This window comes from Chitinophaga tropicalis (genome assembly GCF_009758205.1).
In the GTDB taxonomy this organism is placed as follows: Bacteria; Bacteroidota; Bacteroidia; order Chitinophagales; family Chitinophagaceae; genus Chitinophaga; species Chitinophaga tropicalis.
This window is the reverse complement of the sequence record NZ_WRXN01000018.1, coordinates 57,672-115,342: the sequence shown is the minus strand read 5'-3', so window position 1 is coordinate 115,342 and position 57,671 is coordinate 57,672. Positions and strand designations below refer to the sequence as shown.

43 protein-coding genes and 1 tRNA gene (1 of these 44 only partly in view) are annotated in these 57,671 nt (G+C 44.3%); 32 read left to right on the top strand and 12 right to left on the bottom strand.

The window, feature by feature from the left end; translation table 11 throughout:
* Both GO493_RS27675 and GO493_RS27670 read left to right on the top strand, forming a co-directional pair.
* On the top strand, positions 1–1,310 hold the 3' portion of the coding sequence (locus GO493_RS27675) for an SEL1-like repeat protein (RefSeq protein WP_157309488.1). Its footprint begins 1,249 nt before the window's first position; 1,310 of the gene's 2,559 nt are visible here — the last part of the coding sequence; the start codon falls outside the window, past its left edge; it ends in the stop codon at positions 1,308–1,310.
* A gap of 346 nt (positions 1,311–1,656) precedes the next feature.
* A complete protein-coding gene (locus tag GO493_RS27670) occupies positions 1,657–2,442 on the top strand; it encodes an FkbM family methyltransferase (RefSeq protein ID WP_157309487.1) in 786 nt (261 codons plus the stop codon).
* 61 nt (positions 2,443–2,503) lie between these two features.
* Here the strand turns inward: GO493_RS27670 and GO493_RS27665 are convergent, their stop codons facing one another.
* Both GO493_RS27665 and GO493_RS27660 read right to left on the bottom strand, forming a co-directional pair.
* Complete coding sequence (locus GO493_RS27665; RefSeq protein ID WP_157309486.1) at positions 2,504–3,214, bottom strand: polysaccharide lyase family 7 protein; 711 nt, start codon at positions 3,212–3,214, stop codon at positions 2,504–2,506.
* 85 nt (positions 3,215–3,299) lie between these two features.
* Positions 3,300–4,124: a hypothetical protein gene (locus GO493_RS27660; RefSeq protein ID WP_157309485.1), complete on the bottom strand. Its 825-nt coding sequence runs from the start codon at positions 4,122–4,124 to the stop codon at positions 3,300–3,302.
* A 192-nt stretch (positions 4,125–4,316) separates the two neighbouring features.
* Between GO493_RS27660 and GO493_RS27655 the strand changes: the two genes are divergently transcribed.
* The 6 genes from GO493_RS27655 to GO493_RS27630 all read left to right on the top strand — a co-directional run bounded on the left by GO493_RS27655 (position 4,317) and on the right by GO493_RS27630 (position 10,562).
* Entirely contained in the window at positions 4,317–5,345 is a 1,029-nt protein-coding gene (locus GO493_RS27655) for a sensor histidine kinase (RefSeq protein ID WP_157309484.1), read from the top strand.
* Complete coding sequence (locus GO493_RS27650) at positions 5,342–6,103, top strand: LytR/AlgR family response regulator transcription factor (RefSeq protein WP_157309483.1); 762 nt, start codon at positions 5,342–5,344, stop codon at positions 6,101–6,103. The genes GO493_RS27655 and GO493_RS27650 overlap by 4 nt, the downstream gene beginning before the upstream one ends.
* Before the next feature lie 519 nt (positions 6,104–6,622).
* A complete protein-coding gene (locus GO493_RS27645) occupies positions 6,623–6,826 on the top strand; it encodes a hypothetical protein (protein WP_157309482.1) in 204 nt (67 codons plus the stop codon).
* A 224-nt stretch (positions 6,827–7,050) separates the two neighbouring features.
* Positions 7,051–7,785 carry a hypothetical protein gene (locus GO493_RS27640; RefSeq protein ID WP_157309481.1) on the top strand — a complete coding sequence of 245 codons (735 nt, stop codon included), beginning with the start codon at positions 7,051–7,053 and terminating at the stop codon, positions 7,783–7,785.
* A gap of 14 nt (positions 7,786–7,799) precedes the next feature.
* Positions 7,800–10,115: a hypothetical protein gene (locus GO493_RS27635; RefSeq protein WP_157309480.1), complete on the top strand. Its 2,316-nt coding sequence runs from the start codon at positions 7,800–7,802 to the stop codon at positions 10,113–10,115.
* Between the two features lie 81 nt (positions 10,116–10,196).
* A complete protein-coding gene (locus tag GO493_RS27630; protein WP_157309479.1) occupies positions 10,197–10,562 on the top strand; it encodes a SnoaL-like domain-containing protein in 366 nt (121 codons plus the stop codon).
* Positions 10,563–10,686: 124 nt separating this feature from the next.
* On the opposite strand, the gene GO493_RS27625 is transcribed toward GO493_RS27630, so the two are convergent.
* Entirely contained in the window at positions 10,687–11,040 is a 354-nt protein-coding gene (locus GO493_RS27625) for a winged helix-turn-helix transcriptional regulator (RefSeq protein WP_157309478.1), read from the bottom strand.
* 106 nt (positions 11,041–11,146) lie between these two features.
* Between GO493_RS27625 and GO493_RS27620 the strand changes: the two genes are divergently transcribed.
* Positions 11,147–11,902 carry an SDR family NAD(P)-dependent oxidoreductase gene (locus GO493_RS27620; RefSeq protein ID WP_157309477.1) on the top strand — a complete coding sequence of 252 codons (756 nt, stop codon included), beginning with the start codon at positions 11,147–11,149 and terminating at the stop codon, positions 11,900–11,902.
* Between the two features lie 75 nt (positions 11,903–11,977).
* On the opposite strand, the gene GO493_RS27615 is transcribed toward GO493_RS27620, so the two are convergent.
* Complete coding sequence (locus GO493_RS27615; protein WP_157309476.1) at positions 11,978–12,436, bottom strand: hypothetical protein; 459 nt, start codon at positions 12,434–12,436, stop codon at positions 11,978–11,980.
* Between the two features lie 181 nt (positions 12,437–12,617).
* On the opposite strand from GO493_RS27615, the gene GO493_RS27610 reads away from it, so the two are divergent.
* From GO493_RS27610 to GO493_RS27560, 11 genes are all read left to right on the top strand, one after another.
* Complete coding sequence (locus GO493_RS27610) at positions 12,618–13,208, top strand: DUF4202 domain-containing protein (RefSeq protein ID WP_157309475.1); 591 nt, start codon at positions 12,618–12,620, stop codon at positions 13,206–13,208.
* 367 nt (positions 13,209–13,575) lie between these two features.
* Positions 13,576–15,000 carry a hypothetical protein gene (locus GO493_RS27605; RefSeq protein ID WP_157309474.1) on the top strand — a complete coding sequence of 475 codons (1,425 nt, stop codon included), beginning with the start codon at positions 13,576–13,578 and terminating at the stop codon, positions 14,998–15,000.
* A gap of 8 nt (positions 15,001–15,008) precedes the next feature.
* Entirely contained in the window at positions 15,009–15,347 is a 339-nt protein-coding gene (locus GO493_RS27600; protein ID WP_157309473.1) for a hypothetical protein, read from the top strand.
* 12 nt (positions 15,348–15,359) lie between these two features.
* Positions 15,360–16,988 carry a hypothetical protein gene (locus tag GO493_RS27595; RefSeq protein WP_157309472.1) on the top strand — a complete coding sequence of 543 codons (1,629 nt, stop codon included), beginning with the start codon at positions 15,360–15,362 and terminating at the stop codon, positions 16,986–16,988.
* A gap of 7 nt (positions 16,989–16,995) precedes the next feature.
* On the top strand, positions 16,996–20,808 hold the full coding sequence (locus tag GO493_RS27590; RefSeq protein WP_157309471.1) for a hypothetical protein: 3,813 nt from the start codon (positions 16,996–16,998) through the stop codon (positions 20,806–20,808).
* 3 nt (positions 20,809–20,811) lie between these two features.
* Positions 20,812–22,005 (top strand): hypothetical protein, encoded by a 1,194-nt coding sequence (locus GO493_RS27585; RefSeq protein WP_157309470.1) that lies wholly within the window; start codon positions 20,812–20,814, stop codon positions 22,003–22,005.
* Between the two features lie 3 nt (positions 22,006–22,008).
* Positions 22,009–22,575 carry a TerD family protein gene (locus tag GO493_RS27580; RefSeq protein WP_157309469.1) on the top strand — a complete coding sequence of 189 codons (567 nt, stop codon included), beginning with the start codon at positions 22,009–22,011 and terminating at the stop codon, positions 22,573–22,575.
* A gap of 7 nt (positions 22,576–22,582) precedes the next feature.
* Positions 22,583–23,236 carry a TerD family protein gene (locus GO493_RS27575; RefSeq protein ID WP_157309468.1) on the top strand — a complete coding sequence of 218 codons (654 nt, stop codon included), beginning with the start codon at positions 22,583–22,585 and terminating at the stop codon, positions 23,234–23,236.
* Positions 23,237–23,246: 10 nt separating this feature from the next.
* Positions 23,247–23,837, top strand: coding sequence for an OmpA family protein (locus GO493_RS27570; protein ID WP_157309467.1), 591 nt, complete (start codon positions 23,247–23,249; stop codon positions 23,835–23,837).
* A gap of 252 nt (positions 23,838–24,089) precedes the next feature.
* The gene (locus tag GO493_RS27565; protein ID WP_157309466.1) at positions 24,090–25,040 is read left to right on the top strand and encodes a helix-turn-helix domain-containing protein; all 951 of its coding nucleotides are present in this window, start codon (positions 24,090–24,092) and stop codon (positions 25,038–25,040) included.
* A 79-nt stretch (positions 25,041–25,119) separates the two neighbouring features.
* Positions 25,120–25,872, top strand: coding sequence for an SDR family NAD(P)-dependent oxidoreductase (locus GO493_RS27560; RefSeq protein ID WP_157309465.1), 753 nt, complete (start codon positions 25,120–25,122; stop codon positions 25,870–25,872).
* Between the two features lie 96 nt (positions 25,873–25,968).
* Here GO493_RS27560 and GO493_RS27555 read toward each other — a convergent pair.
* Positions 25,969–26,042 (bottom strand) — tRNA-Asp (locus tag GO493_RS27555).
* Positions 26,043–26,196: 154 nt separating this feature from the next.
* On the opposite strand from GO493_RS27555, the gene GO493_RS27550 reads away from it, so the two are divergent.
* From GO493_RS27550 to GO493_RS27520, 7 genes are all read left to right on the top strand, one after another.
* Entirely contained in the window at positions 26,197–26,781 is a 585-nt protein-coding gene (locus GO493_RS27550) for an RNA polymerase sigma factor (RefSeq protein WP_157309464.1), read from the top strand.
* A 69-nt stretch (positions 26,782–26,850) separates the two neighbouring features.
* Complete coding sequence (locus GO493_RS27545; RefSeq protein WP_198315851.1) at positions 26,851–28,011, top strand: FecR domain-containing protein; 1,161 nt, start codon at positions 26,851–26,853, stop codon at positions 28,009–28,011.
* Positions 28,012–28,302: 291 nt separating this feature from the next.
* A complete protein-coding gene (locus tag GO493_RS27540) occupies positions 28,303–31,662 on the top strand; it encodes a TonB-dependent receptor (RefSeq protein WP_157309462.1) in 3,360 nt (1,119 codons plus the stop codon).
* Between the two features lie 20 nt (positions 31,663–31,682).
* Positions 31,683–33,224, top strand: a complete 1,542-nt coding sequence (locus GO493_RS27535) for a RagB/SusD family nutrient uptake outer membrane protein (RefSeq protein WP_157309461.1) — start codon at positions 31,683–31,685, stop codon at positions 33,222–33,224.
* A 23-nt stretch (positions 33,225–33,247) separates the two neighbouring features.
* Positions 33,248–34,096 (top strand): hypothetical protein, encoded by an 849-nt coding sequence (locus tag GO493_RS27530; RefSeq protein WP_157309460.1) that lies wholly within the window; start codon positions 33,248–33,250, stop codon positions 34,094–34,096.
* Between the two features lie 67 nt (positions 34,097–34,163).
* On the top strand, positions 34,164–35,021 hold the full coding sequence (locus tag GO493_RS27525) for a glycoside hydrolase family 16 protein (protein ID WP_157309459.1): 858 nt from the start codon (positions 34,164–34,166) through the stop codon (positions 35,019–35,021).
* Positions 35,018–36,481 carry a glycoside hydrolase family 30 protein gene (locus GO493_RS27520; RefSeq protein ID WP_157309458.1) on the top strand — a complete coding sequence of 488 codons (1,464 nt, stop codon included), beginning with the start codon at positions 35,018–35,020 and terminating at the stop codon, positions 36,479–36,481. The genes GO493_RS27525 and GO493_RS27520 overlap by 4 nt, the downstream gene beginning before the upstream one ends.
* 84 nt (positions 36,482–36,565) lie before the next feature.
* On the opposite strand, the gene GO493_RS27515 is transcribed toward GO493_RS27520, so the two are convergent.
* The 4 genes from GO493_RS27515 to GO493_RS27500 all read right to left on the bottom strand — a co-directional run bounded on the left by GO493_RS27515 (position 36,566) and on the right by GO493_RS27500 (position 43,895).
* Positions 36,566–38,194, bottom strand: coding sequence for a RagB/SusD family nutrient uptake outer membrane protein (locus tag GO493_RS27515; protein WP_157309457.1), 1,629 nt, complete (start codon positions 38,192–38,194; stop codon positions 36,566–36,568).
* 17 nt (positions 38,195–38,211) lie between these two features.
* Positions 38,212–41,511 carry a SusC/RagA family TonB-linked outer membrane protein gene (locus tag GO493_RS27510; protein ID WP_157309456.1) on the bottom strand — a complete coding sequence of 1,100 codons (3,300 nt, stop codon included), beginning with the start codon at positions 41,509–41,511 and terminating at the stop codon, positions 38,212–38,214.
* 268 nt (positions 41,512–41,779) lie between these two features.
* Positions 41,780–42,958, bottom strand: coding sequence for a FecR family protein (locus GO493_RS27505; RefSeq protein WP_157309455.1), 1,179 nt, complete (start codon positions 42,956–42,958; stop codon positions 41,780–41,782).
* A gap of 379 nt (positions 42,959–43,337) precedes the next feature.
* The gene (locus tag GO493_RS27500; RefSeq protein WP_157309454.1) at positions 43,338–43,895 is read right to left on the bottom strand and encodes an RNA polymerase sigma factor; all 558 of its coding nucleotides are present in this window, start codon (positions 43,893–43,895) and stop codon (positions 43,338–43,340) included.
* 206 nt (positions 43,896–44,101) lie between these two features.
* On the opposite strand from GO493_RS27500, the gene GO493_RS27495 reads away from it, so the two are divergent.
* From GO493_RS27495 to GO493_RS27475, 5 genes are all read left to right on the top strand, one after another.
* The gene (locus tag GO493_RS27495; RefSeq protein ID WP_157309453.1) at positions 44,102–45,073 is read left to right on the top strand and encodes a glycoside hydrolase family 43 protein; all 972 of its coding nucleotides are present in this window, start codon (positions 44,102–44,104) and stop codon (positions 45,071–45,073) included.
* 864 nt (positions 45,074–45,937) lie between these two features.
* Complete coding sequence (locus tag GO493_RS27490; protein WP_157309452.1) at positions 45,938–49,045, top strand: SusC/RagA family TonB-linked outer membrane protein; 3,108 nt, start codon at positions 45,938–45,940, stop codon at positions 49,043–49,045.
* Positions 49,046–49,050: 5 nt separating this feature from the next.
* Positions 49,051–50,646 carry a SusD/RagB family nutrient-binding outer membrane lipoprotein gene (locus GO493_RS27485; protein WP_157309451.1) on the top strand — a complete coding sequence of 532 codons (1,596 nt, stop codon included), beginning with the start codon at positions 49,051–49,053 and terminating at the stop codon, positions 50,644–50,646.
* 85 nt (positions 50,647–50,731) lie between these two features.
* Complete coding sequence (locus GO493_RS27480; RefSeq protein WP_198315850.1) at positions 50,732–54,031, top strand: VCBS repeat-containing protein; 3,300 nt, start codon at positions 50,732–50,734, stop codon at positions 54,029–54,031.
* A 2-nt stretch (positions 54,032–54,033) separates the two neighbouring features.
* A complete protein-coding gene (locus GO493_RS27475; RefSeq protein ID WP_157309450.1) occupies positions 54,034–55,365 on the top strand; it encodes a vanadium-dependent haloperoxidase in 1,332 nt (443 codons plus the stop codon).
* Positions 55,366–55,390: 25 nt separating this feature from the next.
* Here GO493_RS27475 and GO493_RS27470 read toward each other — a convergent pair whose 3' ends face one another.
* The 3 genes from GO493_RS27470 to GO493_RS27460 all read right to left on the bottom strand — a co-directional run bounded on the left by GO493_RS27470 (position 55,391) and on the right by GO493_RS27460 (position 57,505).
* Positions 55,391–56,134 (bottom strand): SDR family NAD(P)-dependent oxidoreductase, encoded by a 744-nt coding sequence (locus GO493_RS27470; protein ID WP_157309449.1) that lies wholly within the window; start codon positions 56,132–56,134, stop codon positions 55,391–55,393.
* A gap of 22 nt (positions 56,135–56,156) precedes the next feature.
* Positions 56,157–56,825, bottom strand: coding sequence for an NADPH-dependent F420 reductase (locus tag GO493_RS27465; protein WP_262885989.1), 669 nt, complete (start codon positions 56,823–56,825; stop codon positions 56,157–56,159).
* A 101-nt stretch (positions 56,826–56,926) separates the two neighbouring features.
* Positions 56,927–57,505 carry a Crp/Fnr family transcriptional regulator gene (locus GO493_RS27460; protein WP_157309447.1) on the bottom strand — a complete coding sequence of 193 codons (579 nt, stop codon included), beginning with the start codon at positions 57,503–57,505 and terminating at the stop codon, positions 56,927–56,929.
* Between the last annotated feature and the right edge of the window lie 166 nt (positions 57,506–57,671).

Genomic DNA, 57,671 nt, shown 5'->3' with positions numbered 1-57,671 from the left:
TTTCATATAAAGGCATCCGTATTGAATACCAGCTGGATGGCCTGATCGTAGAAAGCACGGATGGCAAAGGATTCTATACACCTGGTAAAGGCTGGCTGTTACCCTGTGAATACCAGGACATATTCATATTGAAAGATAGTACTGAAGATGGTGGCTCTATGTATGCGGTCGTAAAGAAACAACATAAAAAAACAGGACTGTTTGACACCGGTAAAAACCCCCGTTGGATACTACCCGCTAACTATGAAGGTCTGAAGTGGATAAAGCCAGGCTATCTCGCTTATAAACAGGGTAGGTACTGGGGCTTAATGAACAACACTGGTGAATTTATAACTGAGCCACTTTATGAAAGCATAAACGGTAAATACGGACAACTAACACACGGTGTTGCTCTTTGCTTCCGCAAGCCTGAAATACTGGCCATCAGTAGTGATAACAAGACCCGCCCGCTTACACCGGAAGAAGCTGCAAAAGAGCTGGCGCTGATCAATAGCTACCTTTACAGCCGTACGGAAGTAGCTTTGCTGGAAGAGCTGGCCAGCCCGCTTCAGAAAGCAGAAGAGTATTTCCTTGATGGAAAAGACGCTGTAGACGCCAGACAATACAATAAAGCAATAGATCTCTTTCACAAAGCCATAGACTTGGGACATATAGAAGCCATGACAGATCTCGGTTTCGTTTATGAAGTAGAAGAAGGCTTTATTGATTATGAACAGGCCTTCGAATGGTATACCAAAGCGGCTGAGAAAGGGGAGATGTATGCCATGAACAACCTCGGACTGGCCTACCTGCATGGCCGTGGAACAGTAGCAGATACTGATAAGGCTGTTTATTGGTTTGAAAAAGCTGTAGAAAAAGAACATAAAGATGCATATGTTGTTTTAGGAGAAATTTATTACAGGGAGGAATATGAACGTGTTGATCATACAAAAGCACTGGAATATTACTGGAAAGCATATGAAGCTGGAAAAGATGTAGCTGACGCTATGGGAAATATTTATGAAATAAAACAGGATTATCCCAACGCAGTCTTTTATTACAATGAGTCAGTAAAGAAAGGCAGCGCATATGCCAAATGGAGGATGGGCTGTTTTTATACTGATGGTACAGGCGTACCGGTAAACCTTCACAAAGCAATGGAACTCTATCAGCAGGCAGTAACTGAATATGAAACGGTACATGTAGACCTTGCCATCCTGTATATGAGCGCCACCTTTTATGACTATCATAAAGCAAAATATCACATCGACGCAGCTACAAAAGCAGGTGTTTCCTATGCAGAAGAATACCGGCATAAACTGGGGCTGTAACTCGGCCCCTCTCTGTCTGCAAGGACAAAATTCTCAGCCGGCCGCAGGCCCAAAAATCCCCCTCGAAAAAATCGCGTTCACCGAAGGTGAAAGCTATTTTTTCGAGCAATTTTTCTCGCTATGCATCATAAAAAATTCAAATACCCCAACTACCCTTCAGAACTTTATTTTTTTGTACTCTAAAAAAACAGTAGATTCACTATAGAACAGGATCAGTTCATAGCATCAGCATTACATATTCAGCTCTGATTATAGCCAGCACGACAGTTCACTTATATTTGAACAGTAGCCATCCAATCCCAACTATTGCCGATTATTTAAGCCTTATTAAAACTTATGATCTCTTATGGCTTATACTCCATCTCCATTCCGCGTAAGTAAATATGGAAAGTACTTCGCTTATTGCCTGGAATTTATGAAACGTGGCGATTATCAGTCAGTTTCAGAAGCATTCAGATACCTGCTTTTCAAAGGGCTGCCAGCCAGGCCCCGCATCGCCACTACCCGCATGGGTACCTTCCGCTTTCGCAAAGGCACAACCGATTTCCAGTTTGCCAATTTCAGTTATGAAAGCGCTATTAAAAAACATCTGCAAAAGGTAATGAGCAACATCGGTTTGTTTATTGACGTAGGCGCCTGTATAGGCGAATATGATATCTGGCTCGCCAAGCAAGGTGTACGATCTGTTGCTGTTGAGCCCGTAAACCATCAGGCCATCTTTGAGAACATTGCACTTAATAAGATACCGGAGGGAAGTATACAGGTAATGAAATGCGCCGCAGGTAGTGAGAATAAGAAGGTATCTTTCCATGTGCTGGAAGGTGTTACCAGCAGCAGCTATATTAATAATGAAGAATCCGGTGGTGATATCGATTGCCGGCGATTGGACGACATTATTGATATCAACGCCATCGACAAGGAAAAGTTAACTGTGATCAAACTGGATATAGAAGGCTCCGAGATCGAAGCGCTCAGAGGAGCCGAAAAACTGATCAAAGGAATTGAGAAATTACATCTCATTTATGAATATACTTTCAGCGGTGAGCAAGCTATCAGGGAGGTACTGGACCGTTATGCCCGGTTCAGCTATAAGGACCTTGATGGCGTGAATATGCTTGCTGTGAAATATTAGTATATAGCAGGGCAAAGCCTTGACTCCGCCCTGCTATTACACCATTACTATCGATTGCACATTACTGCCCTACAGGACCGTTCTTCCAGTATTTAACATTCTTCCAGCGTGTTTCAGACCTGGAACCGGATATGTTATATACTCCGCATTTAAAGTAATGCGTCGCATTACCACGATCTGCATAAGTACCTTTAAGCGTGCCGTTCAGGTAAACGTATAGCTTACCGTTGTCAGCATCATGCTGCACATTAACATGTATCCATTTATTGTAAGCATTCGTCATCAGCGTTTCATTGTCATACCGCTTTATAGTACCGCTGCTTCCTGAATGAATTTTAAGCATGATAGCAGTTGCATTCGTTGCCCCTCCGAATACCTGCATAATATCTGTTCCTGCAGAGCCTGATACAATGTATACATCTCCCTCAAACTGGTGTTTTCCGGAGGTGTAATTATTATTCATGCGTAATTCAGAACGTGGACCGGTAGTACAGCCTTCATATTGACAGGCATCGTCCGGGTAGATCCAGAAGCGGTGCTCTCCCCCGGAATAGCTGTAACGACTGGGCTGGGAAAGGTTCCACGGAGTTTGTATGTTATAAGTGTAAGAGGTCTGTGTCCATCCGCTGGTTGGATCTGCTAATTCAGCACTGATCTGGTTGTCTGAAGTAGCTGGCTTTACCGGCTCTGTCACAGTTTTCCCGCAACTGCTTAGTAGGAGTGCGGAGAACATGAGCATACTCAGGATGTTTTTGAGGGATAAGATGTCCATTTGATAAGGTTTTAGTGATTAATAAATGATCTATGAAAATTTAAGAAATCACCAAGGTAAACCCTCCGCACTTAAGACAATGTGACTAATATATGCTATCTATCTGTTTCTTTACTTTACTGAATTTTCCGTTGCCAATAACACTGAATCTTGTAGAAAAACCAAATCCGCTGTAGGCGTTTACACTGCCTATATGTGGTGAATAATTACTCGAAAGCTGGTAATTGGCAATAAGTTCAACACCTATAACCCTTCCAACCCGTTGATACATTCCTATACCCAGCTTGGAAGTAAAAGGAGTCTGCTTATACCATGAAAGATACGCATCATTCCGGTTAGCCCGGACCCTCACCAGGTTGGTAAAGGTTACTCCTGCTCCAGCCATCATGAAGAAGGATGGCCGGTTATGAATGCTTCCACTCTTCAGCTCTTCCGCAGTTCTGTTCACAACACCTCCAAAAAGATCTCTCTTAACGTATGCTAAGACAGGAACGTTGATACCACCGCCTCCTTTAATAGCCCCGTTATCCGGATCACTTTCAATTTTCTGAGGCAGCTTCTGCCATCCTGCTTCCAGTCCAACTCTTGTTATATTGGTAAGGTAATATTCCAGCGAAAACATGTATACCGAATGCCTGTGACGCATATCCACACCCGTCTTGTAATCCTTCTCCACAGAAGTATATCCGGGCATATAAATTCCACCAAATGAAAATCCTACAGACCATCTATGCTTATAGATCAGCTTCAGGGAATCCATGCTGAATTTCAGCTTCTTTTCATACCGGTCAAATTTGGCAAGCTCCCAGTCATTATCCTGTAGTTGTTGCTGGGCATTGATTTTTACACTATATAAAAGGCCTGTTAATATAAATAAAGAAGGCAGACTAACCCCTTTTTTGATTTTCATTGAAGAGTATTTTCTGTATGAAATGCCAAATGTGCGGTATATACTGAAAACAAAATGTGTAGGCCTTGTTGAAATGGACAAAATGTAGGCTCAAATGGCAATAATCATTAAATGAAGGACAAATACCCGGTTAAGAGGTGCTTGTTACCGGAAACATTTAGTTTGAAATAATTTAACTTTGGAGTAATTAGCATGGATAAGGATCTACATATAAGATTAATGAAGACAGCCGTTATTTCGTCGCCGATAATTGCTTTATACGGGGTAACTCCTGTTTACGTTTTTAATAAGGTGCCGGTTATTTTCCTCCTGTTCGCAGGTTCTGTTCTGACGGCTAATGTGCTCGTCTTCTGGGGCATTAACATCTCTATCATCCGTCATTTAGGAGCAGAGAAAAAATGGAGATGGTATATTCTCAGTTATGCTGTTATTTTTGTTATTTATACGCTGCTGGCTTTACTTAAAGAGAGATTACCGGAGCCTTCTTTTGTTGCTGAAGGTGAAATATATTTCAGAAAGGATACTTTCATTGTATATCCGATTGTTTCAACAATTGCGGTTAATGCCATTATTATGATAATATGCAACTCAATATTGGCAACGCAAAAACATAAGAATGCCGAAATTGAAATCCAGCGCCTCAAAGTAAGTAACCTTGAAACACAGAAGCAGGTGTTGCTTCAGCAACTTCAGCCTCACTTTTTGTTTAATACGCTTAGTGTCCTGAAATCTTTAATAAAAGATAACCCCGATGAAGCTGAAAATTATTCAGTAAAGCTATCAGAATTTCTGCGCTATTCCGTAGAAGTGCATAAAAGTGACCTGGTATCATTAGAAGAAGAACTGAAATTCACCAACGATTATATTGATCTGCAAAAGGTACGGTTTGAAGATTCTGTGATCTTTAATGTGAACATCCCGTATAATGTATATAACATGCAGATACCTGCCTATGCTCTTCAGACACTCGTGGAGAATGCTCTTAAACATAACACATTTACAGAAAAAAGACCACTGTATATCAATATTAATTATATAGATGGCGATGCCATCCTGGTAAGTAACAATAAAATGCCTGCAAAGGCTGTAGATACTATAGGTACAGGATTAAGAAACCTGAGACAGCGTTATAGAATTATTGCAAATAAAGAGATAGAGATCATCGATACCAAAGACGAGTTCAGCGCCAAAGTATACCTGCTAAATGATCATCACGTATGAAAGTTGTAATTATTGAAGATGAGAAACTTACTGCAAAAGATCTGAAGAGGACCATTCTTGCAACAGGAACAGATGTAGAGATTGCCGCAGTACTGCATTCCGTAGAAGAAGCGATTGAATATTTTAAGAATAACACTGATACAGATCTGATCTTTTCTGATATCAGGTTGGGGGATGGACTTAGTTTTGATATATTCAGAAAAATGGAGACCCAGGTACCTATTATTTTCTGCACCGCTTACAATAATTATTTCTCAGAAGCATTTGAAACTACAGGTATTGACTATATACTGAAGCCCTTTAACAAAACAGCGATAGAAAAAGCGCTGACAAAATATGTTACACTGGAGAAAAAGTTTACAAGAAATAATGAGAAGTATAAAGAACAGTTAAACCTGCTCGAAACAAAGATCTCTCCCCGGAAAAATGCCGTGATCATCCGGCAAAGAGATAAGATCATCCCCCTGGAAGCTGCTACGATAGCAGTGTTCTTTAGTGAGAACGGATATACCTTCGCCTACACTTTCAGCCAGGAAAAATTCATTGTAAACGAAAATCTTGAAGACCTGGAATGCTCTTTTGCCCCTTCTTTTTTCAGGGCCAACCGGCAATACCTTGTAAACCGGAAAGCGGTAAAGGACGCCACTCATTTCTTTAACCGTAAGATCGTAGTAAACCTTAACATACCCTTTAAAGAGCAGATCCTGGTAGGCAAGTTAAAAACCACCCTGTTTGTAGAGTGGTTGTCTCAGCATTGAATGCTTATAAGACCCTCATTCCGTTCAGTTTAGCATAATCCCTTTCATTCCTCAATTTGTCCATCTCATCTTACATTCAATTGTACAGTACAGGATATGTATGAACCTTTGTACCATACTAAAAAAATATGGTAGGGTCTTCCTTTAAATGCTCAATTCAAATTATCAGAGATTCATGAAACAATTTTTACATGCTTTCTTTCTTTTACTATCAGTCCCCTCTATGAATGCACAAAGAGAGCATTCACTAAAGGAAATTATAGATAGAGCTCTTCATGTCTCAGGCAGGCTGAGCTGAACGTATTGGTTGCTGATTATTAAAACGTGCAATATTCTAGTAAAAAGGTAGGTGTAAATAAGGCGGCTGTATCTACAGCTGCCTTTAATTTCCGTCGTATGTTACAGAAGTTTCTGATTAAAGTGTTAATAGGAATTGTGTTGTTCTGCATAGTTAATATAGGTGTGTATAATTATGGACCTACTATTGTTTGTATTAATGCCACAGTTCAAAAAGGTAGAATGGAGAAAGTGTATAAAGATCTGCAGGCGCACCCTTCATTCAAAAAGATACAGAATGTGAGCGCTGTAGATACAATTAGTAACAATATCAGGCTTACTTTTTTTGTTTATAATAATACGATATGGGAGAATTGCGAAGAAGTATTGTATTTTATGGTACAAAACAAGGATTACAGCTCCATAGATTATAGTATTGAACATTAACCTCCTACAGCCCTCTGTAAAAATCAGTTACACCGTCAGACTGATACACTTTGATTATATTGTCAATTATACATATTTTAGAAATATATTGTATCTTGCTATAGCTGGGACAAAGTTTGTAGTATTTTTAAAATGGAAATATTATTTTCGTCAGTATATTGTAAAAACCGCAAATAATGCCAATCAGGAAATTGAAAACCTATACTCGCTAAATAAATAGAACAATGATTCACGGAAACAACTTAAAAACTGTTCCCTACAAGGACTTAAAAAAAATCCTGCCGGCAGGTAATAAACTGGAAGCGCTGTACGAAAAAGCAAAGGACAAAACCCAGTTTGATGAAAGCCTTTTCCCTGTTCATGAAGGTGATATCGAAACAGAAACCCTCGATCTGAATGATATTTATTGGGACGTTTTCTACAAGTATGTAAATGATAACGAAGACCTGCGTCTTTCTCAACCGGTAGTGTTAGGCAACGTGCATTGCAAAGTTTTAAGTTTTTATCAGGGGCTGATAGCTGGAAATGTAGAAACTAAGAACATGTGGACACGTTACCCTGACAAAACAGAAGGCCTGGCCCAGGTTGCCGGTAACTTAAACGTGGAAGAAGTATTCTTCATAGAAGGCAAAGGCCTTAAGAAAAGCACCTGCCTCACTGTGACTGGAAATACAACCATTCATACGTTGATAAACATGTCTGATGCTGAAATAAAAGCCGGCAAGCTATCTGTACAAAAGGAATTCTCATTTCCCTTCATTTACGCAACAGAAGACAGAGGTAAACATGCCCTCAAAAAAACAGACTGGAGCCGCCATACCCTGGAAGAGCTTACAACATATTTCAACAAAGAATTGCTGGACATGGAGTATAAAGACGCTGGTTCCGGTACAGACAAATTCTTTAATGTAGGGACTCACTTATCAAAGAAATATCACAATTACCTCAATAGAAAATAACAGACCAATCATCTATGTCACAACCCGTAGGCATAATTGCCAAAGTATTTATCAATGAAGATGGCTATAAAAAATACCTCAAAAAAGTAGCCCCGGGAATAGCAAAAGAAATCTTTGAAGAACTGAATGGCGGAGGACAGATCTTTCACATGCTTCGTTATATTAAAAAAGAACAGGCACTGTATGGCTTCTTCTACTTCAATCATGGTAACAGCGCATTCCTTAAAGAAAGCCCCTATAAACAGGTATTACTGGACATAGAACCCTTTCTTGAGGCAGACAGCCATGGCTATTTAACAGCTACGTTGGATAGCCTGAATCTTAGTCAGGATGACTGTGTGTACTCATTAGGTATAAACAACCGGAAATGGGTAGACAGAGATATTCCTGAAAAGGAGTGGAAAGCAATTGTGAAAGAAACATGGCCGAATTTCTTCAAATATGCGGTAGAAGATGAGAATTATTCCCGCGTGCTGCTTTCCGCAAAGAAGATAATGGATAAAACTGTTCAGCGTGCATACATAAAGGTGCAGGAAGAACATCGGGTAAAAAAGCTGAAAGAAGAATATCACCTGGCCACACCGCTAAAGCCAATGTTGGTTTTTGAAAACTATTATTATAATGGCAAAGATTTTTACTATTGTAATGGACCGGCTAAAGAAATAAAGTTCTTCAGTAACATCAACCTGCAGGAGTTGATGAAAGAGCCCTATGGGCTTCATGACAGCCGGCATGTTATTATTGATGATAACTGTATAGAAACAGATCCTGCAAGCTTTAAAATGCTGCATCGCGCATATACCACTTACTACATAGCAAAAGATATGGTATATGACGATAAGCTGAATCCAATGCCGATGGCTGATGCAGCTACTTTCAAACTGAACAGCGAATGGCTGGCCAGCGATAAGAATTATCTGTATCTCAATAAAACTCCCATTTTACAGGAAGATCTGGGCAGCTACACGTTACCCCAAAAGATCGTTTTTTACGATGAAATATTGCTTGCTGGCTCAAAACAGGTATGGTTGGGTAACGAGCAGGTGAAGGAAATAGATGCTACCAGTTTTACAGAAAAGGAACTGAGCGCAAAGGAAGGAAAAATACAGCAGAAAATAGTGGAGAAATGGAAAAATAGCCTCGTAGCGCCGGTTATTAAATATGGAGAAGATAAAGACGGACCATTGGTAATTGTAAGGTTCAATAAATACAAAAACCGTTTTTTTCCGGCACAATCCCTTCAGGGTGTTCCCCTTGGCAAGGCTTTAGTAATACGTAAATCCTCTGAGCAGTTCTTAGACTGGCTAAAGCAATGCGTTGATGAAATTGAAAAGCTGAATGCAGAAGTTTCCTTTTTTTCAATAGAAGGTACATATGATTATGAATCCACCCACCGTTGGTTGGTAACGAACTTAGCTTCCTCTCTTCCGGGGTTTGCCTATAATAATAACTGCTTACGCAATTTCAATAACCACTTATATTTCTGCTGGAAATTGTATGAAGAATCCGGAAGGAAGGATACTTCTTCTTTAGAAAAAGGGTTGGAGTGGTTCAGTCACCTGAAGCCTTATCATTCGCATTATTTAAATCCTTATCTCAATCACCACCTGGCCTGCTTTTATGTGGCATTAGGTAATTACGGGGAAGCCATTAAATATGTAGCCGCTGCCTGGTTTTCGGGATATGAATTATTTAATAAAATAATGGTGGATAACGACCTGCAACCTTTGTTTGACCGCCCGGACTTTATAATGTTGAAAGAAGCCTACGCCAACCTGGGAGCTGTGCCTGGTAAAGGGCGTCGCCCGCGGTGGAAGCCTGATGGAAGCCAGTACCCTTATTTAAACGAACATGTAGTAGCAGTATTGGAACAAATGCCTGCAGAATATGCCACAGGAGTAGACGAAGGAGCCGGCACAGATTACCTGGTAACGCTTGTATGTACTTTTGCCATTTACGAATGGCCGGATGAACAGAAAGAACTGACAGAACAGGAAAAACAACGCCTGGAATTATACCGGCGTTTTAGGCCGTACTTCAACCGGTATATGCAGCAAAATGGTTCTAAAGACTACTATAGTGATAATATTTATGATCACTACATGAACAGCCGCTGGATAAATGCGGAATCTCACCTCGTACGTTTGGAATCCCTGTTTAAAGCTGCACATGGCCAGTATAGCTATCCGGAATTCCTGGATAAGATCATGCCTGTTTTCGAACAGTTAAAAAATGCCATCACCAGGGATAATGAAACACCTGAAGTGATAGAACGGATAAAGCGATCAATAGTATTGCAAATGCTGGAACTGGACGGGAAATTAGGATAATTAACGGTCGCCGGAGGCTACTGACATAGGGTTGTCACTCCTGTACTTCAGATTTGCACATAAATATTAAAAACAGTATTTATGACTACACAGGAAATGGCAAACAAATACTATGAACTGGCATGCCAGAATAATTACATTGAGATACAGAATAAATATTATGCAGACAATGTTATATCTGTGGAACCGGAACACGCTGCCTTAAAAGGTATGCAGATCGTTACAAAAGGAAAATCAGCCGTCATGGCCAAAGGCGAAGCTTTCCGTGAATCAAGGGAAGTACTTCATAGCCAATCCTGTAGTGAACCCCTGGCTACGGGAGATTTCTTCAGTGTTATTCTGAAAAGAGACATTACTTTTAAAAATAGGGGCCGTGTGCAGCTGGAAGAGATTGGCATATTCCAGGTCGTAGATGGGAAGATTATATCAGAACAATTTTTTTATTGATCTGCTACACGCTATTTGGAACAAAGGCTTTTTGTCACCAGGCAAAAAGCCTTTGTTCTGTTTCAGCTTAATCGAAAAGTGGAATACTGCCAACCCGCATTTCTATATAACAGGTCCCATTCCATTACTTCCCGACAATTTCCTTCCGGTGTTGAATTCCCCATTCCGTCAGGTTGTTAATTATGGTCTGTAATGTTTTGCCATGTTCTGTAAGTTCATACTGAACGGTCACAGGCTGTGTGTCTAAAACTATCCGCCTGATCAGTTTATTTATTTCCAGCTCCTTTAATTCTTTACTCAGCATTTTGTTAGATATGCCGGCTACATCATTTAAAATATCGGAAAACCTTCTTTTGCTATAAAAACAAATGGATGAAATGATAGGTATTTTCCATTTTCCATTCAGCACGTCCATTGAATCCTGGACAGCCATCATTTCCTTTTTGTGTTCCTGACTTTCAAATTTAGCGCACTCCATATGTTACTTTGTTACCTCCAGGTTACTGTTACTTTTCGTTACAAAGTTACTAAAGTACATTGAACCTGTCTAACTTTGTTCCTCAATCATCAAATAACGAAAGGAAATGAATAAACTGAAAAACAAAGTAGCAGTAGTTACAGGCGCATCAAAAGGAATAGGCGCATCAATTGCTAAGTATTTCGCAGCAGAAGGGGCAAAGGTTGTAGTCAATTATGCTTCCAGCAGGGAAGGTGCGGACAAAGTCGTAAAAGCCATAACAGATAATGGAGGAACGGCAATTTCAGTACAGGGTGATGTATCGCAGGAATCAGACGTGACAAGGCTGTTTGAAGAAACAAAGAATGCTTTCGGCTCGCTGGATATTTTGGTAAACAATGCCGGCATTTATCAATTCGCCCCGATTGAAGAATTCTCAGCAGATTCTTTTCACCAGCAATTTAACACAAACGTTCTGGGATCTTTACTCACCATCCAGGCATCTTTAAAACTGTTTGGTGACAAAGGTGGTAACATCATTAACATAAGTTCAGAGGCAGGTAAAACCCCTCTTCCGGAGGGGTCAGTATATTCTGCAACTAAAGCGGCCTTGGATGCTATTACTATTGCTTTGTCAAAAGAACTGGGCGCAAAAAACGTTCGTATCAATTCTATTTTACCAGGCATGGTAGAAACAGAAGGCACTCACAGTGCGGGCGTTATAGGCAGCGATGCTGAAGTGAAAATGGTTGCCAATACCCCACTTGGCCGTACCGGCCAGCCGGAAGATATTGCGAAAGTAGCCGTATTTCTTGCTTCCGACGATTCGGCATGGATTACAGGAGAGAAAGTCTCCGTTTCCGGCGGTATTTACGGTTTGTAAAGTACTAAAAAAATATACCCGCGCATTGCGCGGGTGTATTGTAAAAGCAGCTTAATAATTTGTTACAAATACAGTTTAAGCGTTTGTAGATTCTGCCCCTTCTTTTTCTTTTGAAGGAATAGCCCCCCAGATCATCAACCCGATAATCAATAACGCAACTATTTTACCCCCATATCGTGTGTAAAAAGGCAACGTATTAAGTTTTTCTTTCTTTAGCTTTTGTGATGCTAAAATTCCATCCATTTCTTCTTGAGGTATATCATAAAAAGAATCTGTTTTTTCATCAAAACCAACCAGTTTAGGTTCTTCTATGACATATAACGGAAGAATATAAGCGATGTTGAATTCTGTATGAAGTGTCGCCAGGTCAAGAAAATTCCCATCTTTTAATTTAAATTCATCCGTATTAGGTAAGTCATACACTTTCTTTAGTACTTCTCTTTTCCCAAGAGGAATTCTGATCCCTGCAAAAACAGATGTTGAGGAAAACGCAATTAGTAATGCAATAAAAATTGGTCGGGTCATGGAGTTCATGCTGATTTAATTATAATTTTAAGGTTAATAGCTTTTAGACGTATAGTCTAACATGTAATTTCGGGTCAAACATACATTATTTAATTTAAATATTATTAAATATATCAATTTACTTTAATTCAACTCAATTATTGATATTTACAATAACTTGAGCAATGACATTACTAAATCACTGATTTTTATGCCCAAAATGGAACAGGCTTTTCATTTGTTTGATACCTATAACAAACAGGACCCTTCCAGGATAATCTGGGATGGCTATCAGTACCCGTCTGAATATTTTTATGCCATTCAATTGTATGAATGGGTAAAGAAACTTAACCCGGAAGCAAGCGAACCGCTTTTACTTGCTTCGAGGTGCCAGCACATAGGAAGATGGGAAATCAACAGGAAAACTTACCCGGAAGGGAGGGTAGGCTACCTGAAATGGAGAAACGATCTGTCAGGTTTCCACGCTCAGAAAGCAACAGAAATATTGCAATCCGTTGGATATGACGCTGACATCATTACCCGGGTGAAAGAAATTGTATTGAAGAAAAGACTTAAAACGGATGCTGAGGTTCAAACAATGGAGAATGCCCTTTGCCTGGTGTTCCTGACATTTCAGTATGATGATCTTATAAAGAAACATACAGAAGAAAAGATGATTAATATTCTGCAGAAAACATGGGCAAAAATGAGCGCAGAAGGAAGGAAGATGGCCCTGTCTCTTGCTTATAGTAGCGCCGGACAGATGCTCTTGAATAAAGCCCTGAAAGATGCTGACCAATAGCTATTTGCTTGCCGTTTATAAGATAGTTTGCAAAACAACAGATGATAGAAATAAAAACCTTAGAGAACTTTACGAACTTGGACTCGCCCTCTTATTTTCATTAAGACAAATTTTACTCAGGTTAAAATGAAAGGATATTTAAGATAAGCGAAATATTCAATCGTAGGAATGCAAAAAGGGGATTTATCCCCTTTTTGCATTCCTACGATTGTAGCGTTGGAAATTAGTTCTAATTTTCAATTGATATTACAGATCCAATAGTAACTATCCATAACGTATTTCCAGATAGTGCATTTCTGGCACTGGTGCATAACCAGGGCAGCTGAAATACTATTGTTAGGACACTTAGCTTTTAATCCCTGAAAATATGATTATAAATTCCCGACTTTTATATGGCCTCGTAATTTTAATAGGCATCGGAGGGTGTAATAAAAAAATATCCTTTGACCCTTATGGCCCCGGACTGGCAGATAAACTCAATGCCTATAATAATGTTCAGTCGAATGTTAAAAAAGATACCCCTGGATTATTTATCGACTTTTCAGCAGGTATTAATAACGCATTCAGTACGTCTACTGTCAAAAGCTTACTATCAGAATGCTTTAATACAGTACTGACTAACCAGTTTGAGGTATATAAACTGGGTTCTAATGAGGTCACGCCACTACCTGTGACCAATACAACACAGCTGGGACAGGAAATAAGCAACCAGGGAAATTATAAAGATATCTGGGCGCCTATCCAGCAAGCGGTAAATAAAATTACTGATGCCGATAACGATGCACTCCTGATTACAGACTTCGAAGAATGGAATAACAAAACTGAAGTCACAAGTACGGCTTATCTGAAACTTCCTTTTTCAAAATGGCTCACCAAAGGCAATTCAATCCACTTCTTTATAGTAGACTATAAAGAAGGTAATGTAGACAAGCATATTTACTTTACCATCTTCAATAGTACCGGCAATTTGCTATCTAAACTCGCGCCCAGGTTAACACCCTATAGCACAAGATTCGACTTGTCCACACGCGCATATCGCTTATCGACAAATTATACAGATCCTGAATCAGGCGGTATTTACAATGATAAGGATGTCCTGGATCTGAAGAAAGAACAATACATCAAAGGCGAAAATTATGAATTCTATCCACTGGGACTGGACTGGAAAAACATCTCAGAAGTGCATAAAGAAGATGAAAGCACTTTTAACAACATCTTCCGGAATCTTTTCATTGACCTGAGTAATCAGGATAGCTATTCTTTTAACGCATTCGAAGTACAGACCTTCAATGTAACCGAAGATTTTGAAAATTTTGCAAAAGCAGATTTTGCCCTGCATAACCCCCCTGCAATGACCAAAGGAAAAAATGGAGAAAACATAATCTCCGGCGAGGAAAAGGACCCATTGGTCCTGGAATGTTATAATGAAAACGGTACAATAAAAGATGCCTGCACATACCATCCGCAGACGTTAAAACCCCTCTCCAATTACTTCCGCCTCAATCAGGCACTATTTGATAATACCAGGAAAAGTGATAATAAGCATGTAGAATTAGGGATTGCCTTCGCCCCAAAGTTTACGCCCGCAAATGATATATTGTTGAAAATAAATATTGTGTCAACTGGCGCTACCCCTAATACCAACAGCCCCGGCCTCGATAAATTCAAATGGGTAAATGCAAAGGGAACTCCTAACACCGCATTGTATGAATCAGTTAAAAATACCTTGCTGGAACTAAAGCCTGAAAACAAGACCATCTACACCTACTATATCAAAACAAATCAAAATTAACTATAACCATGGAATCAATCACTGCTTACACCGTATCCGTCATTATTACCCTGATCATCCTGTTTATAGCCGCCACCATCGCAAATATCATCAAATTCGAAGGCGGTAGCAAGCCCAAAGATCCCAGAATCAGAAAATTAAGTTTTTGGGTACTATGTTTGATCAATCCCATCCTCATTTTCCTGCTTGGCTTTTTTGTATTCATACCTGATGGAAACAGGATGGAAATAAGCAATTATACCACGGCATTAAGCATAGGCGCTGTAATGGGCGTCTTCTTATACATCTTGCTGGGCTTTATTCTCAGCCGCATTTTCGCAAAAGGTAAGTTAGGTCATTGGTTTTAATCTGTTATTATTATGGATAAATTATTCGTTATCGCCGTCGGTGGTACAGGCATGCGCTGCCTTGAAGCCTTCACTCATCTCAGTGCAATAGGCATGTTTGATAGCAAGGAAATTGAAATCCTTACACTCGATACAGATCAGGCTAATGGCAATAAAGGCCGTGTAGAAAAACTGATCCAGCTATACAACCGGATTAAAGCCGGAGGTACGCCAAATGCAAATACATTCTTCTCTTCAAAATTAAACCTCTATAGGTTTTACACCAACTACTCCGGCCAGGGCAGAGAAAACTATAAGAATATTACCAGATTGAATTCAGGCACGCCTGAACAACAAAAGGGGAATAAACTGATCTCAGATCTGTTTTTAGATAATGAGTCGGTACAGGAATTCGATCTGTCTCACGGCTACCGGGCTCAGACTCACCTGGGATCTATGCTCATGTATCATGGCATGATTGAAGCGGCGAGAAACATCGTAAGAGGCACAGATATAAAAGTACAGGAGCGGGAACTGGATGAATTTGTTACTAAACTGGAACTCGCCGGACAGGATGCAAGGGTCTTTATTTTCGGCTCCATCTTTGGCGGTACCGGCGCATCTTCTATTCCTATTATTCCAAAGGCCTTGCAGGATTTTATTAAGATCAGGTCAAAAGGAGCTTCCAGCATAGACTTCTCCAAAGCTAAATTCGGTTCAACGCTTCTCACTGAATATTTTACTTTCAAAAAGCCTAACGATAAGCAGAAAGCCAGCAAAGAAAACAGCGTTATTGCAGATGCCTCTTATTTCCCATTGAATAGCCAGGCCGCTTTACAGTTTTATCAAAGCGATCCCACCGTACAACGATGCTATAAAATGCTGTATCATATAGGCTGGCCAATAGAAAGTAAACCTGTAGATAATGCAACAGGCAATAACCAGACTATTACTGGAGGCGCTACCCAGGAAAATGCTGCTCATATTACAGAACTACTGGCCGCCTGTTCAGCGTACGATTTCTTTACCAGGACCACCGGACTGGATATAGATAAAACTGAATACGTATATAAGGCTGTTGACTTTAGTAATAGTGCCTTTAGTTTCTCTATTCATGACTTTGTAGGCAATACAAATAAAGCCGGAGAAAGATTTGCCAATAAGATCGGCGCCTTCTTTTCCCTTGCGCATATTTCTCTCACCGTAAATAATGCAGCGAATGGGGATGACGGTATTAAAGGGTTTATTACCAGGTGCCAGGAACAAAAGATTGCCCAATATAACACTATCACCGATGCCGAATGTGACGAAATCAATAACTACTTCAAAGCATTCGCCTACACATTCGAAAACACCCGGTTCACACCAGGCTGGCTTTACCAGGTAAGAAGCACGGTAGCCCCGGGTACTTTCATCTTCGATAGCAAAGCATTCCCTGATAACCTCTCAGAACTCAGGAAACTGGATGTAGGCAGCATCTTCCTGGATGAAAAAAATCATTGGCCCAAAGGCGGAATACTCACTAACAGATATGACTCTTTTGTTAAAAAACTGATCAATCTGGGACCGGAAGAAGATCAACAGGTCAATACCACAAAGGAGAAGTTCTTGGCCCATATCTATAATGCAATTACTCATTCCCAGGGCTTCCATTTAATCTGAAACTACAATGAGCAATAAAATAAAAGCCTTAACTATCAAGGTACACCCCAAAACAGAATTACAGGGCGTACAATTTGCCTGGGACAAAATTCCTCAGCTGGAAGTCTTTACCAGGAATATTATCATCCCTGAAATAGCAGTAGAACAGGATGGTGGTGCCGCTGTAAATATTGGTACCCTTGTATCCGGTATCCCTACCGTATTTGCCAGAGCTACACTCTTCGAAAATGCCTTGAACAATATCATTGATAAAGATGCTGAGGCTTCAGGACTCATGCTGTTTTATAAATCCCTGGTCAGTGAATGGAAAGGATTTATCAGTTGTCTCGCACTAAACTATAAAGATATTGAAGTGAACAGGGTGCCACTGGTTTATTCAGATGGAAAGAAATTGAATGATACAGAGAATATCTATGAACCTACCGGCGCCTTCGGCAATGCATTGTTTGAAAGACAGCCTCTTTGGTGTGACCAATCACTGGCAGACAATGCAGAGAAAGTCCCTTTTATAGATGTGATCTCTTTCAAAGGAAATGTAGTGGGTGGCACATCTCCTGACTGCTTTCTATTTACTTCTGTCTCTTATAATATTAAAGGAAAGTATCCTTTTATCAATATTCAAAGTGGCCGTTTTGTCGACCCTTTAAAATCTGACCTCAGACCAGAGGAACTTAAAATAATCTATGGATATGCCAGGCACATTCTGGAAAATATTCAGCAATTCAAACAGCATTTCAGTAATCTGCCCGCTGATCTGAGGCCCTCCTATGAAAATATCAGTGCCTGCCTGCAGGATTGGATAAAGGATATGGTGAAATACCAGGAACAAAGGAACTTTGCCAGACTGGATAACCACAATCCTCCGGAGGTTGGATCACTGTTTACACCTCCTTTCAGTAAGCTGTTCAATTATTCCACCCTATTATTCGGATCTGAAGGCATCATCACGCAGGAGGCCAGTTCAGAGTTCAGTATCCCATTTGATCCCAAAGACCTTCTGCTGAATGATTCTACCGAAATTGCCCAGATCGACTTTGGCAAAGAAGGGGCTGAAACAAAGCACTTTTTAACCAATAAACCAATACTGTTATTAGCCGCTGAAACGAAAGGACAACCCGATAGTTACGCTTACTTTGCCTTGCCATTAACACCGCTGGCGTTGAATGTATTTGGAGCTAATCTGGATGCATTGACAGGGCTTTCGCCAACTTCAAATGTGAAATCACGTATTACGGCGCTGTATGACCCCAATGACAAGGATGGAGAGAAATTGATTATACACCTGAAACTGTTTACCGATACAGGCAATGAAATTATCAAGCAGGTCGTATATAAAGTAACACAGGAGTCTATCATGGGCAAGGATATACTCCTATGGCCCAATTACATTTCAAAACAATGGAACAGGTATTTCTTATTTTCTGAAATACCGCACAATGATGCAAAATTCCAGGCCACACCTTTTATTGGAAATGTAAATGATGACTTCTTCCGCATAGCCCTGGATGAAAAAGGATTGCCATTGTACCTGGCAGAAAAAGGTCGTGCATTATCCATACCTGGTATAAAGGTACAGTTGCATGTAGCATCAAACAATGCAGTGGCTGACAATAAGTATAAGTACGAGATCTATGAAAGCAATCAGCCTTTCAAAGGCATTAAATTCTCGCATGCCGGGGTAGATTGTGGTTTTGGTATTATACGGTACAAGTCATTTGGTAATGATCCCGCCTTCCCCTGGAATATGCTGAATACGACCAGAACTCTGTCTCCGGCATTCCTCGGCGTCGATTTTGGAAGCACGAACTCTTCCATTGCTTACTACTCTGATAGTGACAAGATGATCAGGGAAGATCTGAAACTGACTAACAAACGGATATCATTGTTGTCCACCGATTTGAAAAATAATGATGAACGCCCCGCAGTGGAAGACGAAATATTCTTCTTTCAGAATGATGAAATACTTTCCAATTCAATAAAGTCTGTACTCACCGTTCACGACCCCAGAAGGATCGTCAATGAAAAAAGCGGCCAGTCTGATTTTCTCCTGGCACAAGCCGTCAAAGGAGGATTCCCTTGTTTTGAAAAGAATCTCCCCATCGATAGTGCATTGGATAACCGGTATTTCCTGGCCTATAACAGGGTGGGAAAAGCCGAGCTGGTGTACAATATGAAATGGTCTACACAACGTATTGATAAAAGCTATAAAACTGCTTACCTGAGCACATTGATGCTGCATGTATATGCACAGCTCTTTGTGGAAAACCATGAGCCGCATACGCTGAAATGGTCCTACCCGTCCTCCATGGGAAAAGATCTGTTAAGTGAATACAGAGCTATTTGGGATTCTTTGGTAGATATTAGCCCCATCAACAATGGCGTCACGCTGAAAACGTATCCTCCATCTGATTTGTCTGATATCGGTGATGTGCAGGGGAGTACCTGGAGTGGGGACAGTCATACAGCTTCCGGCTGGGGAATAGCCGATGAGAATGGCTGGGGGAGTGAAGTAGATACCCGGAAGAAGGAGATTGTAGAGATTCCTTTTGATACAGAACCTATCCGTTTCGACTTCAGACAATTGGGGAATAAGGAATCCTTATCCGAAGCATGTGCGGTAGCAAATTATCTCGTCAGGCCTAATGGCGGTTATTCCCTGAACCCGGGAGAATTAGTCCTCTGCTTCGATATAGGAGGTAGTACCACCGATATCACGGCACTTTGCCAGATGTCTGGCGGGAAGGCCATGATCAAACAAAACTCTATCCGTTTTGCTGCTGAGCGAATGGCCCATGCTACCCGCTATTCGCCCAACTTCAGGACCGTGTTACTGAAAATGTGTGAAAGAAAAGGGATTTCCATACAGGGACTGAATAAGGGAGAGAACAAATTCTCTGAAAACACCGCTCCCTATTATTTCGAACAGGTATTAGACCGGTTGGAGCACACAGACTTCAATACTTTTTACCTGCTCATTGCTGCTGAATGTAAGGAGATGATGAGTGTGAACCTGTATATCACCGGATTGATCATGTTCTATGCCGGTCAGCTGGTACATAAGTTACGTACTGAAATTCTCCGTTCTGAGGATGCTCCTCCTGCTGTAAAGAATACACCGCCTAAAATCAGGATTGCTTTTGCCGGTAAAGGCGCCCGCATATTTGACTGGTTCAATGCCGTAGATGCTTCTGCCGCCAATACTTATTATACCCAGATGTTTATCAGGGGCATCGGCGGCGAAGCGGTAGCCAGAAAGACAATCATGCCTTTCAATCAAAGTCCGCTGAAAATAATAGATATCAATTCTCAGAAAGGAGACAACCATACAGATGTGAAATATGAAGTGTCCAAGGGATTAGCTATTCCTACTGACATTACGAAGATACTTGTACCTACCAATAAACAGGCGATCGAGATATTGGGCGAAGATCATTTCTGTATCGTCATGCCTGATGGAGAATTCAAATACCTCGAATCTACGAATTCCATCACCCCTGAAATGCTAGAGCACATTGGAGATTATTTCATCAATTACCCGCCGCAGGGTAGCCAGCCTTGCCCCCGGTTCATGGACTTTGCAGATCTGTTTTATAAGGTAGCCTCTTCCATGTTCGGACTTAAAATGAGCTCGGCCGATTTTATGGCTGGATTCCATGATATGAATATAGAAAACTACATCAAAGGTATACCAGAGTTTATCGAAGCGAAGAAACGTAAGCTCGACGAGCAAAAGAAATTTGATTATGTAGCACCTGTCATCATCCTGGAAGGAATGAAGTTCTTTGAAAAACATCTGTTAAAAGGAATAAAAATCCAGTAAGTCATGACCTTTCGCGTGCTAGTGAAGATCTCCAAACGTTTAGTCTCTTTCTGGTACCAGACTAACAGTAATGCATATGCACCTTTGATTATAAAGGATAGCAATGAGGTGCAACTGTATTTCTACGTGAATGGAAATGATTTCATATTTGGAAATGCCGCCAGGGACTTGTTCAACCAGCATCATCCTAATGCATATGGTAACTATTTTGAGATCATAAAGGATCCTGCAAAGCATTTCACTATTTATGGCAACAAAAAACCTGTAAAGCAACTGTTTTATTACGGAATTGAGCAGTGTCTCTCATTCTTTATCAATACAGTATTATATAAAAGTGATTCAATAGAATCTTATCGTCAGCACTTTGCACTCCATTTTTTATTCGATGTGGATATAGAAGACAAAGAAAAGACGCTCATAGAAAGTCTGTTTATAGATGCCGGATACTTCAATACCAGCAGAGTGAATTATGATGCAGCACTGTTTGAAGTATTAGTGAAACACATTGTCATTAACCCCCACAATAATAATGTGCTGTTGCTGAATGGACTGAATGGAACATTGTACTTTAAGCTGTTTGATAATTTCCGGCAGGCGCCGGTGAATACGTTATCGATGAATGGTCAGGGTGCAGATCCCAGGGTTAAGCTGCTTGCCGAAATGATCATTGAATATATCATCACGCAACAACCATTTCTTTCGGTTGATTTGGAGAAAGAAACAGGCGCGATATTACCCTTCTGTACAGAGAAGCTCAATCACCTTACGCCCCTTATACAAGGAGAAGTTGAATTAACGGATGGCAATAAATATTGGTTTGTAGTCAAAGAACGTAGTCTGAACGAACGGTTACAGTACTATTCAAATGATCAGGCAATATATACCAGCATCAATGATTTGTTGGCAGGGAATAAATTGAATGTAGATAATACGGTTATCTTATTGGTGGGAGAAGAGATCAGTACGGCTTATTTTTTAAATAAGTTGTTGAAAAGATATCCTCATGTGAAAATAGTAGAACCTGTATGGCTGAAAGATACTATGGAATTGATTTTTTTCGGACTGGCAAGGAAGATTTCTACGCCACCGCCACCATTACCTTCAGTAAAGCCGGCACTGCCGCCCATTAACAGGCTCCCCGTTACAGATGTGAGAACGCCTCCTTTACCACCTCCTTTACCACCTTCAAAAAAGTAAATTATGGCAATTCATTTAGAAAAAAAGAAACCTGTTTCCCTGGAGAAGACCACACCCGGGCTTAAGAAAATCGTAGCAGGGCTTGGATGGGATATAGCAAATGTAAATGGCCACGACGTAGACCTGGATCTCTCTGTCTTTATGATGGGACCAAATGGCAAATTACCGGACGATGCTTTTTTTGTCTTCTATAATAACGATACCAGCCCTGACGGCGCTGCCCACTATCCAGGTGATAGCCGTGATGGATCAGGAGAAGGAGATGATGAGATCATCTCGGTTGATCTCAGTAAAATAGATCGCAGGATTGAGTTCCTGTACTTTGCCGTGACCATCGATCAGGCAGAAGCTCGTGGACATCATTTTGGTTATGTTAGGAATGCCTATATCAATATCCGCAATTCAGCTGATAATACTCTGCTATGCCAATACAGGCTCAATGAAGAATTCAAAAATGAAGACTCCCTGATCATTGCAACCCTCACCAGGAATAATGGGCAGTGGAACATTGAGGCTGTAGGACAGGCATTTTCGGGAGGACTGAATACACTGGTTGAAATGTATCAATAATCATCATATGGCTAGTTTTAATTTAACCAAGGGAGAAAGATTCTCCCTGTCAAAAGCTGCTCCCGGACTTACTGTTGTGAGAGTAGGTATGGGATGGGATCCTAATGATCAGGTGGGAGGACCTGACTTCGATCTTGACGTATCCGCATTTGCATTGAATGGCAATTTTAAGATTCCTTCTGACTCCTATTTTGTTTTTTATGGACAGGTACAGATGGGGAATTGTATTGAAGACCGTAAAGAAAAGGGATTGTTCAGACCTGTTACTAAGGATGGGGCTATCATAGGGGCTATAGACGATCCTGATGGCAGAAGAAGTGATGGAGACGATGATGAAGACATGTTCATCGATCTTTCTAAAATCAAGCCTGATATAGAGCAGATCATTGTTTGCTGTACAATTTGCAAATATCCCCATGATAATAAAAAGGACAAGCGCACGCTAAATCTGAATTTTGACCAGGTAGAAGATTGTTATATCAGGATAGTGAACGAAAGTACCGGTGAAGAGATTTTGCGATATGATCTCAGGGATAAATACACGAAAGAAGATGCGGTTGAGTTTGGGCGCTTGTTCCGCGTGGGGAATTCCTGGGAGTTTGAGGCCATGGGCCGGGCGCATACAGGTAGTTTACAGACATTGGTTGATATGTACACTTAAAAAATTTCATATGGCATTTAATCTTAGTAAAAATAATGATCCTGTTCCGGAGAAGAAGAGTAATGCCTGGATGGCGGTGATCTTGGTGGTGGCAGTTGTTGGTGGGGCCGTCTGGTATTTTATACCAAAGAAAGAAACAGCCGCTGTTGAGGCAGAGATAGCTGCACCGCCTCCGCTCTCTGCTACTGCTCCGGAAGCTGATACTACTATTGCGGCTTCTGCTTCTGCGGCTTCAGGCCCTGCTTCGGCATCTGCTGATACTACTCTTACGGCTTCTCCGGCCTCTGCCCCGGGCCGTATCGCAGCCTCCTTCAATAAAGGAACTACTACGCCTGTTGCTATTTCTGACGAAATAGTAAATGAGATAAAACAAGGGCATAAAATTACCATCTATGGCTATGCCAGCAGTGAAGGAGATCTGTCCGTGAACCTGAAACTGGCAGCTGAAAGAGCGGCGTCTTTTAAAAAATACCTTATCTCCAGAGGTATAGATGACGAAATGATCACTGCCATTGGTAAAGGCATTGACAACCCCATCGCTACAAATGACACTGAACCGGGTCGCGCACAGAATCGTCGTGTAGAAGTGCATATTGAATAGCTTAAAAAAATATAATAAACATATCACAGGATTTGATCTTGCTCTGGAATGATATTATTCATCATCCCGGTACCAGTATCGCTATTATCTGTAACCTGCACAGTTTTATTACGCTTTCTCAGGCACTTATCGAAATTACATCCATATTCAAATTTAAAGTTGACATAGCTATATTGAAATAAATTCTACACACAGAGATCAAAACCGCTGGTCAAAAAATTTTTCTAAATTTGATTTATACATATACGTGCTATGAACAGTCTATCATTCAATGATCTTGACAGGCGCTTCGCTTCAGGCTCCCCCCTGGAGCTAAATGCCTTGTTACCAGCCGGTATTCAGGATGAGATCGGTCATTTCAATGTCTTCAATATCTCGAAGATCCGGCAAACCGTTCAGGATATGCCGACCCAACCTTATCAATGCCGTACCTTTTATAAAATCAGTCTGTTAGTCGGCCATTCAAAAATCGGTTACCCTGATGGCATTAAAAACCTTTCGCAGCCAACATTGATATTTACGACGCCCAAAAACCCTATAACCTGGTTGCCAATGGAAAGACAGTCGGGCATGTGTTGTGTGTTCACCCCGGAGTTCCTTCATCCAACCAGGAGCGGTGCAGTGCTGGACGAACTACCGATCTATAAATCACCTGAACATCCCTTGTTCCCGCTGGAGAAGGGAGACGTGAAAATTGTAAAGAACATCTATGAAAAGATGCATACTGCCATCGCCTCCACTTATGCTTACAAATATGATCTGCTGCGAACTTACACACTTGAGCTCATCCATTTCGGACAACAGTTGCAGTCAACAATAATGTCTCATCCCAATCACAGCAATTTTGCGCGCGCAACGTCCCTGTTTATTGAGCTGCTGGAGAGGCAGTTTCCGCTGGACAATCCTCATCAGCAAATCAGGTTGCGAACTGCGGGAGACTATGCTAAAGAGCTCTCTATACATGTCAATCACCTGAATAAAATATTAAAAGAAACCACTGGCCTGACAACATCTGCATTGATAGCCGGCAGGATACTGAAGGAAGCACAGATCTTATTACGTCAAACAAACTGGACTATCACCGAAATTGCTGCTAGCCTTGGATTTTCAGACTTTGCGCATTTCGCAAAGTTCTTTAAGAATGAAACCTCTATTCCTCCGGGTACTTATCGCTCCCAGGCAAAAAGTTTGAATTATACATAAAATGGATTGCTGATGACATAGTTCCCATATGGCATTTGCCGCAACTTTGTACTGTCTTTTAATCAAAACAGTACAACAAATGAGCACATCAAAAATTGCGTTAATAACAGGAGGAGGAAGAGGTATCGGTCAGAATATTGCACTAAGCCTGGCAAAGAAAGGCAACGATATCGTTATCACTTATATTAACAACAAGGCAAATGCGGAAGAAACGATAGCCGCTATTCATACGCTGGGCCGTAAGGCAGTAGCCCTGCCACTCAATACTACAGACGTTAAAAGCTTCGAAGCCTTTGCAGTACAGCTAAGTAATGCATTGGACACTACATTTGGAAGGACTCGCTTTGACTTTCTCATAAATAACGCCGGTACCGGTTATACTGCGCCCATTGAGGCAACCACTGAAAGCAAATTTGATGAGATGATGAACATCCATCTGAAAGGCGTTTACTTCCTCACTCAGAAAATGTTACCCCTACTGCAGGATGGTGGAAAAATTGTAAACATTTCATCTGCTGTATCAAGAATTTCCTACCCGGGTGCTTCAGCTTACGGAATTATGAAGGGTGGCATGGATGTATATACCAGGTATCTCGCTGCTGAACTTGGGTCAAGGGGCATCACAGCAAATGTGGTGGCGCCGGGAGCTATCTTTGGCGGTTCTGCTATGGAGGACAGTCCTGAAATGCGCAAATTTGTAGAAGGTATCACCGCGCTGGGGCGTGTCGGTCTTCCTGATGACGTGGGTGGTGTAGTGTCCTTCCTTTGCAGTGATGATGCCAAATGGGTGAATGGACAGCGGATCGAGGTAACCGGTGGCGTAGGGCTGTAATTGTATTTAATCCAAGACCACGCATCGCCGCTCGGCTCAACAACAATCAGCAACAAAAAAGCCTTCAGAATACATCTGAAGGCTTTTAATTTTTTGCGGACCAGACGGGACTCGAACCCGCGACCTCCGCCGTGACAGGGCGGCATTCTAACCAACTGAACTACTGATCCTTACCTTTCCCTCAGAGCAGTCATCCCGCTCATCGGGGGTGCAAATATATAAATATTTATTTCATTCAGACAAATAATTCTGAAAAAGATAGAGGTACAATCAGATTTCTTAGTTTTACAACTTTAGGGGGTTCCCAGTAATGACAAATTTCACATGGATCGTATACCATCCGAGGATGAGATACTGTTGAGGATGATGCAGGGAGATGAGTCTGCGTTCACTACAATCTACCGGCACTATCACGCCTCACTTTACATTTATCTTTTGCGTTTCTGCAAGATACCTTCGCTTGCGGAAGATCTGGTGCATGACGTATTTCTGAAAGTATGGGAGATCAGGGAACGTATCAATCCACAGCTGTCTTTCAGCGGTTATCTCTACAGGATAGCCCGTAATCATGTTATAAAGACTATTAATAAGCTGGCAACAGACCAGCAGCTAAGAGAACAGGTATTTAAACTGCTGGATACGGCTGATGGACCGGAACAGATGGTAAGGACCAAAGAATATGAGCAACTGTTCAAAGAAGCGCTGGACAAGATGCCCCGGCAGCGGCTGAAGGTATTTCAGCTATGCCGCCAGGAAGGAAAGAGTTATGATGAAGTAGCGCTGGAGCTGGGTATTTCCCGGAATGCTGTCAAAAAACATATGGTCCTGGGTATGCGCTTTATCTACGATTATGTACATCGCCATGGAGATATTCTCCTGGCCGTTTATATCGCTCAAAAAATATTTTAGAAGAGAGGTACCCTCGAAGCTCATTTCGGGATATTATATACAGGTACCCGGCAAATGGTGCCAGGAATTATGTCATCCACGTCTTATTACGAAGAGCTACTACAAAGATATCTTGACGGCCAGTGCTCTGCTGCTGAAGCGGAAGAGCTGTATACGTGGCTGAAATCCTCAGGCTCCCACCGGCCCTTGCTGACAGCTATGCAGCGGGAGTTCGAACAGGCCATGAACACCCGCCATGAAATTCCCTCAGAACTGAGTGACAGGATAGAAACCCGCTTATTACAGGATATTTCCCGTGAAAAGGTCATCCCCCTTCACAAACGCTTCCGCCTGGGATGGGTAGCAGCAGCAGCAATACTGCTGCTGGCAGGAGCAATATACTATATGTACAGCGCTTCAACCAGTAAAGGACCTGTCGCCGGATTGGTAAAGGGAGATACTGTGGATATAGCCCCTGGTAGCAATAAAGCCGTACTTACTTTGTCAAACGGTGATGAAGTAACGTTGGATAGCACAGGTAACCAGGTCATTAACCAGGGACAAACAGTCATACACCAGCGCAACGGCCAGCTGCATTATGCCGCCGGAACGGATGACGCTGTGGTCTATAATACCCTCACCGTTCCCCGCGGCGGACAATTCAACATCATCCTCCCCGATGGCAGCCATGTATGGTTGAACGCCGCCAGCAGCCTGAAATATCCCACCACTTTCCAGGAAGGACAAAGAATAGTGGAACTACAGGGACAGGGATATTTCGAAGTATCGCCAAACGCTAAACAGCCTTTCTTTGTAAAGGTGAATAATATGGAAGTACAGGTACTCGGTACCAGCTTCGACGTCATGGCCTACCCTGATGAAAGTAGCATCAATACCACATTGATTGAAGGACTGGTAAAGGTAAACCAGCACAGGCTGCAACCCGGTCAGCAGGCCGTATTGGACCCCGCTACCGGAACTATGACAATACACTCGGCCGATGTAGAACAGGTCATCGCCTGGAAAACAGGCTTCTTCGAATTTGATAATGCCCGCCTGTCAGACATACTCCGGCAGTTGTCCAGGTGGTACGACATAGATATCAGTTACAATCAGGAAAAGCCTGACCGCCTCCTCGGTGGGCGGATCAGCAGGAATCTGCCTTTATCCGATATTTTACATATGCTTGAAGAAAATGGTCCAAAGTTCACGTTGTCCGGAAGAAAACTGACTGTAACATCTGTTAAATAAGCCTGTACCGGCTGATTCCACGTTCAGCAGGGGGGAACAGGAAAACCTGAATTTTAAAACTTATTGTATGACATCACCAGACTGAAACAAAAATTAAGGAAGAGGTATGCCCGATAAAAAGCCGGAAGCGCTTGCAACACTCCCGGCAGGTCGTTTGGGCATCCTGAAAACCACGTCACGTTAATAACAATCGATCTTCTAATTCCCAAACACTACAAAAGTATGTATTTAAACTTTAGTGGTAAGGCTTTCTGTTGCCGGAAATCCTCATCAGCCAAAATTGTCTCCGTTATGAAACTGACAACCTTTTTGTTGCTAGTAGCGTGTTTGCAGATCAGCGCAAAAGGAGTATCGCAACAGATCTCTATATCAGAGAAAAAAGCACCCCTCAAAAAGGTGCTTCGCCAGGTAGCACGTCAGGCAGGTATCTCCATAATTTATGATGAAACATTACTGTCCACCGCAAATCCCGTTACAATCAACGTTAAAAATGCTTCCATACAGGAAGTACTCGATATCTGCCTCGATAATCAGCCACTGGCCTATTCTGTAGATGGCTCCCGCATCATCGTGAAAAGCCTCCCGGACAATCAGAGGACCGGGGCAGATACCGTCATCACCGCTACCGGCCGCGTCCTCGACGAATCGGGAGAACCAGTGCCCGGCGCCAGCGTACGTGTAAAAGACGGCACTACCGGCACTGCCACCAATACAGAAGGCAGATTCACCCTAAAAGCACCGGCAAATAGCTTCCTGGTATTCAGCGCCGTAGGATATACTCCGCAAACACATGCTGCCGGCAGCGGTAACTTCAGCATTCGCCTGAAAGCTTCACAGACCGCCCTCACCGAAACAGTGGTAGTAGGTTACGGCGTACAGAAGAAAAGCGTTGTAACCGGCGCCATCTCCAGCGTACGTGCGGCCGATCTCGAAACTCAACCCATCACCCGCGTAGAAAGCGCCTTGCAGGGCAGAACTTCCGGTGTAACCATCGCCGCCAGCTCCGGCCAGCCAGGCTCCGGTTCAGCCGTACGCGTAAGAGGTATCACCACCTTCAATAATAACGATCCGCTCTGGGTAGTAGATGGGGTAGTGGTAGATAATGGAGGTATCGGTTACCTGAATCAGTACGACATAGAATCTATCGAAGTACTGAAAGACGCCGCTTCCCAGGCCATCTACGGTGCACGCGCCGCAGCAGGTGTAATACTGGTCACCACCAAAAAAGGAAAAGCAGGCAAGCTCTCTGTCAACTACAACGGCTACTATGGCACCTCCGCTCCCGCACGCAAACTGAAAATGCTGAATGCAACAGAATATGCCACACTGAGGAACGAAGCATCCGTAGCAGCAGGTGAAGGTATCGTTTTCGCAGATCCCCGATCCCTGGGAGCAGGTACCGACTGGCAGGAACAGATCTTCAACAACAACGCCATCCGCCAGAATCACGAGATCAGCGTAAGCGGCGGTAACGATAAATCCACTTTCTACACCTCCTTCGGCTACCTGGACCAGGAAGGTATAGTAGCTACAGAGATCTCAAAATACAAACGCATAAACCTGCGGCTCAACTCCACACATAAACTGGCGCCCTGGGCCACCTTCGGCCAGAACGTAGGATACGCCTATGACAAAGCCAACGGACTGGGAAATACCAACAGTGAGTTTGGCGGCCCTTTAAGCTCAGCCATCAACCTGGACCCTACTACACCCGTAATAGTTACCGATCCTGCTGTCGCTGCAACGGCGCCTTATACCAACGCTGGCATACGCAGGGATGCTAACGGTAATCCCTATGGCATCTCCAGCCACGTCGGACAGGAAATCACCAACCCACTGGCATATATCACTACACGTAAAGGAAACTTCGGATGGTCACACAATATCGTAGGTAACGCCTACCTGGAAATTGCTCCCATCAAAGGATTGAAAGTACGCTCCACCCTCGGCTCAAAAGTGGCTTTCTGGGGCAATGACAGCTTCACACCCATCTTCTGGCTGAACTCTTCCTCCACTTCCACAAGAACGTCCTTCCACCGTGAACAGAACAATGGTTTCAACTGGAACATCGAAAACACCGTTTCCTACAACAAGGGTATAGATAAACACAATGTGACCATATTACTGGGACAGGGGGCTTATGTCGATAACAACACCCGGATGACGTCCGTTACCTTCTACGATGTGCCGGCAGATAATTTTGATGATGCTTCCCTCAACTACAAAGTAGCTTCAGACAACCGCGTATCCGACGGTAGCGAAGGTCAGCTTCACAAGATCTCTTCACTCTTTGCCCGTGTAAATTATAACTACGACGAGAAATACCTGGCAGAAGCTATCATCCGCCGTGATGGTTCTTCCCGCTTCGGTTCCAATAATAAATACGGTGTATTCCCATCCTTCTCATTAGGCTGGGTTGCCTCCCGCGAAGGCTTCTGGCCTGAAAACAACATAGTCAGCTTCCTGAAAGTACGCGGAGGCTACGGCGTAGTAGGTAATGATAACATCGGCGACTTTGCCTTCCTCTCTATCATAGGCAGCGGCAGAAACTACGCTTTCGGCAACTCCGGCAGTTACCTCATAGGTTACAGCCCCGATGCCCCCGTAAACCCTGACCTGAAATGGGAATCTACCAGCCAGACCAACATCGGTTTTGAAGCTACCATTCTCAGGGATATAACAGTATCGTTCGATTGGTATAAGAAAGCTACTAAAGATATCCTCCAGAACCCCCGCATCCCTGCCTATATAGGCGCTGTATCCAACCCTGCTGCCAATGTAGCCGATATGGAGAATACAGGCGTAGAACTGGAAATAGGATACCGTAAAAAACTGGGCGACTTTAACCTCGGTGTGAATGGTAACGTATCTTACCTCAAGAACAGAGTGACCAACCTGGGCCGCGGAGTAAGCTATCTTTCCGGCGGACAAACATTCCAGTCCAGCGCCTATTCCACCATCACCCGCACAGCGCTGGGACAACCACTGAACAGCTTCTTCGGTCACAGAACAGCCGGCATCTTCCAGACACAGGCTGAAGTAGACGCCTATGTGAATAAAGAAGGCAAAAAGATCCAGCCTAATGCCGCCCCGGGCGATTTTCGCTGGGTAGACCTCAATGGCGACGGACAAATCACTGAACTGGACCGCGATTTCATCGGCAACCCTACCCCCACCTGGACATACGGCTTTACCCTGAACGGAGAATACAAAGGCTTTGACATGATCGTGTTTATACAGGGAGCAACAGGCAACAAGATCTTCCAGGGCCTGCGCCGCCTGGATATCACCAATGCTAACTGGCAAACAAAAGCCCTGGGCCGATGGACAGGCCCCGGCACCAGCAACGACTATCCAAGACTGATCAGGACAGATCCTAATAAGAACTTCACTAACCCTTCTGATCTCTACCTGGAAGATGGTGGCTATTGCAGGATCAAATCCATGCAGCTTGGTTATTCACTGCCTGCCTCTCTGCTCAGTAAAGCCGGTATCGGAAAACTTCGTCTGTACATTATGAGCGAGAACCTGCTCACCTTCACTAAGTACACAGGATACGATCCCGAAATTGGTGGCGGCGTATTTAGTATCGACAGAGGTATCTATCCGCAGGCCCGCTCCTTTATGTTTGGTGTAAACGCAACTTTCTAACCCATTAATGCCCGATCAAAATGAAGAAAATATATATACTCCTGGCAGCCGGTTTATTATTTACAAGCAGCTGCAGCGACAGCTTCCTGGACGTAGATCCAAAAGGTAAAGACCTTGAATCGAATTACTATCGTAATGCCACAGAAGCATTCAACGGCCTGATTGCTGTATATGATGTTGTAGGATGGCAGAGCGGCAACTATGTTACCAAAGTAGGCGCATTAGACGCAGCCTCTGACGATCATATTGCCGGTGGCGGCGGAGCGAACGATGTCACCGCATTCCAGGTATGGTCCAACTATTCTCTTTCTCCCGATCAGGGACCACAGACAGAGCTCTGGAAAAAAGGCTACTCCGGTATATTCAGGGCCAACATATTGCTTGAAAAACTGGAAGGCGTTCCGATGGATGAAAACCTGAAGAAAAGATTCGTTGCAGAAGCAAAATTCCTGCGTGCCTTCTTTTATTTTGACCTCATCCGCTTATTCAAAAATATTCCGCTCATTACCAAAACGCTGACCGCCGGCGAATCATACAACGTATTACAGGCGCCCCCTGCAGATGTATGGGCTCAGATAGAAAAAGACCTGAAAGAGGCTATCGCAGAAACCGCATTGCCAGACCAGGTGCCCGTAGCCACAGAAGGCGGCCGCGCTACTAAAGGCACGGCTCATGCGCTGCTGGGTAAGGTATACCTGTACGAACAGCAATGGGCTGCCGCTGCGGCAGAACTGGCGGAAGTGAACGGCGCTAACCCCGGACAGGCAAATGCAAAATACGGGTATGAACTGCTGAACGATTTTGGCAGATTATGGAAGTCAGACAATGGAAGTAAGTTTAACAGCGAATCCATCTTTGAAGTAGCATTTACTTCTACCTCTGCCGGCGTATGGGATTGCGTGGCCTGTACAGAAGGCAACGTGCTGAACATTATGGTAGGACCGAGGGGGTATAAAGCGCTGAAAGCAGGCGCGCCTGATTACGCCTCCGGATGGAGCTTCCTGGTAGTTACTCCAGACCTGTTCAATGCTATCCACTTTGACCCGCGCTACAAATACACAGTAGCTAACCTGGACAGCCTGGAAAAGAACGGTATTGCCGCCTACGAAAAGGGACATATGAATACAGGGTATTTCCTGGAAAAATTTGCCGGCAGAATATCTAACCAGTCAACCGGTGGCGGCGTAAAAGAGCTGAACTATCCGCAGAACCTGTACGAGATCCGCCTGGCAGATACCTACCTGATGGAAGCAGAAGCCCTCATCAAAGCAGGAGAGGGGGGCAGTGCAGGCACCCGCGCCTATACACTGCTGAACGCAGTACGTAACCGCGTAGGATTACCTGCTATCGATGCAACTGATGATAACATCTTCAACGAAAGACGCCTGGAACTGGCCGGTGAAGGACACCGCTGGTTTGACCTGGTACGTACCGGCAGGGCAGCTACAGTACTGGCCAGCCGTGGATTTATAGCCGGTAAGCATGAAATACTGCCCATTCCATTGTTGGAGCTGGAAAACACCAAACTAGAACAAAGCAAAGAATGGGGAGGTACCAAATGATCATCAAACGCAAATTGTATACAATGAACCACAGATATAACTATACGCTGGCAATGGCAGTTCTGCTGGCCTGCGCTATCACTTCCTGCTCGCCTGAATCTTCTGATGCTAAGCTAGGACCTGCACCAACTGCTGCATTTACCGCCACCCCCATGTCCGGAAAACCTAATAAGATTATCGTGTCCAATGCCACGCCCGGGGGCTTTATGTGGCAATGGGAAGATGGTAACGGCGGCAAGTCAAAGAAAGAAGTAGATACCTTCAGCTACTTCAGGAAAGGTGAGTACACTATTCAGATGACCGTCTTCACCAACGGCGGTTATGCTGCTACCGCCCAAAAGGTAACTATCGCCGGCGATGCACCCACACAGGATATCCTGAAAGGAGGCACTATGGAGGCCGGCAGCGAACAGAACTGGACCATATTGAATACCGGCGGTACACAAACTACTATTAAAATTGAAAATGGTGTGATGAACTTCTCCAATACGGGCAACTCTAACGGTGCTGTTTACCAGGCCATCAACGTTACCGCCGGCAAATCCTATGTATTCTCCGGCAACGTAAAAGGCAATGGCGCCACCAACTCCTGGTTTGAAGTCTACTTCGGCGCCACAGCGCCCAAACAGGGATCTGATTACAGCGGTACCAAATTTGTATCACTGAATACATGGACCGGCTGTGGAAAAATTCCGTTTGACGGCAACCTGAACGAAATAGGTTGCGATGGTGCCGGCACAGGTCAGAGTGGTATTATGAAATTTAATACCACCGGTACCATTTACATGGTGATAAAAGCTGGCAGCGCCGGCGGAACACTCGGCGCTGGTGGCATCAGCCTGGATAATGTGAAATTCCTTGAAGAAATATAGCAATTTAGATCATCATGCAGGCTACTTTTCCCAAAGGTAGCCTGTGTTTTTAAAACGGGATCATGTTATGAGAACACTAAAGTATTTACCGTTCCTGTTATTGGGCATGAATATCCTTTCCTGCTCAGGCAAAGGCAAAGATAACGATACTACAGGGCCGGGAGCTCCACAGGGCCCGGTAGATAAAGGCTGGGCTTTTGAAACAACGCCTGTCTGGGCCGACGAATTTGATTACGAAGGATTGCCGGATAATACAAAGTGGGGATACGACGTCGGTGGCGGCGGATGGGGAAATAATGAACTGGAATACTACACCAACAGCATAGACAATGCTTCAGTGAGGAATGGTATTCTCACTATCACCGCTAAAAAAGAAGTAAAGGAAAACAGGAACTATACTTCCGCCAGGCTGGTAACCCGCGGTAAGGGAGACTGGCTTTATGGCCGTTTTGAGATCAAAGCCAAACTGCCTTCAGGTAAAGGTACATGGCCCGCCATCTGGATGCTGCCTACAGAATGGGCATATGGCAACTGGCCTAAATCCGGCGAAATAGATATCATGGAACATGTAGGATATGACCAGGATAACATTCATATCAGCGCACACACAGAAGCCTATTACTTTAAAATAGGCACACAGAAAACAAGTACAAAAAGAATAACCAATGCCAGCTCAGAGTTCCACCTGTACCGTGTAGACTGGACGCCTTATGCCCTCAGAGGATACATAGATAACCAGCTCATCTTCCAGTTTGTGAACGAAGGTAAAGGATATACCGTATGGCCGTTTGACAAGAAATTCCATTTGCTGCTGAACGTTGCCGTAGGTGGCGACTGGGGCGGAACCCAGGGAATAGACGATAACATCTTCCCGCAGAACATGGAAGTAGATTACGTAAGAGTATATAAAATGATCGAAAAATGAACATCAGAAATATAACGAGAAGCAGTATTACAACTGCTTTCCTGGCCTGTACCTTTTATACCATTGGTTGTAGCAACACTGGGAACAACCCTGACCCTCTTCCGCCGGTAGATCCTCCCAACGGCGGAGATACCACCTCAGATGTAGCTATGTGGCTCACCAAAGCAGATAAGAGTGCATTATTACAGAAACAGAAAGTGAGCCTGATCTTCAAAGACACTGTAAACGGAAACCTGACTATCAAAGTAGATGATTCCCAATCCTACCAGGAAATAGATGGTTTCGGATATTGCCTGACCGGGGGCAGTGCCACCCTGATCAACAAACTGCCTGCCGCTGAACAGGATGCCCTGTTGAAAGAACTCTTCCTCACAGACAGTAATAACATTGGCGTTAGCTACCTGCGTATAAGCATAGGGGCGTCTGACCTCAGTGCAACGCCGTTTACTTACGATGATATGCCCGGCACACAAACAGACCAGGCCCTTGCACAATTCAGCATAGATAAAGAAAGAACAGACCTCCTGCCGGTATTGAAGAAGATCGTGGCATTAGCTCCGGGTATCAGAATATTAGGCTCCCCCTGGTCTGCACCTACCTGGATGAAGACCAACAACAGTTTTGTAGGCGGTAGTCTCAAACCTGAATACTACAGCGTATATGCCCGGTACTTTGTAAAATACATCCAGGCCATGAAAGCGGAAGGTATTACCATAGACGCCATCACTCCGCAGAATGAGCCGCTGCATGGTGGTAATAATCCCAGTATGGTGATGCAGGCGGCTGAGCAGGCTGACTTTGTGAAGAACCACCTTGGCCCCGCATTCAATGCCGCAGGACTGACCACAAAGATCATTGTGTATGACCATAATGCAGATAAACCTGAATATCCTGCCGCTATCCTGGGCGATGCTGCGGCTTATCCATATGTGGATGGCTCTGCCTTCCACCTGTACGCCGGTAACATCAGTGCGCTGACACAATTGCACAACGCCTATCCACAGAAAAATATCTATTTTACTGAGCAATGGGTAGGTGGCCCGGGCAATTTTGCAGGAGATCTGAAATGGCATATAGGTACGCTTATTATCGGCGCCACACGTAACTGGAGTAGAAATGTACTGGAATGGAACCTCGCGGCAGATGTTAACTACGACCCGCATACCGAAGGCGGCTGCACTACCTGTATGGGTGCATTGACCATCGGCACAGGAGTATCCCGTAATGTAGCCTATTACATTATCGGTCACGCCTCCAAATTTGCCCGCCCTGGTTCAGTGAGGATCGCATCTAATGTACCTGGTGAACTGCAGAACGTGGCATTTAAAACAAAAGAGGGTAAGAAAGTGCTGATCGTATTGAACAACGGTACAACTCCGCAAAAATTCAATATTGAATACAATGATAAGATCGTAAACACTTCGCTGGATAATGGGGCCGTAGCCACTTATATCTGGTAATAGAATATTCCTTCATCCTTATGCCAACAAAAAAGCCATCTCGCCTTTCGGCGGATGGCTTCTGTTTTTATACGCATTCCCGAACTAATCTGCTTTATCCCACCAGACTCTTGTTCCGCCATTATCTGCATTACCGAGTAACTGTACGGCTTTGTTCACTTCAGCTGCATTGGTGTTATACTCATTCTGTGGGAATGGTAAACGCCTTATCTGTACTTCAGTGCTGATCAATCCGCCGCTGTTGTTGTTCACAACAGGGAACAGTTTCGGATAGCCGGTACGGCGGAACTCCGTCCATGCTTCCATTCCCTCGGGGAACATAGCTATCCATTTCTGTGTGATGATACGTTCCATTTTTACATTAATGTCAGCAGCATCATCCCATTTGATAGTAATGGCAGAAGGCGCCGGCGCATCGTTAGCGGAGTTCTTTGGGTCTGTATAAGCATCAGGTTTACTGGTGGCATCACTCACATAACTGCCAACGGAAACGTTCCATTGTTCCATAGAAGTGTTGATGCCCTGCTCATACAAACTTTGCGCTGTGGCCCCTGCATTGGCCCAATTACGCACGGCCGCTTCTGCCCTTAAAAAATACACTTCCGCAGCTGTCATGATCTGAACAGGAGAGGTAAGTGAAAAAGCAGGGTTCCCGTCTGTATAATTAAGTGAAGAATATCCTACATAATCATCTTTAGAACCGCCGGATATTGATCCGATACGGATGCCCTTATATTGTGCAGGGAAAGATTCATCTGTCGATTTGTCGAAATAACGGCCAATACGCGGATCAGCATAACCGGTCATATAACACTGTATAGAAGCGCCAATACGGATGTCAGCCCAGTTCTTTGCTATAAACACCAGCGGGTTACTGAAGCCTGCACCAGATACCTTTACAGCCATATTACCTGCATTGGTGGTTATCACACCTCCTTCTGAAGGATTGAGGGCTTTCTCAGCCTGTAACTGTGCTGTGGCAGGATCTCTCTTCACAAGGTGCATAGCCAGGCGCAGGCGCAGTGAGTTGGCAAATTGCAGCCATTTGGTAAAGTCGCCGTTATACACCAGGTCAAATGTAGAGAAGGTAAATGGTAATGTTTCACTGCCGCCAATAAAGCTGCGCAGGGCAGTAGTGGCACTGTCCAGTTCCAGGAAGAACCGGTTGTATACATCCTGCTGACTGTCGTACGCAATACCCGTTTTGCCGGATCCAGCCTGGCTGTACGGAATAGGGCCGTAAGTATCTGTAACACGGCTCATACCTGCTACCTGCAATATCTGGGCTACAGCCCATACAGCAGGATAAGCAGTATCCACACCATTAACACGCAGTTTGTTAACAGATGCCATTATGTTCAGGTAACCCACTTTGAAGGTCTCTCCGTTCCAGCCGGTCATCATGAAATAAGACAGGTTATTCTGTCCGCCGTTGAACGGGTTAGGTGACATGAAATAGCCTGAATAACAATCAGCATTCAGGTTCTGCTGCAACTGGTAAGAATTGGGATCACCACCACCGGAGAAGTTGATGACAGACCTTTGCGCCCTGGTCAGGAATGTGCCCAGGTCTTTGAAATCAGCTTTCAGATCATCATCTGTTACGCCGGTATTATCAGTGTTATATCTTTCAAAATTCTTTGTACAGGAGCTGGCGCCAAGCAGTAATACTGTTGCAAAGGCCCACAGGCTTTTTATATAATAGCTTTTCATTTTCTACAGGTTTAACTTTAGAAGGTAGCATTCAGTGTCAGACCATAGCTGCGTGTAGCCGGTGGCATGAATATATCCACACCGGACATGCCGTTGGCAGTAGACATGGTCAGCTCAGGATCGAACGGCGCTTTCTTATAGAAATAAAGCAGGTTACGACCGGTGAGCGACAGCCTCAATGCTTTCACAAAAGTGTTCTTTACAGGAACAGTATATCCCAGCGCTACTTCACGAAGACGTACCGTAGTAGCATTGTACATGTATTCACCGGAAGCAGCTTCACGTCCGCCAATGGTAGTATACCATTTCTGCGCATCCACTGTTGTTACCGCATTGCCGGAAGGGTCCACACCATTTACTTTTACACCGCCGGCATCACGGGCTGCGCCGCTTTCTTCAGACACGCCATACTGGTCCATCATAGATTGTGTGATAGACATTACCTTACCACCAAATTTGCCGTCTATCAGGAAGGAGAGCGTGAAATCTTTGAATGAGAGATTGTTGTTCCAGCCCAGCTGCCATTTGGTGTTTGCATTTCCGACAAATACCAGGTCACCGCTCTGCCTGATAGGCTTGCCATCGGCATCTATCTTGATACGGCCCTGCTCATCACGCTGTAACACGCTGCCGTAAATGTCGCCAAAGGAACCGCCTACCGCGAACTTGGATACGTAGTTGGAGCCGGAAGCGCCACTCAGCGTGAAGCTATTGATACCCGGCGCCAACTCTTTTATCCTGTTTTGATTCGTGGAAAAGTTAAGACCTGTGTTCCATTTGAGTTTCGTATCGCTTAACACATCATACCGTACAATAGCCTCCACGCCCTGGTTCTGGATATTGCCGGCGTTGATGAAATAAGAATCATAGTAAGTAGCATTGCTGGCCGCTATCTGCAATGTCTGGTTCTTCGTATTTGTTTTATAGTAGGTAGCATCTACACTCAGCCTGTTGTTAAAGAAGCGCCATTCAGTACCAAATTCCAGTGAAGTTGTTTTCTCCGGTTTCAGGTCAGTGAACGGTACCGCAGTGCTCTGTGAGAAAGTACCGCCTGCGCTGAAAGTATACTGTGCAGGATTAGCCTGGTATGCCAGCGGAGAGTTGCCCACCTGTGCGTAGGAACCACGTACTTTCGCAAAGCTGATGGCTTCAGGCAGTTTTGCCATCTGGCTCAGTATCAGGTTCAGACCTACGGAAGGGTAGAAGTAAGAGCCTGATGGAGTAAAGGCCAGGTTGGAAGACCAGTCGTTACGTGCGGTGAGGTCCAGGTATACCCAGTCTTTATAGGAGATATTGGCGCTTCCGAACACTGACTGGAACTGGCTGTGGTTTTCCTGCAGCGTTCCGGAGTTCAGCGGGTTGAAGCTGGTGAAGTTCTGGATAAGGAACTTGTTGGCAATGTTCAGCCCTTCCTGCCCGGAATTGAACTTCTCACCGTTGGTTATTACATCCCTGACACTGCCACCCAGTATACCGGTAATACGGATGTCCTCATTAACGGGGATGTTGAAGTTAGCCAGCAGGTCGCCGTATTGCTGGTTGGTAGTGGTGTTGCTGTACACATACACACCATTGGCAGGAGCCAGGGTAGCGATAGTACCTGCATATATCTTCTGCTCATATACGTCGTTGATCCTGTCTATACTGCCGCGGGCCTGGATGTTAAGCCAGGAAGCCACTTCATATTTCAGGCTGGCATTAAGCAGTAACCGGTTACGCTCAAGCGAGTTTGGATTACGGTTGACTATCCACCATGGGTTCTGCTGCACGTCCTCATTGAAAGGCCAGTTCTGCACCATTAACCTCCTGGCAGGGTTCATCACCTCGAATTTATCTTTATACTGTGCCAGGTTGGCTCCGCGGGGAAACAGGTACAGGCCTGTAAGCGGATTGAAATAAAAACCGCTCAGCGGTGTATTATCGATGGTCTGGGTGATGTAGTTCACATCTGCCTCAGCTGTCAGCTTATCATTCAGGAAATGCCCTGTTTCCTTAAAGTTCAGGTTATTGCGGGACAGCTTATTCTTCGGCTGAATACCATTTGCTGAAGTATTGGCATAAGAGAAATAGGTCTGCATTTTTTCAGAACCGCCTGAAAGACTGATAGAGTTGGTCAGGTTAGTCCCTGTACGGAAGTAAGAGGAGAGATTGTCTGCACTGCCTCCGCTTATTTTGTCTCCCCAGCTCTGCGGATTGGAACCTGTGCCGCCTGTCTGTCCGTAGCTGTTCTGGAACTTTGGTTTATAGGCAATCTGGCTCAGCGTAAGGCCGGAAGAGAAGTTAACCTGTGTACGTCCTGCCTTACCGCCTTTGGTGGTAATGAGTATCACGCCGTTAGCCCCCTGGCTGCCATATAATGCAGCTGCAGAAGCGCCTTTCAGAACGGAAATGCTCTCAATGTCGTCAGGGTTCAGGTTAGAGATAGGATCGCCCCCATCATATGCACCGCTGCCTCCATAAGAACTGTTAGGCTGTGAGGTAAGGCTATTGTTCATAGGCACCCCGTCAATCACATACAATGCCTGGTTGCTGCCAAGACCGGATTTGTTACCACGCAGGATCACCTTTGCAGAACCACCCACGCCGGAAGAACTCGGAGAGATGCTCATACCTGCCACTTTACCGTTCAGGGTATTGATCAGGTTCGGGTCTTTTGCTTTGGTCAGCTCCACACCGCTTACCTGCTGGGTAGCATACGTAATGGATTTCTCTGATCTTTTGATACCAAGAGCGGTTACCACTACAGTACCCAGCTGCTGGTCTGAAGAAAGGAGGGTAACAGACAGGTTGGTATTGCTGCCTACCGTTATTTCTTTTGTCTGGAAGCCCAGGTAACTGAATACCAGCACCTCATTACTCTCTGCCTGCAGGGAGAAATGCCCTTTTTCATCTGTCAGGGCGCCCCTGGTCGTGCCTTTTACCTGTACGCTCACATTAGGCAGCGCATGGCCGGCAGAGTCAGTAACAGTACCTTGTATAGTAGCAGCAGGCTTTTCAGCTGCAACGGATGTTTCCTTTATGGCAGCTTTCGGACTGATCACAATGATCTTGTCTATAATATTATAGGAAAGCGGCTTGTTACTCAGACATTTGTCCAGTACCTGCTGTAATGGCGCTGATTTCATGTTAATATCAACAGGACCGGCATTCTGCAGCAATTTCTCATCAAACACAAATTCGTACCCGGTTTGTTTGCTGATACTGTTGAATATGTCATACAGGGCCATGCGTTTGCCTGTAATGGTGACGGTCTGGGAAAATGAACTGGCGCTCAGGTTGAGGGAGAACACCAGGGTTAAAATGGCAGTTAATTTCATAACTATCAATAATTTTCTGTGCAATAGCCCATATCTGCGCGGGGCCTTGCAAGTCTCACGTAGTTCCATACATTTGTGTTCTTGGCTTAATAATCGGTTTTCTAACGTTAATGGAAATCTGGTAGCCATTTTTACCGGGTCCTGATGGCAGTCGGGATCCGGTTTTTTCGGTAGTATCTCAGACACTACACGGTTTCTACCTTACAGTTTATCTTGTATTGCTTTTTCTTACGTGGTCATAACCGGAAAATTTAGCTTTTAATAAAAATCAACGTGGTACTGAGGGGGACACGGTCACTTTATTCCCGTTCACCTCAAAATGGACCCTCTGGGTAGTTTCCAGGGCCTTCAGCAGTTTTTCTGCCTCTTCCCTCCGGGAAATCACACCTGTCAGATCTATATCAGATACATCGCCTTTATAGTCAACTTCCATATTATACCAGCGGGACAGCTGGCGCATAATGGTCTTTATATTGGTATTCCTGAAGCGGAACCTGCCTTCTTTCCAGGCAAGTGCCTGTTCCATATCAGCCTCAGAGATCACAAATCCCTTATCTCCTGAAAGGCTGGCCTGCAGTCCGGGCTTCAGCAAGCTGGTATTTTTACCCTGTGTTAGCTGAACGGCTCCTGTTACAAGGGTGGTTTTCACTGCCTGCTCGTCAGCATAGGCCATAATATTAAAGCTGGTGCCCAGCACTTTTACCTGTATATCGTTCACCTTCACGCTGAAAGGCTGGCTGGCATTGGAGGTTATCTCGAAATAAGCTTCCCCTGTTATCTCTACCACTCTTTCCCTGCCAGTAAAGGCAGTAGGGAAGCGTATGCTGCTGGCGGCGTTCAGCCATACCCGGCTGCCGTCAGCCAGGGTAAGCTGGTATTGCCCGCCATGGGGAGTAGCAACCGTGTTATACATGACCTCATTGTCATTATTTCCTGCTTTATAGCTGAGCGCTCCGTTGGCATTGGTAATGCTGGTACCGCCCTGTTGCGCCAGTGCGCCGTTGCCGGCGCTGTCCAGCGGAATGGTAGTGCCATCTGCCAGGGTAAGCACAGCTTTATCTGAACCGGGAGCCAGCGGTGCTTTTTTAACAGCAACCATCTTTTCCGGCTTTTTCCCCGGCATGGCAAGGTATATGCCTGTAGCCAGTACTCCTGCTACCAGGGCTGCGGCTAGAGAACGGTATATCAGTTGCCTGCGTTTTACAAGACGCAGATGCCGGTATTCTTCCCGCCCATCCTGGAGAATGGTGGTTAGTACAGCCGCTGCATCATCGTCTGTCCACTGGCTATCCGGCACTTCGCCGTATAGTGTTTCTATAATGTCCTGCCGTATAGTGTCCGCATTGGCTTCATTGGCCACTTCCCGGAGAAGTTGTTGGTACTCTTCCTCACTGATCTCGTTCCGCTTATACTTATCAAGCAATAGCTTTATTTCCGGTATTGTCATAAACGATTAGTTTGGCATTCGGTCGATAGAAATAAAGACGACCGTAGAAAAGAAAAGGAGTATTGGGAAAGAAAATTTTTTTCAATACAGAAAAAAAAGCCTGTAAACCAATTACAGGATTAAAAGCAACAATTGTAAACTTCAAACAGGATTATCTGACAGAAGTGTAAACCTATACCAGGATTATACCTGTGGTGCACTTTAGCACCCGCAATACATGCACTAAACATGCTTAAGACATGCTTAAGACATGCTTAAGACATGCTTGAAACATGCTTGAAAGATGCTTGAAAGATGCTTGAAAGATGCTTGAAAGATGCTTGAAAGGGGAGCTGAAAGGGGAGTTGAAGTAAAGCAATTCCACAAACTATATTGATTATCAACGGGAAATATAAGCCTTCACAAAACTCCTCACGGACTGCACAGCCAGTTGCATCTGCTTTTTAACAGTATGAATAGAGATATTCAGCCTGTTCGAGATCTCTTCATTACTGAAACCCTCCTGCCTTGCTATATAGACCTTCTTACGCTCGGGAGGAAGAGAAGAAACCGCCTGATCAACCAGGTTATCATACTGCCTTTCTTCCACCCGGTAACCGGTATCATCTGTTGCAGTAGCCTGATGCTGGTACAGGTAATCATGCACCTTCAAACGGATAGCCTGCTTTTTAAAGCTGTCATAAATATGGTTACGGGTAAGAATAAAGAGATAACTGGTCAGATCCTCCACACCGGGCATAGCTTCCCTTTTCAGCCATACTTTTAAAAAGATTTCCTGCACTACTTCCCGTGCAGTTCCTTCATCTTTCAAATAAAGCATGGCTGCATTAAACACTTGCTTGCTATAATGATTGAATACAAGTGTATAAGCAGATTCGTCACCCCTGGCAATCTGCAGCAATAGTTTCCGCTCCTCCGGTAAGGATGAATAAGGCAATTTCCGTTTTTTTGAATGCTATGATAAAATTATGAACAAAATCCGACATCTGTTAAACCACTTATCACACAGGAAAAAGCTCTTCCCCGCCGTCCTCCCTGTCAAAAAATGACTTTACCGTCTGCAAAAGCCATTTTTTAAGCCATTCCCCCATATAAAATCTGGTTCCCCATAACTATATTGTGGTTTTAACCGGAAATCACATTATGCGAAAGGTCTTAACATTTTTCCTGCTGGGAATCTCCTGCTGCCAGCTATCCTTTGCCCAGAAAAGGGCCGGTAATCCTGTAATACAGGGTTGGTATGCTGACCCGGAAGCTGCTATCTGGGGTAAAGAATACTGGATTTACCCTACTTATTCAGACAAATACGAAAAACAGGTATTTTTTGATGCCTTTTCCTCTCCCGACCTGGTCCGGTGGACCAAACACTCCCGCATTTTAGACACCGCAGCCGTAAAATGGGCTAATAGAGCTATGTGGGCGCCGGCTATTGTCAAAAAGGAAGGGAAGTACTATTTCTTTTTTGCGGCTAACGATATCCAGAACAACAACGAATCCGGCGGTATCGGTATAGCCGTGGCAGATAAGCCCGGAGGTCCCTATAAAGATTATCTGGGTAAACCTCTGATAGATAAATTCCATAATGGGGCACAGCCTATTGATCAGTTTGTCTTCCAGGATAAAGACGGACAATATTATATTATATATGGAGGCTGGCAGCATTGCAACATTGCAAAACTGACCCCTGACTTTAAAGGATTTACCTCTTTTGATGATGGATCAACCTTTAAAGAGATCACTCCTTCCGGTTATGTGGAAGGGCCATTCATGTTCATCCGCAACGGTAAATACTATTTCATGTGGTCTGAAGGGGGATGGGGCGGCCCTCATTATTCCGTCGCCTACGCCATTGCCGATTCTCCGGCAGGCCCTTTCAGACGCATAGGTAAAATATTACAGCAGGATACCGCGGTAGCTACCGGGGCAGGGCATCATTCCGTGATCAATGTACCGGGTACCGACCGTTGGTATATAATATATCACAGACGTCCGCTTACCGAAACAGCTGCCAATAACAGGGTGGTTTGTATTGACGAAATGCACTTCAATGAAGAAGGGTTAATTGTACCCGTAAAAATTACAAGGGAAGGTGTAAAAGCAGATAAATTGAAATAATAAGCTGAACCGGGACCGTTAGGTTCCGGTTCAGTTAACATCTTGTGCCCCATGGCCACAAAACCCTTGCCAGTATTGGGTTTTGGCTACATTTCAATGTTAACAAATTGTATGGTTGTACTGATTTTAGTATCATTATCTCCCTCAAGTCTGTACGGTCTTGTTCTTTTCCGTTTACATACAGCCAGTTCTTGTTAAAATAGTATTTGTATAAACAGCAAATAGGTACTAATTATGTACAACGCATTGGGGATTGTATGAAATGTTAAAATTGAGTACTTTGTATGCGTGATCAGGTAGGAAGTAAATCTGTTTTATTAGAATGTGAACAATGTAAAACAGTTATGAAGTTTTTGAGAACTTGCCATTTTAGAAATTGTCATTTTTAAAATTTTGCAACAATCCGTAGCAGTGAATTGTAATACACGTAACGAGAGAAACTATTGAACTGATCCTGATAAGTGCGAACTTATTTTGATGGACCAGTAAAATTGACCAGGATCTAAGTTGTAAATCAAGTCAAGGACAATGAACACTATTTTTTAATCACAAATTCCTTCGGTGTGTCTATCGGCTATGCCTGCCATACTAGTATCCGTGTGTGTTTACTATACAGGCATTTCCGGTCAAAGAAACGTAACGAACAATAAACAATAAGGCCAAATTAACGTCATCAAACACTATCTGAAATGATAGACAGGAAACTATTGCTTTTAAAACAGCAAGAGGGGGAACTGTATTTTCTAACGACTACCAAAATATAACCGGAACGATGAATTGTAAAAATGTCGCGGGGCGATATGCCCGCCTGTGTTCACGAGTGTGCGTCACTCACTTATTTTCTAACCAAAAACTAAATCGATAATGAGACATCTACGTTTGCTGGTTGTTGCAATGTTGCTGTCAACAGTAGCATTTGCTCAAACAAGACAGTTGCAGGGAACTGTCAAAGATTCAAAATCCGGAGCCCCGCTGGGTTCGGTGAGCATCAAAGTGCAGGGGAAGAATGTCTTCGCTGTAACTGGTGCTGATGGCGCTTTTACCCTGAAAAATGCGCCGGAAGGAGAGTTTTTATTGGAAGTTTCATTGATAGGATATACTTCCAGAGGAATAAAAGTACCTTCTGGTCAATCATCCCTTGATCTTACATTAGAGGAATCATCTTCACAACTGGGAGAAGTAACGGTAACGGCTCTGGGTATTTCCAAAGAATCCAAAAAATTAGGTTATTCCGTAACAAAAGTAGACGGTGCTGCCTTGACCCAGGCTCGTGAAACCAACGTTGCTTATTCACTGGGCGGCCGTGTAGCCGGTCTGAGCGTAAGCGGTACAAACGGCGGTCCCGGTTCTTCTGCCCGTGTACTGTTAAGAGGTATGGCCAGCTTTACTGCCAGCAGCCCCCTGTACGTAATCAATGGTATTCCTATTGATAACTCACAGAGAGGTGCAGCAGGCGAATGGGGTGGTTCTGATAACGGTGATGGTATCTCCAATATCAACCCGGATGACATTGAAAGCATGACTGTACTGAAAGGTGCTTCCGCATCCGCACTGTATGGTACACGTGCTACCAATGGTGTGATCCTCATCACGACAAAGAGTGGTAAGAAAGGTAATATGCAGGTGGAATATAACATGAACTATACCCTTGATAAAGCAATTAACTTTACCGATTTCCAATACACATATGGCCAGGGCCAACACGGAGTAAGACCTGCAAATACCAACGCTGCATTGAACTCTACACGCTTAAGCTGGGGTGAAAGACTGGACGGTGCACAAACTATCCAGTATGATGGTAATTCTTACGCTTATTCTGCTGTAAAAGATAACATCAAGAATTTCTACAGAACAGGTCCCGCCTTCACCAATACAGTATCAGTTTCCGGTGGTGGCGACAAAGGTGTTTTCCGCCTGTCTGCTTCTACACTGAACAGTCTGTCTATTATAGAAAATGGTGGCCTGAAACGTAAAACTTTCAACCTGAACCTGGAACAGAATGTAACCAACAAGTTGAAAGTGAGCGCAATGGTGAACTACATCGACGACCGCTCCGAGAACCGCCCTCAGCTGAGTGATGGTCCTCTGAACGCAAACAACGGTATGTTCCTGGCTAACAACATCAAGGAATCTATCCTGGCTCCCGGTTATGACGTAAATAACAACGGTAAGGAAGTAACCTTTACTGACGATATCTATGTAACTAACCCTTACTTCGTAATAAACCAGTACCAGAATAACCTGGACAGAAAACGTCTGATCACCGCGCTGACCAGCCGTTATGACTTTACCGACTGGCTGTATGCACAGGCGCGTGTGGGTTATGACCTGATCAACGACAGAAGGTTCACCATTACTCCATGGGGTACCGCTTATTCCTTCACTACCCTGAACGGAACACTGGTGAGTGGTAACCTTACCCTGAACACCGAACAGACAAGTGAACTGAACGTAGACGGATTGTTAGGTTTCAAGAAAGAGATCGTAAAAGATCTGCAACTGGACCTGGCAGTAGGTGCTAACCTCAGGAAAAGACAATGGGAACAGGTAGGTGTTACCGGTAATAACTTCATTATCCCTTACGTTTATTCTTACAATAACGTAAACTCTTTTGGCAGGAACTATGACTTCGAAAAAAGAGAAGCACACTCTGCATACTATACCGCAGACTTCTCTTACAAGAACTTCCTGACCATCGGTACTACCGGCCGTTATGATACTTACTCTACACTGCCAAGCAGTAACAGAAGTATCTTTGTTCCTTCAGTAACGGGTAGCTTCATCTTCTCAGAAGTAATTGACATACCTAAACTGAGTTATGGTAAACTGCGCGCTTCTTACGCAAATGCAAGTGGTGAACCGGTAGATCCTTACATCACAAAGTCTTACTACACAGTAGATGGTACTATCAATGGTACAAGCATCGGTGGTTTCTCAATGACACTGCCTAACCTGTTCCTGAAGCCATTCACTCTGGCTGAGATCGAGGCTGGTCTGGAACTGAAGTTCTTCAACAACCGTCTGGGTTTTGACGTTGCTTACTTCCACCGTAAAACCAAGAACGAGATCATCAAGGGTAGTATTTCTCCTTCTACAGGATACACCACAGCTTACTTTGGTACAGGTTCAACCCAGAACAAAGGTCTTGAACTGGCTGTAACCGGTACACCGGTATCTACTGCAAACTTTACCTGGAACGTTTCAGTGAATGCTACCAATGTAAAGAACAAGATCCTGGATATCTACGGTTCAAACAGCAGCAGCACCACGCTGACACTGGGTACTTACCGTCCGCTGAATGCTAACACCGCACTGGTGAAAGGTATGGCGGGTCCTCAGATCATGGCGTACGATTACAAACGTAATGATAAAGGTGAAATACTGTTAACAGACGATGGTCTGCCTCAGCGTAGTGCACTGAAACCAATGGGTAGCGTACTGCCTACCTGGTTTGGTGGTATCAACAACGAATTCAGCTACAAAGGATTTAACCTCTCCTTCCTGATAGATGGTAAATTCGGTAACAAACTGCTGTCTGCCACCAAATTCTACACCGTTTACCGTGGTCTTGACAAAGAAACACTCACAGGCAGGGAAACAGGTGTAACCAAAGCTGGTATCATTGAAAGCACCGGTGCTACAAACACACTTGCTGTAGACCCTCAGACATACTATCAGGCCCAGGCTAACCAGATCTCTGCAAACAACGTACTGGACGCAAGCTTCATCAAACTGCGCCAGGTAACACTGGGGTATACCCTGGATAGCAAAGTACTGGGAAGAATGCCTCTGTTCCAGTCAATCGGCATATCCCTGGTAGCACGTAACCTGCTCGTTTTAATGAAACATACTGACAACATTGATCCTGAAGCAGGTTTCTCCTCACTTATTAACTATGCCGGTATTGAAGGTACAAGTTTACCAAGTACCCGTACTTATGGTGTGAACGTAAACTTCAAATTTAAAAAATGATGAACATGAAAAAAGGACTTCTTTATATAGGCCTGGCGTCAGTATTGCTGACATCGAGCTGTACCAAAGATTTTGATCAGATCAATACTGACCCTACTGCAATAGACGCGGCAAGATATAATGCAAACCTGCTGTTATCAAGGGCACAGTATAACTACGCAAACACCGGTTACAGCCAGCTGCTGTTCCAGAGTATGTGGGTACAGTTGTTATCTTCTACCTTCAACTACTATAGCAACGGTGATAAATATGTGCAATCTTCCGGCCTGACCGGTTACCAGAACCGTATCTGGGAAGAAGATTATGCTGCTGCCAGCTACGCATATGAAATGACCAACCTTGCGACTTCTGCAGGCCTCACAAACCTTGAGAACATCGGTAAGATCATGAGAATACTGATCATGCAGCATATTACCGACCTGTATGGTGATGTACCATATTCAGAAGCATTACAGGGTAAGCTGAATACCTTCACTCCTGCATACGATACACAGGAAGCTATCTACACTTCCATGCTGTCAGAACTGGAAACAGCTACCGGCGCACTGGATGCTTCCAAGGACAAACCAACTGCCGATCTTTTCTACGGCGGCGACATTGCCAAATGGAAAAAGTTCGGTTATTCACTGATGCTGAGAACAGCTATGAGGCTCACTAAAATGAACCCTACCCTGGCTCAGCAGTATGCCGAAAAAGCAGCTGCAGGTGGTACCTTTGCCAGCGTTGCTGACGACGCTGTTGTGAAAACAGATAACTCTACCGGTTTCAGCAATGCTACCAGCAATGCGCTCCGCGTACAGGATGACTTCCGTGAAGTTAGATGGACAGCAAAACTCATCAACTATCTGCGCAGCAACAATGACCCTCGCCTGAGCTATATCGGCGAGATCTCCCCTGACGGTCTGGCTGCCAATAACAACACCGCACTTGCCGGTAGTACCGATTCAAGTGCACAGATAGGCATGCCTAACGGTTATGACCTGCAGGGTGGAGCTACAGATATCAGCAAAGCGCCAGGTTATCCAGGCGGTACCGGTACCGGTACAGACTTCGCTGCCCTGGGTAAATACTCCCGTCCTACTACAGCTCTTTACAGGAATGTAAGCGGACCGGAATTTGTACTGACCTACTCAGAAACAGAACTGCTGCTGGCTGAAGCTGCCGTACGCGGCTGGAATGCCAACGGTACTGCTGCTGTACACTTTGCAAACGGTGTGTCCGGCGCTATGCAGTCACTCGCTACCTTCAGCTCTTCAGCTACCATCAGCGCCGCTACCGCTGCTCTGTGGACAACCACTCACCCGCTGAACGTTTCTTCAACAACCGCCTCCCTCCAGCAGATCAATGAACAGCTGTGGGTAACAAACGGTACACTGATGAACTTCATCGAAGCATGGTGCAACTGGAGAAGGTCAGGTTATCCTGTGCTGACTCCTGTAGTATACTCAGGTGGTTTCTCAAGTGGTAAAATACCAACAAGAGTACCATACTACTCTACAGAGTCTTCTACCAATCCAACAAATTACCAGAGCGCTGTAGGCCGCCTCACTGGTGGAGATACCTTTATCTCTACCGGCGATACATGGTGGGACGCTCAATAATTTTATCTTCCTTAAAAGTTAATGCGGTTTTCATAGACCGCATTAACTTTTATCTTTTATACCTACGCTGAAAAAATGACGGAAAATGATCACCACCACTGAAAAACTGGGCCTCCCTGTACTTCTGCTCCTTATCATGACCTCTCTCTCAGGGAATGTCAGGGCCCAGCAAAAACTATTTCAACAGTTACCCTCCAAAACAACCAATATTAAGTTCAGCAATACCCTTAATGAAACAGAAAAACTGAACGTACTCGCATATGAGTATTTCTATAACGGAGGAGGCGTAGCCGTAGGAGATATTAATAACGACGGACTACAGGACCTGTTTTTTACAGCTAACATGTCGTCCAACAAACTTTATCTGAACCAGGGCAATCTTAAATTCAAAGATATTACCAAAGATGCCGGCAAAGGCCTGGAAGGGAAAGCCGGAGGCTGGAAAACCGGTGTAACAATGGCAGATGTGAACGGAGACGGACTCCTGGATATCTACGTATGCTATTCAGGGAAAAAGAGCGACGACCTGCGCAGAAACCAGTTGTTCATCAACCAGGGAGATGCAAAGTTCGTCGAAAAAGCTAAAGAATACGGGCTGGACGATCCCGGATACAGCACAAACGCCGTATTCTTCGACTATGACAATGACGGAGACATGGACATGTTCCTGCTCAATCATAACGTCATCAAAATAGACAATATGGAGTTTGCCAGGTTCCGCAATGAAACAGATTCACTGGCAGGCAATAAACTATACCGTAACGACAACCAACACTTTACAGAAGTATCCAGGCAGGCAGGGATCATTCAGAATCCTCTTACTTTCGGCCTGGGCGTAGCCGTTGCCGACGTGAACAAAGACGGCTGGCAGGACCTTTATGTAACGAACGATTACAACGAAAGAGATTACCTCTACATCAACAACCATAACGGCACATTCACCGAAGATGCACGGAACTGCTTCGGGCACCTTTCCCACTTCTCCATGGGGGTGGATATAGCCGACTATAACAACGATGGCCTGCCGGACGTGATGACTTTAGACATGCTGCCGGAAGACAATCAACGTCAGAAACTCCTGCAACTGCAGGAAAATTACGAATCCTTTGAGCTGATGCAGTCGCAGGACCTCTACAAACAATACATGCGCAACATGCTTCAGCTGAATAACGGCGACGGTACTTTCAGCGAAATAGGACAGCTGGCTGGCGTATCAAATACCGACTGGAGCTGGACACCGTTGATAGCAGACTTTGATAACGACGGATACAAAGACCTCTTCATTACCAACGGCTACCTGCGGGACTATACCAACAAAGACTTCCTGCGTTACTGGGGAGATTACAAAGTGAAAAAGGCAATAGACAGGGAACCCGTAATGCTCATGGACCTCATCTCTGCCATGCCCTCCACTGCATTGAACAATTATATCTTCCGGAATAATCACAACCTCACATTTGCCAATATGCAACATGACTGGGGCATAGACGCCTCCGGCATTTCCAGCGGAGCAGTATATGCAGACCTTGATAATGACGGAGATCTCGACCTCGTCATCAACAAGATCAATGAAGAAGCGGGTATATACAGGAATATGAGCCGTGAAAGAGATAAAACATCCTACCTGGCCGTTAAGCTGAAAGGGCAGGGGGCCAACACCAACGGCATAGGAGCAAAAGTATATGTCTACGGCAATGGCATCATGCAGTACCAGGAAGTAAATCCCAGCCGCGGATATCTCTCCGCTGTCAGCACACAGTTACAGTTTGGACTAGGTACATCAACACAGGCAGATTCTGTTAAGATCGTCTGGCCGGATAGTAAAGTGCAGCATATGACAAACGTAACTGCCAACCAGCTGTTGACAGTCTCCTATGCCCCGGATGCACCCCTGCCTGCAACACCCGCTGTTCACACACTTTTCAGCAATGAAAACAACCTGTTAACTACTTTAAAATATACAGAACAGCCACAGAACGACTTTAAAAGACAACCGCTGATGATGTTCATGTATTCACAGACAGGGCCCATCTTTGCAAAAGCAGACGTGAATAAAGACGGATTGGAAGATATTTACCTTGCAGGTAACAATGAACAACCTGGCAGAATATACCTCCAGCAGGCCGGTGGAAAGTTTGTAATGGGTACCAAAGTCACCAACGGCGCCGACGATGCCTCCGGAGTAGCCGCTGCCACATTTTTTGATGCCAACGGCGATGGCGCTCCCGATCTCTATGTAGCTAAAGGAGGATATAACCTCTATGATCCCAATACTCCCGTTCTGCAGGATGAACTATACATCAATAACGGTAAAGGCAACTTTACCCCCGCAAAAGATGCCCTGCCTAATGTAAGCGCCAGCAGTAAGGGATGTGTACGTCCGTGCGACTATGACAATGACGGTGACATAGATGTCTTTGTAGGCGGAAGGGTAGTGCCCGGCCAGTATCCCACAGCACCTGCCTCTTACCTGCTGGTGAACAACGGTAAAGGCCAGTTTACCCCAGCTGCCATACCTTTTGCCGCAATAGGAATGGTAACAGATGCACTGTGGACAGACCTCGATAAAGACGGCAGAAAAGACCTGCTGATATGCGGAGAGTTCATGTCAGTAACAGTCTTTGCCAACAAAGCCGGCGGATTTGAAGACGCTACCGGCAAATACTTTGAACAGCAACCCAAGGGCTTCTGGTTCGGTATGTCAATGGCAGATGTGGATGGAGACGGGAATGAAGATCTTATAGCCGGCAACCTGGGACTGAACACCCAGCTCCATGCTTCAGAAAAAGAACCGGTAGAATTGTACTACGCAGACTTTGACAAGAACGGTTCCATAGATCCTTTCCTGAACTTCTACATTGACGGGGTGAGTTATCCTTTTGTAAGCCGTGATGAACTGAATGACCAGATCTATCCCATGCGCCGGAAATTCAGCAGCTACCGCAATTACTCCAATGCAACCATGAAAGATATCTTCTCTGCAGAAGAACTGAAACAGGCCGGTAAGCTCACTGTAAATGAAACAAGAACATGCCTGTTCCTGAACCGTAATGGTCGTTTTGTGCCGGCAGAGCTGCCCGTACAGGCGCAATTCTCCCTTGTATCAAAGATCCTCCCGGGCGATTATGATAAAGACGGTAAAACAGACCTCCTGCTGTTTGATAACCATTGCGATAACCGCCTTAAGCTGGGTAGCTTCGATGCCGGTTATGGCTGTCTGCTGAAGGGAGATGGTAAAGGCGGGTTCACTTATGTAGATCAGCCTGCCTCCGGTCTTTGTGTAAAAGGAGATGTAAAATCTGCAGCAGGAATAGACATTGGCGGTAGTCAATGTATTATGATAGGCATAAATAATAAAGGGATTTCCCTGTATAAAGCAAACTGAACATGAGAAGACTCTTCATTATATTATTACTGGTATCCCGGGTTGGCTATGCACAGCAATATAAAGCCAGCTTTACCGATTATGTGCAGCCGGCGGTCTTTTCCCTGTCTATGGTAATGATGCACGATGTTGTCAATCCCCCGGCGGCAACCCGTTTTTACAGTTACAGCATGATGTCTGCCTACCGTATAGTAGCGGCTCATAATAAAGATATCCCTGGTGCCGCAGCGTTCATCAGGTCATATCCTGACATTATGGTGAATGATAGCGGCAAAACATATGACTACAGGATAGCTGCTGTTTACAGCATACTGGAAACCGGTAAGCTGTTGTTGCCCTCGGGCTTTATGTTGCAGAAAGATGAAGAGAAGCTGCTACTGCTCTTTAAGAAAGATAAGGTACCTGAAAAGATTATCCAGGCATCTGTTGCAGTAGCTGAAAGTATAGCAAAACAAACGGTGCAATGGTCACGTGGCGATGGCTACGGAAAGCTCAGCACCCATGTGCGTTACACTCCGTTGAAAGGAGAAGGGTACTGGTACCCCACGCCTCCTGCTTATATTGAAGCTGTAGAGCCTTACTGGAAAACTATCCGCCCTATGGTGATAGATTCCTGTAACCAGTTTGTGCCGCTGGCTCCCGTTCCTTTCAGCAAAGACAGCAGCAGTGCATTCTACGCGTTAAGTAAAGAAGTATATGATGTAGGAGTAAAGCTCAACATGGAACAACGGGTTATCGCTTCCTTCTGGGATTGCAATCCCTTTGCCGTAAGCACTTACGGACATATGGCCATCGGGTTTAAGAAGATCACTCCCGGAGGCCACTGGATGAATATTGCCGGCATTGCTTCCAGGACAGCAAAGCTGGATTTTGACAGAACAGTGGAAGTACATGCCCTGGCTGCTATTACTATGATGGATGCCTTTATCAGCTGCTGGGACGCTAAATACCTGTCTAACCGCATTCGCCCGGAAACATATATCAACCGGTATATAGACATCAAATGGAAGCCCCTGCTGCAAACACCTCCTTTCCCGGAATATACCAGCGGGCACAGTGTAATGTCCTCAGCTGCATCCGCTTTAATGACCTATCTCTTTGGTGATAACTTCGCATATACAGATAATACTGAAGAGATGTTCGAGATACCTGCCAGGGATTTTACCTCCTTTAACGCAGCCTCTCAGGAAGCAGCAATTTCCCGTCTGTACGGAGGTATTCACTTCAGGGATGCTATTGATAACGGCGTGGTACAGGGACGCAATGTAGGAGAGTATATAGTGGCAAAAATAAAAGCTGCCGGTATAAAACCTGTTTATACCAGCAGTCATTAGTAGGCAGTCTGAACTTTAACAACGCTTACGCATTCTGCCCTCCGTCAACAGTCAATGTAGATCCTGTTATAAAAGACGCCTCAGGGCTGGCAAGGAATGCCACGGCTGCCGCAATTTCTTCGGCTGTACCGTACCTGCCCAGTGCCAGGCTGTTTTTCATCGTATTGGCAAAATCTGTATTGTCAGGGTTCATATCTGTGGCGGTAGGCCCGGGTTCTACAGTATTAACAGTGATGCCTTTTTTACCAAGGTCCCATGCCCATCCGCGGGTATAGGCAGTTACTGCCGCTTTAGAGGCTGCATAGTCAGCAAAACCCGCAAAACCTACCCTGGCGGCAAATGTCGAACCTACAGAGATCACCCGGCCACCTTGTCCCAGGTGCTGTGCTGCTGCACGGGTAGTAGCGGCTACGCCGGTCAGGTTCACAGCATGTAAACGCGCTACATCATTCTGATTATCATAAGTATCTACCGGGCTGTAGGCTGAAACACCTGCATTATTCACCAGTATATCAAAACCACCGAATGCTTTTACTGTCTCTGCAACTGCCGCCGTAGCAGCTATAGGATCTCCACTGTCTGATTGAATGGCCAGCGCCTTACCACCTGCTTTCTCTACTTCCGCTACCAGGGCGGCAGCTTTTTCTGCTGCATTCAGGTAAGTGAACACTACGCTTGCACCATCAGCGGCAAGACATTTTACGATAGCGGCGCCTATACCGCGACTTCCACCGGTAACCAGGGCTACCTTATTTGCTAATTTTGACATGATTATAGATTTTATAGTTTTTTTACATTTTAATAAGATTCAACGCAGGTAACGGTCCGCCGGGAAATTGTTGCAACCGGCCGCCTTCATGAAGAGTACCAAGGTCTATACCCGCAAAACCTATTCTGCTTATAATACCTGCAACTACCTGTTTAGCTGCAGCATCATTGCCGGAATAAAAGATCACCCGTTTACCGCCTGCCTGCTTCGGATCAGTTGCAAGTATCTCAGGAGGGAAGGTATTGAAAGCTTTTACCACTGATGCACCAGGCACCAGCTTAGCCACTACTTCACTGGATGCTGCACCACCAAGATCAGGAACTATGAATCCGGGATTGATAATGGGATTAGTAGGGTCTATCACAATTCGGCCCTTCCAGGAAGGAACACTGCTTGTTACCGCTTCCACACTTTTCCATGGCAATCCCAGGAACACCACGTCTGCTGTCGCAGCTTCCTCGATACTACCCGCCTTTACCTTACTTCCTAACTGTTTAGCTATTGCTTCCAGTGATGCTGCTCCACGGCTGTTACTGATCACGATCTCATATCCGGCTTTCGCTGCTTGTCCGGCAAAGGCCTTACCAATTGCGCCTGTACCGATAATTCCTATTTTCATTGTGTTTGTTTTTTTAGTTTGTAATGACTGATTGACAACACAAAGATGAGGCAGAAAAGCCCCTGGCTCCAATGACGTTTAGCATGAAATACGCCTGACAATTGAAAAGAAAAAGCCTTGACAATTGTCAAGGCTTTTTACTGGATTATAGTAGGTAGTTAGTAAGTAGTACACTATCTTCTGGCAGCATGAGTACGTATCCGGCTGAGTGTCTCTGCTGATACACCCAGGTAAGAGGCTATCATATGCAGCGGTACCCTGCTAAAAATGTCAGGATACTTCTCAATAAAGTTCTGGTATTTTTCTTCTGTAGTATAACTGATAGCGGAATGAATGCGGTTCTGGCTGGCAATATAACTGCGGTGTATCAGTGTGTTAACCATATCATCAAAAGCAGGGATCTTTTTGCGTAGCTCATCATAATCTTCTTTTTTGAAAAGAATGAGCACTGAATCTTCCAATGCGTCAATATTACATTGGGAAGGAGAGCCTGTTAAAAGACTTTCCCTGTCGCCCGCCCACCAGTTCTCTATACAGAACTTCATGATATGCTCAACGCCTTTCTGATCTACCCTGTAAATACGTAGGCAGCCCTTGGCTACGAAACAGTAATGTTTCCATGCATCTCCTTCCTGTAAAAGGTATTGCCTTTTGCGTAGTTTTTTTGTGAAGCTGACAGATTGTATCATCTCAAGCTCAGTGTCCGTGAGAGTAGTTTTTTCCGAGAGATATTTCTGAAAGACTTCAAACATATAACACAAAGATAAGTGAAACCATAGCAAAAAATACTTTCATCTTTTTCTAAGCCATCACAACATTAAAAATATTAAATAAAGCCGGCCGCATGTCCCTCTCAAAAAATTTGAGCAATTCCCCCCCATTAAAAGAACAATCTTTTCGATAACACATACAATCCCC

What these genes read in the sequence shown, in the direction of transcription:
- GO493_RS27670 (WP_157309487.1), top strand. Translation starts at nt 1,657, where the DNA reads ATGGCTTATACTCCATCTCCATTCCGCGTAAGTAAATATGGAAAGTAC.
- GO493_RS27665 (WP_157309486.1), bottom strand. Translation starts at nt 3,214, where the DNA reads ATGGACATCTTATCCCTCAAAAACATCCTGAGTATGCTCATGTTCTCC.
- GO493_RS27660 (WP_157309485.1), bottom strand. Translation starts at nt 4,124, where the DNA reads ATGAAAATCAAAAAAGGGGTTAGTCTGCCTTCTTTATTTATATTAACA.
- GO493_RS27655 (WP_157309484.1), top strand. Translation starts at nt 4,317, where the DNA reads ATGGATAAGGATCTACATATAAGATTAATGAAGACAGCCGTTATTTCG.
- GO493_RS27650 (WP_157309483.1), top strand. Translation starts at nt 5,342, where the DNA reads ATGAAAGTTGTAATTATTGAAGATGAGAAACTTACTGCAAAAGATCTG.
- GO493_RS27645 (WP_157309482.1), top strand. Translation starts at nt 6,623, where the DNA reads ATGGAGAAAGTGTATAAAGATCTGCAGGCGCACCCTTCATTCAAAAAG.
- GO493_RS27640 (WP_157309481.1), top strand. Translation starts at nt 7,051, where the DNA reads ATGATTCACGGAAACAACTTAAAAACTGTTCCCTACAAGGACTTAAAA.
- GO493_RS27635 (WP_157309480.1), top strand. Translation starts at nt 7,800, where the DNA reads ATGTCACAACCCGTAGGCATAATTGCCAAAGTATTTATCAATGAAGAT.
- GO493_RS27630 (WP_157309479.1), top strand. Translation starts at nt 10,197, where the DNA reads ATGACTACACAGGAAATGGCAAACAAATACTATGAACTGGCATGCCAG.
- GO493_RS27625 (WP_157309478.1), bottom strand. Translation starts at nt 11,040, where the DNA reads ATGGAGTGCGCTAAATTTGAAAGTCAGGAACACAAAAAGGAAATGATG.
- GO493_RS27620 (WP_157309477.1), top strand. Translation starts at nt 11,147, where the DNA reads ATGAATAAACTGAAAAACAAAGTAGCAGTAGTTACAGGCGCATCAAAA.
- GO493_RS27615 (WP_157309476.1), bottom strand. Translation starts at nt 12,436, where the DNA reads ATGAACTCCATGACCCGACCAATTTTTATTGCATTACTAATTGCGTTT.
- GO493_RS27610 (WP_157309475.1), top strand. Translation starts at nt 12,618, where the DNA reads ATGCCCAAAATGGAACAGGCTTTTCATTTGTTTGATACCTATAACAAA.
- GO493_RS27605 (WP_157309474.1), top strand. Translation starts at nt 13,576, where the DNA reads ATGATTATAAATTCCCGACTTTTATATGGCCTCGTAATTTTAATAGGC.
- GO493_RS27600 (WP_157309473.1), top strand. Translation starts at nt 15,009, where the DNA reads ATGGAATCAATCACTGCTTACACCGTATCCGTCATTATTACCCTGATC.
- GO493_RS27595 (WP_157309472.1), top strand. Translation starts at nt 15,360, where the DNA reads ATGGATAAATTATTCGTTATCGCCGTCGGTGGTACAGGCATGCGCTGC.
- GO493_RS27590 (WP_157309471.1), top strand. Translation starts at nt 16,996, where the DNA reads ATGAGCAATAAAATAAAAGCCTTAACTATCAAGGTACACCCCAAAACA.
- GO493_RS27585 (WP_157309470.1), top strand. Translation starts at nt 20,812, where the DNA reads ATGACCTTTCGCGTGCTAGTGAAGATCTCCAAACGTTTAGTCTCTTTC.
- GO493_RS27580 (WP_157309469.1), top strand. Translation starts at nt 22,009, where the DNA reads ATGGCAATTCATTTAGAAAAAAAGAAACCTGTTTCCCTGGAGAAGACC.
- GO493_RS27575 (WP_157309468.1), top strand. Translation starts at nt 22,583, where the DNA reads ATGGCTAGTTTTAATTTAACCAAGGGAGAAAGATTCTCCCTGTCAAAA.
- GO493_RS27570 (WP_157309467.1), top strand. Translation starts at nt 23,247, where the DNA reads ATGGCATTTAATCTTAGTAAAAATAATGATCCTGTTCCGGAGAAGAAG.
- GO493_RS27565 (WP_157309466.1), top strand. Translation starts at nt 24,090, where the DNA reads ATGAACAGTCTATCATTCAATGATCTTGACAGGCGCTTCGCTTCAGGC.
- GO493_RS27560 (WP_157309465.1), top strand. Translation starts at nt 25,120, where the DNA reads ATGAGCACATCAAAAATTGCGTTAATAACAGGAGGAGGAAGAGGTATC.
- GO493_RS27550 (WP_157309464.1), top strand. Translation starts at nt 26,197, where the DNA reads ATGGATCGTATACCATCCGAGGATGAGATACTGTTGAGGATGATGCAG.
- GO493_RS27545 (WP_198315851.1), top strand. Translation starts at nt 26,851, where the DNA reads ATGTCATCCACGTCTTATTACGAAGAGCTACTACAAAGATATCTTGAC.
- GO493_RS27540 (WP_157309462.1), top strand. Translation starts at nt 28,303, where the DNA reads ATGAAACTGACAACCTTTTTGTTGCTAGTAGCGTGTTTGCAGATCAGC.
- GO493_RS27535 (WP_157309461.1), top strand. Translation starts at nt 31,683, where the DNA reads ATGAAGAAAATATATATACTCCTGGCAGCCGGTTTATTATTTACAAGC.
- GO493_RS27530 (WP_157309460.1), top strand. Translation starts at nt 33,248, where the DNA reads ATGAACCACAGATATAACTATACGCTGGCAATGGCAGTTCTGCTGGCC.
- GO493_RS27525 (WP_157309459.1), top strand. Translation starts at nt 34,164, where the DNA reads ATGAGAACACTAAAGTATTTACCGTTCCTGTTATTGGGCATGAATATC.
- GO493_RS27520 (WP_157309458.1), top strand. Translation starts at nt 35,018, where the DNA reads ATGAACATCAGAAATATAACGAGAAGCAGTATTACAACTGCTTTCCTG.
- GO493_RS27515 (WP_157309457.1), bottom strand. Translation starts at nt 38,194, where the DNA reads ATGAAAAGCTATTATATAAAAAGCCTGTGGGCCTTTGCAACAGTATTA.
- GO493_RS27510 (WP_157309456.1), bottom strand. Translation starts at nt 41,511, where the DNA reads ATGAAATTAACTGCCATTTTAACCCTGGTGTTCTCCCTCAACCTGAGC.
- GO493_RS27505 (WP_157309455.1), bottom strand. Translation starts at nt 42,958, where the DNA reads ATGACAATACCGGAAATAAAGCTATTGCTTGATAAGTATAAGCGGAAC.
- GO493_RS27495 (WP_157309453.1), top strand. Translation starts at nt 44,102, where the DNA reads ATGCGAAAGGTCTTAACATTTTTCCTGCTGGGAATCTCCTGCTGCCAG.
- GO493_RS27490 (WP_157309452.1), top strand. Translation starts at nt 45,938, where the DNA reads ATGAGACATCTACGTTTGCTGGTTGTTGCAATGTTGCTGTCAACAGTA.
- GO493_RS27485 (WP_157309451.1), top strand. Translation starts at nt 49,051, where the DNA reads ATGAAAAAAGGACTTCTTTATATAGGCCTGGCGTCAGTATTGCTGACA.
- GO493_RS27480 (WP_198315850.1), top strand. Translation starts at nt 50,732, where the DNA reads ATGATCACCACCACTGAAAAACTGGGCCTCCCTGTACTTCTGCTCCTT.
- GO493_RS27475 (WP_157309450.1), top strand. Translation starts at nt 54,034, where the DNA reads ATGAGAAGACTCTTCATTATATTATTACTGGTATCCCGGGTTGGCTAT.
- GO493_RS27470 (WP_157309449.1), bottom strand. Translation starts at nt 56,134, where the DNA reads ATGTCAAAATTAGCAAATAAGGTAGCCCTGGTTACCGGTGGAAGTCGC.
- GO493_RS27460 (WP_157309447.1), bottom strand. Translation starts at nt 57,505, where the DNA reads ATGTTTGAAGTCTTTCAGAAATATCTCTCGGAAAAAACTACTCTCACG.